Source organism: Rhizobium sp. Root1203 (genome assembly GCF_001424945.1).
Taxonomy (GTDB): domain Bacteria; phylum Pseudomonadota; class Alphaproteobacteria; order Rhizobiales; family Rhizobiaceae; genus Rhizobium.
Map to the genome: position 1 here is coordinate 57,672 of NZ_LMCW01000014.1, position 48,988 is coordinate 106,659.

At 59.7% G+C, this 48,988-nt stretch carries 47 protein-coding genes (1 of these 47 running past the window's edge); 33 read left to right on the forward strand and 14 right to left on the reverse strand.

All coding sequences use genetic code 11. The annotated features are described in order from the left end of the window. The 6 genes from ASC97_RS17045 to ASC97_RS17070 all read left to right on the forward strand — a co-directional run. A protein-coding gene (locus ASC97_RS17045) for a sugar ABC transporter ATP-binding protein (protein ID WP_057469543.1) crosses the window boundary here: on the forward strand, positions 1 to 195 show its 3' end. Its footprint begins 1,350 nt before the window's first position; only the last 195 of its 1,545 coding nucleotides appear in the window; its start codon lies off the left edge, out of view; it ends in the stop codon at positions 193 to 195. A gap of 23 nt (positions 196 to 218) precedes the next feature. Next, on the forward strand, positions 219 to 1,271 hold the full coding sequence (locus ASC97_RS17050) for an ABC transporter permease (protein ID WP_057469544.1): 1,053 nt from the start codon (positions 219 to 221) through the stop codon (positions 1,269 to 1,271). Between the two features lie 113 nt (positions 1,272 to 1,384). Next, the gene (locus tag ASC97_RS17055; protein ID WP_057469545.1) at positions 1,385 to 2,332 is read left to right on the forward strand and encodes a D-ribose ABC transporter substrate-binding protein; all 948 of its coding nucleotides are present in this window, start codon (positions 1,385 to 1,387) and stop codon (positions 2,330 to 2,332) included. A 133-nt stretch (positions 2,333 to 2,465) separates the two neighbouring features. Then, positions 2,466 to 3,308, forward strand: coding sequence for a DeoR/GlpR family DNA-binding transcription regulator (locus ASC97_RS17060; RefSeq protein WP_057469546.1), 843 nt, complete (start codon positions 2,466 to 2,468; stop codon positions 3,306 to 3,308). A gap of 37 nt (positions 3,309 to 3,345) precedes the next feature. Continuing rightward, positions 3,346 to 4,851, forward strand: coding sequence for an FGGY-family carbohydrate kinase (locus ASC97_RS17065; RefSeq protein ID WP_057469547.1), 1,506 nt, complete (start codon positions 3,346 to 3,348; stop codon positions 4,849 to 4,851). 60 nt (positions 4,852 to 4,911) lie between these two features. After that, positions 4,912 to 6,657 (forward strand): glycerol-3-phosphate dehydrogenase/oxidase, encoded by a 1,746-nt coding sequence (locus tag ASC97_RS17070; RefSeq protein ID WP_057469548.1) that lies wholly within the window; start codon positions 4,912 to 4,914, stop codon positions 6,655 to 6,657. Between the two features lie 8 nt (positions 6,658 to 6,665). On the opposite strand, the gene fba is transcribed toward ASC97_RS17070, so the two are convergent. Beyond that, entirely contained in the window at positions 6,666 to 7,730 is a 1,065-nt protein-coding gene (fba, locus tag ASC97_RS17075; protein WP_057469549.1) for a class II fructose-bisphosphate aldolase, read from the reverse strand. Positions 7,731 to 8,095: 365 nt separating this feature from the next. Here fba and ASC97_RS17080 point away from each other — a divergent pair, with 365 nt between their 5' ends. The 12 genes from ASC97_RS17080 to ASC97_RS17135 all read left to right on the forward strand — a co-directional run bounded on the left by ASC97_RS17080 (position 8,096) and on the right by ASC97_RS17135 (position 22,136). After that, a complete protein-coding gene (locus ASC97_RS17080) occupies positions 8,096 to 9,808 on the forward strand; it encodes a dihydroxyacetone kinase family protein (protein ID WP_057469550.1) in 1,713 nt (570 codons plus the stop codon). 213 nt (positions 9,809 to 10,021) lie between these two features. Further along, on the forward strand, positions 10,022 to 10,717 hold the full coding sequence (locus tag ASC97_RS17085; protein ID WP_200959488.1) for a helix-turn-helix domain-containing protein: 696 nt from the start codon (positions 10,022 to 10,024) through the stop codon (positions 10,715 to 10,717). Then, entirely contained in the window at positions 10,714 to 12,300 is a 1,587-nt protein-coding gene (locus ASC97_RS17090; RefSeq protein WP_057469552.1) for an ABC transporter substrate-binding protein, read from the forward strand. The genes ASC97_RS17085 and ASC97_RS17090 overlap by 4 nt, the downstream gene beginning before the upstream one ends. 66 nt (positions 12,301 to 12,366) lie before the next feature. Then, positions 12,367 to 13,392 (forward strand): ABC transporter permease, encoded by a 1,026-nt coding sequence (locus tag ASC97_RS17095; RefSeq protein ID WP_057469553.1) that lies wholly within the window; start codon positions 12,367 to 12,369, stop codon positions 13,390 to 13,392. Then, positions 13,389 to 14,222: an ABC transporter permease gene (locus ASC97_RS17100; RefSeq protein WP_057469554.1), complete on the forward strand. Its 834-nt coding sequence runs from the start codon at positions 13,389 to 13,391 to the stop codon at positions 14,220 to 14,222. The genes ASC97_RS17095 and ASC97_RS17100 overlap by 4 nt, the downstream gene beginning before the upstream one ends. Next, positions 14,219 to 15,109, forward strand: a complete 891-nt coding sequence (locus ASC97_RS17105) for an ABC transporter ATP-binding protein (protein WP_057469555.1) — start codon at positions 14,219 to 14,221, stop codon at positions 15,107 to 15,109. The genes ASC97_RS17100 and ASC97_RS17105 overlap by 4 nt, the downstream gene beginning before the upstream one ends. Next, complete coding sequence (locus tag ASC97_RS17110) at positions 15,106 to 15,918, forward strand: ABC transporter ATP-binding protein (protein WP_057469556.1); 813 nt, start codon at positions 15,106 to 15,108, stop codon at positions 15,916 to 15,918. The genes ASC97_RS17105 and ASC97_RS17110 overlap by 4 nt, the downstream gene beginning before the upstream one ends. After that, positions 15,905 to 16,408: a GAF domain-containing protein gene (locus ASC97_RS17115; protein WP_200959489.1), complete on the forward strand. Its 504-nt coding sequence runs from the start codon at positions 15,905 to 15,907 to the stop codon at positions 16,406 to 16,408. Before ASC97_RS17110 ends, ASC97_RS17115 begins: the two co-directional genes overlap by 14 nt. Next, positions 16,405 to 18,477 carry a hydantoinase/oxoprolinase family protein gene (locus tag ASC97_RS17120; protein WP_057469557.1) on the forward strand — a complete coding sequence of 691 codons (2,073 nt, stop codon included), beginning with the start codon at positions 16,405 to 16,407 and terminating at the stop codon, positions 18,475 to 18,477. The genes ASC97_RS17115 and ASC97_RS17120 overlap by 4 nt, the downstream gene beginning before the upstream one ends. Positions 18,478 to 18,489: 12 nt before the next feature. After that, complete coding sequence (locus tag ASC97_RS17125) at positions 18,490 to 20,154, forward strand: hydantoinase B/oxoprolinase family protein (protein WP_057469558.1); 1,665 nt, start codon at positions 18,490 to 18,492, stop codon at positions 20,152 to 20,154. A 9-nt stretch (positions 20,155 to 20,163) separates the two neighbouring features. After that, positions 20,164 to 20,976, forward strand: coding sequence for an aspartate/glutamate racemase family protein (locus ASC97_RS17130; RefSeq protein ID WP_057469559.1), 813 nt, complete (start codon positions 20,164 to 20,166; stop codon positions 20,974 to 20,976). Between the two features lie 56 nt (positions 20,977 to 21,032). Further along, positions 21,033 to 22,136: a M24 family metallopeptidase gene (locus ASC97_RS17135; protein ID WP_082530035.1), complete on the forward strand. Its 1,104-nt coding sequence runs from the start codon at positions 21,033 to 21,035 to the stop codon at positions 22,134 to 22,136. A 57-nt stretch (positions 22,137 to 22,193) separates the two neighbouring features. Here the strand turns inward: ASC97_RS17135 and ASC97_RS17140 are convergent, their stop codons facing one another. From ASC97_RS17140 to ASC97_RS17175, 8 genes are all read right to left on the reverse strand, one after another. After that, positions 22,194 to 23,345, reverse strand: coding sequence for a M20 aminoacylase family protein (locus ASC97_RS17140; RefSeq protein WP_057469560.1), 1,152 nt, complete (start codon positions 23,343 to 23,345; stop codon positions 22,194 to 22,196). Positions 23,346 to 23,353: 8 nt separating this feature from the next. After that, entirely contained in the window at positions 23,354 to 24,118 is a 765-nt protein-coding gene (locus ASC97_RS17145; RefSeq protein WP_057469561.1) for an ABC transporter ATP-binding protein, read from the reverse strand. 25 nt (positions 24,119 to 24,143) lie between these two features. Beyond that, positions 24,144 to 24,845 carry an ABC transporter permease gene (locus tag ASC97_RS17150; protein ID WP_057469562.1) on the reverse strand — a complete coding sequence of 234 codons (702 nt, stop codon included), beginning with the start codon at positions 24,843 to 24,845 and terminating at the stop codon, positions 24,144 to 24,146. Continuing rightward, positions 24,845 to 25,558 (reverse strand): ABC transporter permease, encoded by a 714-nt coding sequence (locus ASC97_RS17155; RefSeq protein WP_057469563.1) that lies wholly within the window; start codon positions 25,556 to 25,558, stop codon positions 24,845 to 24,847. Before ASC97_RS17155 ends, ASC97_RS17150 begins: the two co-directional genes overlap by 1 nt. Positions 25,559 to 25,721: 163 nt before the next feature. Next, positions 25,722 to 26,522 (reverse strand): transporter substrate-binding domain-containing protein, encoded by an 801-nt coding sequence (locus tag ASC97_RS17160; RefSeq protein ID WP_057469564.1) that lies wholly within the window; start codon positions 26,520 to 26,522, stop codon positions 25,722 to 25,724. 33 nt (positions 26,523 to 26,555) lie between these two features. After that, the gene (locus ASC97_RS17165) at positions 26,556 to 27,359 is read right to left on the reverse strand and encodes a dimethylarginine dimethylaminohydrolase family protein (RefSeq protein WP_057469565.1); all 804 of its coding nucleotides are present in this window, start codon (positions 27,357 to 27,359) and stop codon (positions 26,556 to 26,558) included. A gap of 41 nt (positions 27,360 to 27,400) precedes the next feature. Beyond that, entirely contained in the window at positions 27,401 to 28,363 is a 963-nt protein-coding gene (gene ctlX, locus ASC97_RS17170) for a citrulline utilization hydrolase CtlX (RefSeq protein ID WP_057469566.1), read from the reverse strand. 3 nt (positions 28,364 to 28,366) lie between these two features. Then, positions 28,367 to 29,410 carry an ornithine cyclodeaminase gene (locus ASC97_RS17175; protein ID WP_057469567.1) on the reverse strand — a complete coding sequence of 348 codons (1,044 nt, stop codon included), beginning with the start codon at positions 29,408 to 29,410 and terminating at the stop codon, positions 28,367 to 28,369. A gap of 127 nt (positions 29,411 to 29,537) precedes the next feature. Here ASC97_RS17175 and ASC97_RS17180 point away from each other — a divergent pair, with 127 nt between their 5' ends. Further along, complete coding sequence (locus ASC97_RS17180) at positions 29,538 to 29,963, forward strand: Lrp/AsnC family transcriptional regulator (protein WP_057469568.1); 426 nt, start codon at positions 29,538 to 29,540, stop codon at positions 29,961 to 29,963. Positions 29,964 to 30,340: 377 nt separating this feature from the next. Beyond that, positions 30,341 to 30,466, forward strand: coding sequence for a hypothetical protein (locus tag ASC97_RS35940; protein ID WP_274534158.1), 126 nt, complete (start codon positions 30,341 to 30,343; stop codon positions 30,464 to 30,466). Positions 30,467 to 30,472: 6 nt separating this feature from the next. Here ASC97_RS35940 and ASC97_RS17185 read toward each other — a convergent pair whose 3' ends face one another. Continuing rightward, a complete protein-coding gene (locus ASC97_RS17185) occupies positions 30,473 to 31,396 on the reverse strand; it encodes a hypothetical protein (RefSeq protein ID WP_057469569.1) in 924 nt (307 codons plus the stop codon). Between the two features lie 263 nt (positions 31,397 to 31,659). Here ASC97_RS17185 and ASC97_RS17190 point away from each other — a divergent pair, with 263 nt between their 5' ends. Together ASC97_RS17190 and ASC97_RS34035 are read left to right on the forward strand one after the other, a co-directional pair. After that, positions 31,660 to 32,430: a phosphodiester glycosidase family protein gene (locus ASC97_RS17190; RefSeq protein WP_443216751.1), complete on the forward strand. Its 771-nt coding sequence runs from the start codon at positions 31,660 to 31,662 to the stop codon at positions 32,428 to 32,430. A gap of 82 nt (positions 32,431 to 32,512) precedes the next feature. Then, the gene (locus ASC97_RS34035; RefSeq protein WP_156390390.1) at positions 32,513 to 32,656 is read left to right on the forward strand and encodes a hypothetical protein; all 144 of its coding nucleotides are present in this window, start codon (positions 32,513 to 32,515) and stop codon (positions 32,654 to 32,656) included. 235 nt (positions 32,657 to 32,891) lie between these two features. Here ASC97_RS34035 and ASC97_RS17195 read toward each other — a convergent pair whose 3' ends face one another. Next, the gene (locus tag ASC97_RS17195) at positions 32,892 to 34,736 is read right to left on the reverse strand and encodes an ABC transporter ATP-binding protein (RefSeq protein ID WP_057469570.1); all 1,845 of its coding nucleotides are present in this window, start codon (positions 34,734 to 34,736) and stop codon (positions 32,892 to 32,894) included. 270 nt (positions 34,737 to 35,006) lie between these two features. Beyond that, positions 35,007 to 35,708 carry a GntR family transcriptional regulator gene (locus tag ASC97_RS17200; RefSeq protein ID WP_057469571.1) on the reverse strand — a complete coding sequence of 234 codons (702 nt, stop codon included), beginning with the start codon at positions 35,706 to 35,708 and terminating at the stop codon, positions 35,007 to 35,009. A gap of 123 nt (positions 35,709 to 35,831) precedes the next feature. On the opposite strand from ASC97_RS17200, the gene ASC97_RS17205 reads away from it, so the two are divergent. From ASC97_RS17205 to ASC97_RS17230, 6 genes are all read left to right on the forward strand, one after another. After that, a complete protein-coding gene (locus ASC97_RS17205; RefSeq protein WP_057469572.1) occupies positions 35,832 to 37,349 on the forward strand; it encodes an aldehyde dehydrogenase family protein in 1,518 nt (505 codons plus the stop codon). Positions 37,350 to 37,513: 164 nt separating this feature from the next. Next, positions 37,514 to 38,464: a sugar ABC transporter substrate-binding protein gene (locus ASC97_RS17210; protein ID WP_057469573.1), complete on the forward strand. Its 951-nt coding sequence runs from the start codon at positions 37,514 to 37,516 to the stop codon at positions 38,462 to 38,464. Positions 38,465 to 38,533: 69 nt separating this feature from the next. Next, positions 38,534 to 39,553 (forward strand): ABC transporter permease, encoded by a 1,020-nt coding sequence (locus tag ASC97_RS17215; RefSeq protein ID WP_200959490.1) that lies wholly within the window; start codon positions 38,534 to 38,536, stop codon positions 39,551 to 39,553. Beyond that, positions 39,553 to 40,290: an ATP-binding cassette domain-containing protein gene (locus ASC97_RS17220; protein WP_057469575.1), complete on the forward strand. Its 738-nt coding sequence runs from the start codon at positions 39,553 to 39,555 to the stop codon at positions 40,288 to 40,290. Before ASC97_RS17215 ends, ASC97_RS17220 begins: the two co-directional genes overlap by 1 nt. A gap of 30 nt (positions 40,291 to 40,320) precedes the next feature. Then, the gene (kduI, locus tag ASC97_RS17225) at positions 40,321 to 41,163 is read left to right on the forward strand and encodes a 5-dehydro-4-deoxy-D-glucuronate isomerase (RefSeq protein WP_057469576.1); all 843 of its coding nucleotides are present in this window, start codon (positions 40,321 to 40,323) and stop codon (positions 41,161 to 41,163) included. Between the two features lie 86 nt (positions 41,164 to 41,249). Then, positions 41,250 to 41,582: a cupin domain-containing protein gene (locus ASC97_RS17230; RefSeq protein WP_057469577.1), complete on the forward strand. Its 333-nt coding sequence runs from the start codon at positions 41,250 to 41,252 to the stop codon at positions 41,580 to 41,582. Between the two features lie 74 nt (positions 41,583 to 41,656). Here the strand turns inward: ASC97_RS17230 and ASC97_RS17235 are convergent, their stop codons facing one another. Together ASC97_RS17235 and ASC97_RS17240 are read right to left on the reverse strand one after the other, a co-directional pair. Then, complete coding sequence (locus tag ASC97_RS17235) at positions 41,657 to 43,111, reverse strand: DUF1254 domain-containing protein (protein WP_057469578.1); 1,455 nt, start codon at positions 43,109 to 43,111, stop codon at positions 41,657 to 41,659. Positions 43,112 to 43,759: 648 nt separating this feature from the next. Continuing rightward, positions 43,760 to 45,565 carry an adenylate cyclase gene (locus ASC97_RS17240; protein ID WP_082530036.1) on the reverse strand — a complete coding sequence of 602 codons (1,806 nt, stop codon included), beginning with the start codon at positions 45,563 to 45,565 and terminating at the stop codon, positions 43,760 to 43,762. Positions 45,566 to 45,982: 417 nt separating this feature from the next. Here ASC97_RS17240 and ASC97_RS17245 point away from each other — a divergent pair, with 417 nt between their 5' ends. The 5 genes from ASC97_RS17245 (at position 45,983) to ASC97_RS17265 (ending at position 48,703) form a co-directional block, all read left to right on the forward strand. Further along, positions 45,983 to 46,252 carry a hypothetical protein gene (locus ASC97_RS17245; RefSeq protein WP_057469580.1) on the forward strand — a complete coding sequence of 90 codons (270 nt, stop codon included), beginning with the start codon at positions 45,983 to 45,985 and terminating at the stop codon, positions 46,250 to 46,252. Positions 46,253 to 46,372: 120 nt separating this feature from the next. Further along, positions 46,373 to 46,798 carry a cysteine rich repeat-containing protein gene (locus ASC97_RS17250; RefSeq protein ID WP_057469581.1) on the forward strand — a complete coding sequence of 142 codons (426 nt, stop codon included), beginning with the start codon at positions 46,373 to 46,375 and terminating at the stop codon, positions 46,796 to 46,798. A gap of 26 nt (positions 46,799 to 46,824) precedes the next feature. Further along, positions 46,825 to 47,394 carry an OmpA family protein gene (locus tag ASC97_RS17255; protein WP_057469582.1) on the forward strand — a complete coding sequence of 190 codons (570 nt, stop codon included), beginning with the start codon at positions 46,825 to 46,827 and terminating at the stop codon, positions 47,392 to 47,394. Between the two features lie 29 nt (positions 47,395 to 47,423). Further along, positions 47,424 to 48,119, forward strand: a complete 696-nt coding sequence (locus tag ASC97_RS17260; protein WP_057469583.1) for a hypothetical protein — start codon at positions 47,424 to 47,426, stop codon at positions 48,117 to 48,119. Between the two features lie 95 nt (positions 48,120 to 48,214). Beyond that, a complete protein-coding gene (locus ASC97_RS17265; RefSeq protein WP_057469594.1) occupies positions 48,215 to 48,703 on the forward strand; it encodes an ion channel in 489 nt (162 codons plus the stop codon). Positions 48,704 to 48,988: the final 285 nt, after the last annotated feature.

The following is a 48,988-nucleotide window of genomic DNA, read 5'->3' on the forward strand; positions in this document are numbered from 1 at the left end:
GTCTTCAAGCTCCTGGCCGAGCGCGCGAAGCAGGGATTGGCGGTCATCTACTCGACGTCCGAAGTCAATGAATGCCTGAGCATCGCGCACCGCATCATCGTCATGCACCGCGGCAAGATATCGGCCGAGTTCGCCTCGGATGTCACCAAGGAAAAGATCATGGCCGCCTCCGGCGAAGCCGTGGTCGCGCACTAGCCCGGAACTATGGAGCACTGATTATGTCAGTCACGAACCTCACCGAAAAGAAGTCAGTTTCCGACGGGCAGAAGCGCAACACCAACATCGTGCGCCTGATCCTGGAAGGCCGGGCATTCTTTGCGCTGATCGTCATCATCGCGGTCTTCTCGTTCCTGTCGCCCTACTATTTCACGCTAAACAACTTTCTGATCATGGCCTCGCACGTCGCCATCTTCGGCATTCTGGCGATCGGCATGCTTCTCGTCATCCTGAATGGCGGCATCGACCTATCGGTCGGCTCGACCCTTGGGCTTGCGGGCTGCATTGCAGGGTTCCTGATGCAGGGCGTCACTCTCAATAATTTAGGCATCATCCTCTATCCGCCGGTCTGGGCCGTCGTCGTCATCACATGTGCGCTCGGTGCACTGGTCGGTGCAGTCAACGGCGTGCTGATCGCCTATCTCAAGGTGCCGGCCTTCGTCGCCTCGCTGGGCGTGCTCTACGTGGCCCGCGGCATCGCGCTCCTGATGACCAACGGCCTGACCTATAACAATCTCGGCGGCCGTCCCGAACTCGGCAATACCGGCTTCGACTGGCTCGGCTTCAACCGCCTTGCCGGCATCCCGATCGGGGTCATCGTGCTTGCGGTTCTGGCGATCGTTTGCGGCATCGTGCTCAGCCGCACCGCATTCGGACGTTGGCTCTATGCCTCGGGCGGCAATGAACGGGCAGCAGATCTGTCCGGCGTCCCTGTCAAGCGCGTCAAGATCATCGTCTATGTGCTTTCCGGCGTGTGTGCCGCGATCGCCGGTCTGGTGCTCTCGTCGCAGCTGACCTCGGCTGGCCCGACGGCGGGCACCACCTACGAACTGACGGCGATTGCAGCCGTCGTCATCGGCGGGGCAGCTCTGACTGGCGGCCGGGGCACGGTTCGCGGCACCATGCTCGGCGCCTTCGTCATCGGCTTTCTGTCGGACGGCCTCGTCATTATCGGCGTCTCTGCCTATTGGCAGACGGTCTTTACCGGTGCGGTGATCGTTCTCGCCGTCCTCATGAACAGCATCCAATACGGTCGTCGGGTCAAATCGTCCTGACGGCTCTGACTGAAACTTATCCGCGACGGCAGCCTGGATTTCGAAATAGCCGATTGGGGAAAGCACCGCCGGGTTCTCCGGTAACAACGAAGCTCACTAATGGGAGAGAGACTATGTTTAAGAGAGGCATGCGCATTCTTTTCGCCGCCGTAGCTGTTGCACCGCTCCTCGCGAGTTCGGCCTGGGCAGCTGGCATGATGACGATCATCGTCAACGATCCGTCGAACCCGTACTGGTTGACGGAAGGCAATGTTGCCAAGGCGACAGCCGAAAAGCTTGGCTACACGGCATCCGTCGGTGCGCACAAGGGTGACACCAACACCGAAAGCAACCTGATCGACACGGCGATAACCAACAAGTCGGTCGCGATCATCCTCGACCCGGCGAATGCCGACGGCTCTGTCGGTGCGGTGAAGAAGGCCGTTGCCGCAGGCATTCCGGTCATCCTCGTCAACGCTGAAATCAACCAGGAAGGCCTGGCGAAGGCGCAGCTCGTTTCGAACAACGCCCAGGGTGCGGCACTCGGTGCCCAGCAGTGGGTCGAAGCGGTCGGCGACAAGGGCAACTACGCCGAGCTCTTCGGCGCACCGTCCGACAACAATGCCGCTACGCGCTCCAACGGCTACGAGACGGTGCTCTCGCAGTATCCTGACCTCAAGAAGGCCGCCAAGGAAGTCGCCAACTGGGACCGTACCCAGGGCCACAACAAGATGCAGTCCATGCTGCAGGCGAACCCCGATATCATCGGCGTCATTTCCGGCAACGATGAAATGGCGCTCGGCGCCATCGCTGCCCTCAAGGAAGCCGGCAAGCTCGCCAACATCAAGGTCGGCGGTTTCGACGGTTCTCCGGATGCCGTTGCGGCCATCAAGGCCGGCGAACTCCAGTACACCGTCCTTCAGCCGGTTGCGGTTTTCTCCGAAGAAGCCGTGAAGCAGGCCGACAACGTTATCAAGAATGGCAGCACGGGTGCAAAGAGCGAAAAGCAGCTCTTCGATTGCCTGCTGATCACCAAGGACAACGTCGACAAGTACACGGGTCCGTTCGTTCTGTCGCAGTAATCAACGAGGGGCGCTCGAAAGGGCGCCCCTTGCAATGCTTGCGGGCAACCGTCCGTTCCGTTTCACTTTTTTGCCTTGGCACGGCAATTTCTGTACGAAGCTCTGATCCAGAAATCAGCGACAAGGGTGACCCGTGACACAGAAGACGAGCCAGGGCGAAGATCTGTTGGACCAGCTAACCAGCGACAGCCGGCAGACGCGGCAGATCGCGCGTCGGCGGATGATTGCCGAGGCCGTGATGAGTGAAGGCTCGATGCGGATCGAAGACCTGACCGACCGTTTCGGGATCAGCCTGATGACGGCCCATCGCGACGTCGATGAACTGGTCAGCCGCGGGCTCTTCAGAAAGACACGTGGCATCGTTACCGCCGCTGCGACCAATCTCATCGAATCCAGCGACGTCTACCGTTCGAACCGCCAGGCCGCAGAGAAGAGAATGATTGCCGAGGCGGCCATGCAGTTCGTCGAGCCGGGACAGGCGATCTTCTTCGATGACTCGACCACAGTACTCCAAATGGCGGCGCATTTGCCGTCGAAGGTGCCGATCACCGCGATTACCAACTCCCTGACGCTGATGAACGCGCTGACGGGAATGCACGACGTGACGTTGCTTGCTCTCGGTGGCCACTATTACAATTGGTGCAACGCCTTCATGGGGCGGATGACCATCAGCGAAATCAAGGGGCTCAGGGCTGACGTCGCCTTCATTTCCATGTCGGCGATCAGCGATGGCACGGTGCTTCACCAGTCGCCCGAGACGGTCGATACCAAGCGCGCCATGTTCGACAGTTCCGTCAAGCGTATCCTGCTCGCCGATCACACGAAGTTCGAGCGGCGCGCCCTCCACAGTTTCGCAGCACTGGACGAGTTCGACGTCGTCATCGTCGACGACAAGACCCAGCCCGTGCACATCGACCGCATGCGGTCCCGGGATATCAACGTCGTCATCGCCAAGGGCGCCGGAGGGCGCTCGTGACGGGACAGGCCGGTTGCTGTTAGCGAGGTAGAAGTGAATGCCGAGTCTGCTCGGGATCGATAGTGGCCTGACGGTCACGAAGGCCGTCATCTTCGATATTGACGGGACGCCGCTCGCGGTGGCCCGCCGCCGCGTCACGCAGTTCGTTCCAAAGGCCCGCCATATCGAGCGGGACATGAACGAATTGTGGAGCGCGACGGCAGACGCGATCCGTGAAGCGATTGCGCTCAGCAACCGCCCGGCAAGCGATATCCAAGGCATTGCGGCAACGGCCCATGGCGACGGCATCTATCTGCTCGACCAGGAACAGAAACCTCTAGGCCGCGCCATCCTGTCACTGGATAGCCGGGCGGGCGGTTTCGTCGATCGGTGGATGGAAAGCAATGTTGCCGACCATGCCATTCAACTCACGGGCCAAATCCCGCACGTTTCCGCACCGTCGGCGCTTCTTGCGTGGATCCGCGACATGGAGCCCGAACGGTTCGCGCGCATCAAGCATGTCTTGAGCTGCAAGGATTGGCTTCGGTTCTGCCTGACGGGCATCATCGGTACGGATCGCACAGAGGCGAGCACGTCTTTCACCGATGTCAGGACGCAGGAATATAGCAAGGACGCGCTCCGGCTCTTCGGCTTGCAGGACCTGGTTCATGCGCTGCCGCCGGCTTCGCGCTCCGACCAGATTGTCGGGTGGGTCACGCATGAAGCAGCGCATCTGACCGGGCTTGCCAAGGGAACGCCCGTTGTCGCGGGATTGCATGACGTCACCGCGTCGGCGCTCGGAGCAGGGGGCTACGCAAAGGACGTCGTTGCCATCATCGCCGGCACCTATTCGATCAACGAGACGCTATCGTCCGAACCGCGGGTCGATCGGCGGTGGTTTTGCCGCAACGGGATCTCGCCCGGCATCTGGAACAGCATGTCGATCTCGCCCGCGTCGACCGCCAACTACGACTGGTTTCTGGACAAGCTCTGCGCCGGCGAACTGAAAGAAGGCAGTTCCATTCATGCGCTGCTGGCACCGGAGATCGAAGCGGCCTTCGACCGGCCGTCGACCGCGCTCTTCCATCCCTATCTGTTCGGTTCTCCCTATGGTGCCGCGGCCAGCGCCGGGTTCTTCGGCCTCGGTGGCTGGCACGACCGTGGCGACATGCTGCGGGCCGTGCTCGAGGGCATCGCTTTCAATCACCGCGTTCATGTCGATGCCCTCCGCGACGGCTTTGCGTTCGAGGAGGCAAGGCTTGCGGGCGGCGTCTCGCGCAATCCCCTGGTCGTGCAGATGTTCGCCGATGTGCTCGGCATGCCGGTGACGGTAACCGAAACGGACGAGGCCGCGGCCTGGGGCGCAGCTCTCTGTGCCGGATCCGGTGTCGGCATCTATGCCGATCCGCAAAGCGATCCGCGCGACGTCACCCGCATCGCGAAGACATGCCTGCCGGATGCCGCGCGCAGCGCCGACTACGAAAATCGCTACCGGGTTTTCCGCGAGATCGCCGAAGCGATGACGCCCCTCTGGCCGAAGATTGCGGCCCTTGCGTCGGAGTAATCAACAAGCTGAGGCAGACGCCCCGGCGTAAATTGCCGGGCATTTTAGGACGAAAAGATCATGACACCCGACATGCAGCAGCGCTTCTCGAACCTTGGAGAAGGTGACATCGACGTTTTGATCGTTGGGGCGGGCATAAACGGCGCCGGCCTGTTTCGTGACCTCTCAGCGCAAGGGGTGAATTGCGTGGTCGTCGACAAAGCGGATTTCGGTTCCGGAACGAGCGCTGCACCGTCACGCCTCATTCACGGCGGCTTGAAATACCTCGAGACGGGCGAATTCGGCCTGGTCGCCCAATCGACGCTCGAGCGCAACCTGCTGCTGAAGAATGCTCCGCATTGCGTCGAACCATTGCCGACCTTCATTCCGGTCTTTTCCTGGACACGAGGTATCTGGGCGGCGCTGCGCACGATGCTCGGCTCCAAGACCGCGCCGCGCAGCCGCGGAGCTGTGCTGATCAAGATCGGGCTTGGCCTCTACGATTTTTTCGGATCACGCGACCAGGTCATGCCGCGCCACCGGTTGATCCTCAAGAGGCAGGCACGCAAGGAGATGCCGCACATCACACCGGCGATCGTCGCGGGCGGCATTTATTATGATGCCAAGATCAGCAGGCCAGAGCGGCTCGTCTACGAGCTGGTCAAGGATGGGCTCGAGGCAAATGCGAAGAGCCTTGCTGCCAATTTTGCATCCCTGACAGCCGTCTCCAGCGGGCGCCTGACATTTCGGCGATCGGACAGCAGCGAATTCGCAATCACACCCAGGCTGGTGGTGAATGCCGCAGGCCCCTGGATCGATCAAGTCAATCGTGCGCTCGGCGCTCCCTCCCGGATGATCGGCGGCACCAAGGGTTCCCATATTCTGCTCGATCACCCCGAGCTGGTTCGCAGCCTGAACGGCCACATGATCTATTTCGAGGCCGACGATGGGCGTATCTGCCTCGTATACAGTTACCTCGGCCTGGCGCTCGTCGGTTCCACCGACACCCCGGCTGACGATCCGGAAAATGTCCGCTGCGAGGAACCGGAGACCGACTATTTCCTCGAAAGCCTCCGCTCGCTGCTTCCGACGCTTCGCTTCGATCGCGAGCAGATCGTCTACAGCTATAGCGGCATTCGTCCATTGCCTGCTTCCGATGCGACGGCGCCGGGGCTGATCAGTCGCGATCACTCCGCACCCGTGAAGGAGCCGGAACCGGGTAGGCCGTTTCCGATCGTCTCGCTCGTCGGCGGCAAATGGACCACCTTCCGCGGCTTTGCGGAGGAAGTCGCCGATACCGTGCTTGCGCGCCTGCAGCACGCCCGCAGGCAATCGACCCGCTACCTGCCGATCGGCGGTGGAAAGGCTTTTCCGGCGGATGGGCAACACCGAAGCGTCTGGATCAATGAAACTGCGGCGCGGACCGGAATAGCCGTAGACCGCGTCGACGAATTGCTTGGCCGCTATGGCACGACGGCTACGGCATTGCTGGCTTTCGCTTCGGCATATACCGACGAGCAGCGTTTGACGGGCGCGCCGGCATATAGCCTCAAGGAGATCGACTGGATCGCTCGAAACGAGCTTGTAGTCCATCTCGCGGATATCGTCCTTCGCCGGACGACGCTTGCCATCGAGGGCAAGCTGACGCTCGAGGGCTTGAGGGAAATCGCCGGGGTTGCCGGGGCCGCGCTCGGCTGGAGCCCCGAGCGCAACGCCGGCGAGATAGAGGACGTCGTCACCCAGCTTGAAAAGTTCCACGGGCAGATGCTGACAAGCAAGACGCCTGCAGCCGGACCGGAAAAGGCACCGCGCCCGGCATCAGTATAGGCTGCGGCTCAGGAGAAAACCGGATCGAGCGATCCTGATTTGTAGCGCTTGGCCATTTCCGACACCGTGAGCGGGGTTATCCGGCCTGCCATGCCGGCCGTGCCGAACTGTTCGAAGCGTTCCTTGCAAAGCTTGGTCAGCGCGGCCATCGCCGGCTTCAGATATTTGCGCGGGTCGAATTCGCTCGGGTCTTCCTGCAGCACGCGGCGGATCTGGCCGGTCATCGCCATTCTGCCGTCGGTATCGATATTCACCTTGCGCACGCCATTCTTGATGCCGCGCTGGATTTCCTCGACCGGCACGCCCCATGTCGGCTTCATCTGCCCGCCATACTTGTTGATGATCTCCTGCAGTTCGATCGGGACCGAGGAGGAGCCGTGCATGACGAGATGCGTGTTGGGCAGTTTGCGGTGGATCTCTTCGATGACGTTCATCGCCAGCACCGAACCATCCGGCCGTCGGGTGAACTTGAAGGCTCCGTGCGAGGTGCCCATGGCAATCGCCAGTGCGTCGACCTTCGTTTCGCGCACGAACTTCACGGCCTCGTCCGGGTCTGTCAGCAGTTGGTCGTGCGAGAGCTTGCCCTCGGCGCCGTGCCCGTCTTCGGCTTCGCCCATGCCGGTTTCCAGCGAGCCGAGCACGCCGAGTTCGCCTTCGACCGAGATGCCGCCGAGATGCGCCATGTCGGTTACCATCCTGGTGACGCCGACGTTGTAGGCCCAGTCGGCGGGCGTCTTGGCGTCGGCCTTCAGCGAGCCATCCATCATCACGGAGGTGAAACCGGCCTGGATCGCCGTCATGCAGCTCGACGGATCGTTCCCGTGATCGAGATGCACACAGACAGGAATATGCGGGTAGATTTCGACGACGGCGTCCATCATGTGTTTCAGCATGATGTCGTTGGCATAGGCGCGCGCGCCGCGCGACGCCTGCATGATGACGGGCGCATGACACGCGTCCGCGGCCTCCATGATGGCAAGCGCCTGTTCCATGTTGTTGATGTTGAAGGCAGGAACGCCGTAGCCTTCCTCCGCAGCGTGGTCCAGCAACTGCCTCAGCGTGATGCGTGCCATCTAAGATCTCCCCATGTCGATGGTCGAACGAAATGCCTGTTTGACGACGAAATTAGAGCTCGGGCCTTGTTGGCGGGTCGAGCCCGCTCCTTCCAAGGGAAGCATAAGTTATGCAGAATAGCATGGCACAGGGGGAAAAATGAAACAAGCGATAATCACAATATCACAAATATCATGATATTTTAATAGTTATAATATATATGGCGATGTGATGACAGCGGGTTGCGCTCGAATCGGGATTGCTCAAATATCGGCTTCAGAACGCTTCAACAGCGCTCGTCTGCCAGCGCTGTGGCGGTGACGCACTGGGCTCTGCTCACCGCGACAATCTACGGCGCACATTTGCTGCGTAACAGAGGACCGTTATGACCAAGATCTTTGATGCTTCCGAAGAATTTGCATCCACCGCACTTGCCGGTTTCTGCCAGATCTATCCAAGCCATGTGCGTCTCGTCAGCAACGGCGTCGTTCGTGCGACGACGGTGCCCAAGGGCAAGGTTTCGGTCGTCGTCGGCGGGGGGTCCGGGCATTATCCGGCCTTCGCCGGTTACGTGGGGCCTGGTCTGGCGGATGCCGCCGTCGCCGGCGATGTGTTCGCATCGCCCTCGACCGCAGCGATAGCCCGTGTTTGCCGCCATGCAGACAACGGCGGTGGCATTGTTGTCGGGTTCGGCAACTATGCCGGCGACGTCCTGAACTTCGGCGTTGCCGCCGAGCGCCTGCGCGCCGAGGGGATCGATGTGCGTATCGTTGCGGTGACCGACGATGTGGCCAGCGCTCCAGCCGAAACGCACGCCTTGCGGCGCGGCATCGCGGGGGATCTCATCGTTTTCAAGATTGCCGGTGCGGCGGCCGAAGCGGGGCTTCCACTCGATGAAGTGGAAAGGATTGCACGGTTGGCCAACGACCGCACGGTGTCCTTCGGCGTGGCGTTTGCGGGCTGCACGCTGCCCGGCGCCAAAGAGCCGCTTTTCACCGTACCCAAGGGGCGTATGGCGCTTGGCCTCGGCATCCACGGCGAACCGGGCATCAACGAACAGGACGTTGCAACCGCTACCGATCTTGCGGCTCTTCTGACCGGCAAGCTGCTGGCGGAAAGACCAGAGGGATGTGACCGGGTTGCTGCTGTGCTCAATGGGCTTGGATCGACCAAATACGAAGAGCTTTTCGTGCTGTGGACGGCAGTGCAGGAGAAATTGAAGGCGGCAGGTCTCGACTTGGTCGATCCCCAGGCAGGAGAATTCGTTACCAGCCTCGATATGCAGGGCTGCTCGCTGACGCTGACCTGGCTCGACGACGAACTGGAACGTTATTGGAGCGCGCCATGCGACGCACCTGCTTTCCGCATGGGACGTACGATCCCCGCGGACCTGAGGACGGACACCGTCGTCGACGAGGAAGTCACCCCAACGATTCCCGTGGCTTCCGAAGCGTCACGCAAAGTGGCACGCTGCATCAGCGAGCTATTCGTCGACATCGCGGCGATGTTGAAGAAGGAAGAAGCCGAACTGGGCAGGATCGATGCCGTGGCCGGTGACGGCGATCACGGACAGGGGATGCGGCGCGGTTCGGATGCTGCAGCGAGAGCCATTTCTGCGGCGGTCGAAGCCGGCGCCGGCGCACAAACCGCGCTGGCTCTTGCCGGCGACGCGTGGGCCGACCGGGCAGGAGGCACGTCCGGCGCGATCTGGGGTCTTTTGCTGAGATCCTGGAGCAATGCTTTGACCGATGTCGATGCGCCGGATGACAAGGCGATCGCCGATGGTGCTCGGCTCGCCCTTGATGGCGTAACCCATCTCGGTCGCGCACGGCTCGGCGACAAGACGCTTGTGGACGCGCTGGTGCCGTTCGTGGAAGCCCTGTCTGGCGAGGCAACGGCAGGCAGGCCGCTTGCCCGGGCGTGGAAAACTGCTGCCGGCGCGGCACAGGATGCAGCCAAGGCGACCTCTGTACTCACGCCACGCCTTGGCCGCGCCAGGCCGCTCGCCGAAAGGAGTATCGGCCATCCGGACGCTGGAGCGGTATCGCTTGCCATGGTCGCAGCCGTGGTGTCCGATTTCATCGGGCGGTCACGCTAAGCGACGGCTGGCTGGTCGCGTCCGCTGCGGCGGATCGGCTGGCCGGTCGAAGCCGGTATCTTCAGCGCGCGGGTTGCCTGCTGGCGAAGTGTTCTGGTGCCTCCTGAGGACGCTCCCCGCAACATCCCTTTTTTTAGTATTGCTAAAAACCGTTTGACAGCGAGCGATTTTATGGTTTCATTGAAGTAATACTAAAAAATGGGTGGAACGCTGGTGACTGACAAGGCCGCGCAGGCGGGAGAGAACGAAGGCGAGGTTACGCTTGGAGAGCGGCTGCGCGACCGTCGCCGCCAGCTCAAGCTGACGTTGCAGCAGGTGGCCGATCAGGCGGGCTTTTCCGTGGGCTTCATTTCGCAGATCGAACGGGGGATCACCGTGCCCTCCCTGACGTCGCTGGTCGCCGTTTGCAGAGTCCTCAAGGTCGACGTCGGATCGTTTTTCAAATCGCCGCGCAGCGATGCGCCGGTGACGCGCCGGGAAACGCGACCGGTATATGCACTCGGCGGCGTTCCGGGCAGCGCAGTCACCTACGAACGCCTGTCCGCGGCTTTTCCCGGCAACGTCCTTCGAAGCACGTTGATCCACGAGCCGCCGGGCTTCCGAAGCGAACCCATGGCGCACGAAGGGGAGGAGATCTTTTTCGTTGTCGAGGGTTCCCTGACCCTCGAGGTCGATGGTGAACGGATGATCCTGGAAGCGGGCGATTCCGCGCACTTCCCGTCGACCCGTACGCACGCCACCTGGAACCATACGACGGAACCGACGACCATCTTTCACACCTGCACCATGGACGTCTTTGGTGACGGTATGCCTTCGGGCGATCCGGAAACGAGCCTTGTCGTCAAGCGCGCGGTGAGTCTGCGCAGCGCTCCTAAAAAGCTCAAGATAAATAAAGGGAACAAAAAATGAGATCCAGTTTCAAGATGCTCGCCGTCGCTCTCCTGGCCGCGACATCGTTCTGCACCTTTGCCAAGGCCGAGACCGTCCTCAGGCTCGATGAATCGCCGGTCGGCGAACTCGATCCGGCGAAGGCCTCCGACTATGCCGACTCCGTCCTGATGTTCAACGTCTACGATACGCTTGTTATCCCGAAGCCGGGACAGCCGGGCTACGATCCGCTGCTGGCAACCGGGTGGGAAACCACCGGCACGACCTATACCTTTAAGCTGCGCACGGACGTAAAATTCCAAAGCGGCAATCCGATGACGGCAGAGGACGTCGTCTTCTCCCTCGACAGAATGAAGGCACTCGGTGCGGGTCTCTCCTATCTCTTCGAAAACGTCGAAAAGGCTGAAGCCGTCGGCCCCACCACGGTCAAGTTCACGTTGAAGGAGGCTTACGCGCCATTCGTTTCGTCGCTGACGCGCCTGCCGATCGTGGACAAGAAGCTGGTGATGGCGAACCTCGGCGCTGGCGACGGCGAGATGAAGGATTGGGGGCAGGGGTATCTGTCGACCCATGGCGCCGGCAGCGGTGCCTACAGCGTCGTCTCGCACAATCCGCAGGAAGAGACGGTCATGGCGAAAAGCGCCACCTACTTCCTGGGAGTGCCGGCGAAGGCGCCGGATACCGTCCGCTTCCGCTACGGCCTGGAAGCCGCAACTGTCCGCACCCTGATTGCGCAGGGCGAACACGACATTTCCTCGCAGTGGCTGCCCCCTGAAGTGCTGAAGTCGCTGGCAGCAGGCGGCGCCCAACTGCTGGCGGAGAAGGGCACGACGGAGTTCTACATCAAGATGAACACCACCAAGCCGCCTTTCGACGATGTCGAGTGCCGCCTGGCCGTCTCCTACGCCTTCGACTACGAAACCGGCGTCAAGATGGTCGCCATCAACGACAAGGTCTCGCAGGGCAGCCCGGCGACGGGCGCCATTCCGGTCGGAATGCTCGGCTCGCTCCCGGCCGACCAGCCGATCAAGCGTGACATGGATAAGGCCAAGGAACATCTGGCAAAGTGCAAGTACAAGCCCGAAGACATCAACATCAATGTGTCATGGATCGGCGAAGTGCCGCTCGAGGAACGCTTTGCACTGCTGATGCAGGCAAACTTTACCGAACTCGGTCTGAAGACACAGGTGAAGAAGCTTCCGTGGGCGCTCTTCTCCGAACAGGTCTCGAAGCCGGAAAACACGCCTGAGATCAGCCAGGTCTTCGTCAATACGATGAGCGGCGACCCCGATACGCTGCTCTACAGCATGTATCATTCGAGCGCGGCAGGCACGTGGATGTCGCCCGAATATCTCAAGGACAGCGAAGTCGACGCGCTGCTTCAAAAGGGGCGCGAGGCGTCCAGCGACGAAGAGCGGGCGAAGATCTACACCGACCTGAACAAGCGGCTGATCGCGTTAGCGCCTTCGATCTTCGGTCAGGACCAGACGGCCGTCTTCGCCGCCAGCAACCGCGTTTCCGTGCCTGCGCTCTCCGATCCGTCCAAGGCTTACAACCTCGCCGGTTTCGGCTTCACGTTCCGGCTCATGGAAATGAAAGAATAGTCCGGTTCCAATAAGGGAGCGCCCATAGCGGCGCTCCCTTCTTCTGCACGAACGGAAAGTTTTGGTATGCCACCTCTCGTCCGCCTCCTCGCGAAGCGGCTCGGTACCTCTTTTGTCGTTTTGATCGGGGTATCGCTGCTGATTTTCGCCATTGCCCGGGTCATTCCGGGTGATCCGGCCCGCATCGCGCTTGGGCCGAATGCTACGGCGGATGCCGTTGCCGCCTTGCGTGACCGGCTGCATCTGAATGAACCCTTCATTGCGCAGTATGGCTATTTTCTACGCGATCTTTTTCGCGGCGATCTGGGTATCTCTCTTTATACCAACCGGCCGGTCATGGCCGATATCGCGCAGTTCCTTCCTGCAACGCTCGAACTCGTCATCATATCAGGCATCATGATGGTCGGCATCGGTCTTCCGCTCGGGATCCTGTCGGCGCGCTATCGGGGAAGGGCGATCGATCACGCGATCCGCATTGTAACCCTGCTGGGTGTTTCGGCGCCGGGCTTCGTCTGGGCCGTCATCCTGATGCTTGTCTTCGCCTATTTTCTCCCGCTGTTCCCGATCGCGGGCCGTCTTTCCGATACGATGACGGTCCCGACGACGACAGGATTCCTTCTGGTCGATACCCTTACCGCCGGCAACCTCAAGGCCTTCGGAAACGCGCTCTGGCACGTCATTCTTCCGGCCTTTGCGCTCGCGCTGTCGGGTATCGGTCAGGCTGCCCGGCTGGTGCGCTCGAACATGGTGGAGACCTACGAGAAGCCCTACATCGAAATGGCGCAGGCCTACGGCTTTCCCGAAAAGCGCATCGCCAGGCGTTACGCCTTCCGCCCCTCCCTTATTCCCTCGCTAACCATCATCGGTCTCGATTTCGCGGCCATGCTCGGAAATGCGTTTCTGGTGGAAGCGGTCTTCGCCTGGCCCGGCCTTTCGCGCTACGGCGTCGCCGTCATCCTGCGCAAGGACCTGAACGCGATCGTCGGCACGGTGCTCATCATCTCGGCCATGTTCCTGATCGTCAATCTCGTCGTCGATCTTCTGGTCTCGCTCATCAACCCCCGCATCCGCCTGTCGCAGAGGGCCTCATGAAGAAAACCCTCATCATCCTGATGCGCAGCCCGCTCTCCCTCATCGGCCTTGTTCTCGTTGCGCTCGTTGTCTTCTCGGCGGTCTTTGCCGATTTCATCGTGCCGTTCCCGGCCCACAAGGGTGCTGTCGTCGACTTCGTGAACTTCAACAAGCCGCCCGAATGGCCTTATATCTTCGGCACCGATCTGGTCGGCCGCGATCTCTTCACGCGCATCATCTACGCCTACCGCATCTCGCTGATCCTCGGTGCGGTGGTCCTGGCGATCGCCGTGCCGATCGGCGTGACTATCGGCCTGGCGGCAGGCTACATCGGCGGCTGGACGGAATATCTGTTGATGCGCCTCACCGATGTTTTCCTGTCCATTCCGCCGCTCGTGCTTGCGATGTCGATGATGGGCCTGCTGGAGCCGACGCTCACCAACGGCATGATCGCGGTCACAGCCATGTGGTGGCCCTGGTACACGCGTCTTGTCTACAATCTTGCGCGATCGGAAAAGGAAGAAGGCTACGTGCTTGCCGCCGAGGTGATCGGCGCCTCGAAGATGCATGTGATGTTCCGCGAAATCCTGCCGAACTGCCTGCCTTCCATCGTCACGAAGATGACGCTCGACTTCGGTTTCGTGATCCTGATCGCGTCGTCGCTGTCGTTCCTCGGCCTCGGCGTACAGCCGCCGACCCCTGATCTGGGTTCGATGGTCGCGGAAGGCGCAAAATATCTGCCGGACAGCTGGTGGCTGACGGTATTCCCGGGCCTCGCCATCCTCATTGCCGTCTTCGGCTTCAACCTGATTGGCGATGCGCTCAGGGAAATCCTGGGAGTGGACCAATGACCGCGCCGACCCTCAAAATCGAAAACCTCAAGCTCGGTTTCAATACCTATGCCGGGATGATCGAGGTGCTGCACGGCATTTCGCTGCATATCCGCAAGGGAGAACGCGTGGCGCTTGTCGGCGAATCCGGGTCGGGCAAGTCGGTGACGGCGCGCATCGTTCTCGGAATGCTGCAGTCACTGAAGACTGCCAGGATTTCCGGCACCGTGGAATTCGAAGGCGCCGATCTGGAGCGCATGAAACTGCGTGATCGTCACCATCTGCGCGGAACGCAGATGTCGATGATCTTTCAGGACCCGACCTCCTCGCTCAATCCCGTCTATACGGTCGGCGCCCAGTTCAAGGAGGTTCTGGAGCGCGCTATGCCGGGCATCAGCTCGTCGGAGGCTCGGAAGAGGGCCTCGGACGCCCTGACGGATGTGGCGATCGGGGAGCCGGAGCGTGTGCTCGATTCCTATGCGTTCCAGCTTTCCGGCGGCATGAACCAGCGCGTGATGATCGCCATGGCGCTGGCCAACAACCCCTCGCTTCTGCTGGCGGACGAGCCCGGAACCGCGCTCGATGTCACGGTCCAGGCCCAGACGCTGAAGCTGATGAGCGATCTGGTGGAAAAGCATCACACCTCGGTGCTGTTTATCTCGCACAATCTCGGCGTCGTGCGCGAATTCGCCGACCGCGTCTACGTGATCTACAAGGGCAACATCGTGGAGCAGGGCGCCACGGCCACACTGTTCGACGGCCCCCGCCATCCCTATACGCAGGCTTTGCTTGCGGCGGTGCCCCGCATCACCGGCGGCGGCATCCCCGACATCGACGACAGCGCAAGTCGTTTCCTGGCGCCCCTGGTCGCCCACGAAGGCTTCAGCGAGAAGGAATTGCTGGTATGAGCGCGCTCCTTTCCGTTTCCGCAGTTTCCAAGGAGTTCAATGTCGGCAGCCGCAAGGTACAGGCGTTGAGCGATGTGTCCTTCGAGGTAGCCAAGGGTGAATGCCTGGCAATCGTCGGCGAGTCTGGCTCCGGCAAAAGCACGATCGCCAATATCATCCTCGGTATCTACGGTGCGACGCGCGGCACGCTTCTGTTCAACGGACATGAACTGCCGGCAAAGCGCACTCTAGAGAATCGGCGCGCGATCCAGCTGGTGCAGCAGAATCCGCTGTCCTCACTCAATCTGCGCCGGTCGATCGGAGCATCGCTCCGGCTGGCACTCGATGTCCACGATATCGGTCCCCGTTCGGGTCGTGCCGCGCGAACGGGAGAGCTGCTGGAGGAGGTCGGCTTGCCTGCGGAGTACCGCACACGGTCGCCCGCCGCCCTTTCCGGCGGCCAGCGGCAGCGCGTGGCGATCGCACGGGCGCTGGCCTGCCAGTCCGAGCTTGTCGTCCTGGACGAACCTACGTCGGCTCTCGATGTGCTGGTGCAGGCCCGCGTCCTGAGGCTCCTCAAGGATTTGAAGGACAAGCGGGGCCTGACCTACGTCTTCATCACCCACGACCTCTCCGTCGTGCGCAACATCGCCGACCGCGTCGCAGTCTTCGAGAGGGGCAAGCTTCTCGAAATCTGCCAGACCGATGAGATCTTCACCAATCCCCAACACCCCTACACGCGCCGGCTTATCGGCGCAGTACCGGTCGTCAGCCGCGAGGAAGCGGCACTTCGCGACCGTCTTTTGGAGCGAGAGAATGGAAATGCCTGACTACAACGGATTTGTTGCCGCACTTGCGGAAAACGATCAGCCGAAGGCCGCCTTCGCAGCGTTGGAGGCGCTGACTAAGGACGTCGTGGGCGTGAAGCTTTTCACCATCATGACCAGCGACACGACCGAAAAACTCTCGGAGCGCGTCTATTCCAATATGCCGGAGGCCTACCCCGTGTCCGGCACCAAGCCCTACAACGACACCCATTGGTCGGAGATTGCGCTGAAGCAGCGACGGACCTTCGTCGCCAACACAATCGCCGAAATCGCCGAGGTGTTCGACGATCATCAACTGATCAAGTCGCTGGGCTGCGAGTCGGTCATCAACATACCGATCGTCATCGACGGCGAAGTCGTCGGCACGATCAACTGCCTGCACGAGGCAGGCTTCTACACCGAAGACCGGGTGAAAGCGGCGGAAGCACTGAAACTGCCGGCTGCCGTCTGCATGCTTCTTCATGTCAACCTGAAAGACGGGAACCGCAAATGAACGCCAAGACTATTCGCGTCGCAACCGACGTCGGAGGTACCTTCACCGATCTCGTCTGCTTTGAGACGGATAAGGTGACCGGCGAATCCCGCATTGTCACGGCCAAGTCGGACACGACGCCGCCAAACTTCGAGCAGGGCGTTCTCAACGTTCTCGACAAGGCGGGCGTGGACACCAAAAGCATCGATTTTCTCGCGCACGGCACGACCGTGGTCATCAACGCCCTGACCGAGCGCAAGGGCGTCAAGGTCGGACTGATCACTACCGAGGGTTTTCGCGACTCGCTCGAGATCGCGCGCGGCAACAGGCCGGACTTCTTCAACCTTCACTACGAGAAGCCCGCGCCTCTCGTTCCGCGCTATCTGCGTCGCGAGCTTCCCGGGCGGTTCAGCTACCACGGCGAAGAGACAAAACCGCTCGACCTATCCGGCCTGCCTGAAATCCTCGACCTGTTCCGTGGCGACGGCGTCCAGGCGATTGCGGTTTGCTTCCTGCACTCCTATGCCAACCCGAGCCATGAGCAGGCGACGATTGCCGAGATCAAGCGGCTCTGGCCGGAGATCGCGACCGTCGCCTCGCATCAGATCACCCGCGAGTGGCGCGAATACGAGCGCACCAACACGGCAGTCATGTCAGCCTATGTGCAGCCGACCGCCGAGCGCTATCTGTCGCGGCTGAACGATGGCCTCCAGGCAAAGGGCTTCGACGGCAATCTCTTCATCATGCAGTCGAACTGCGGCGTCGACTCTCTTGAATCAGTGTCGAAAATACCGATCACGATGGTCGAATCCGGACCTGCCTCCGGCTTCTGGGGCGCCGCCGAACTCGGAAAGCTGATCGGCGAACGAAATGTTCTGGCGCTCGACATCGGCGGCACGACGGCGAAGTGCTCGCTCATCGAGGACGGCAAGGTCAAGATCATGACGGACTACTGGATCGAGCGGGACCGGACTTCGGCCGGCTACCCGATCATGGTACCGGTGGTCGACCTCGTTGAAATCGGCAATGGGGGTGGCTCGATCGCCTGGGTCGACGATTTCGGAAAGATGCATGTCGGTCCGAAATCGGCCGGTGCGATGCCAGGCCCCGCAGCCTACGGACGCGGCGGTACAAACGCGACGGCGACGGACGCCAACCTTTGGCTCGGCCGCATCAACCGCGACTACTTCTGCGGCGGTGCAGTGGAGGCCGACATGGCGGCAGCCGAAAAGGCGCTGTCGGAGGTCGGCTCGAAGCTCGGCGTTTCTGCCGATGACGTTGCGCGGGGTATCGTCCGCATTGCCAACAACAACATGGTCAATGCGCTGAAGCTGGTGTCCCTCAACCGCGGCTTCGATCCGCGCGACTTCACGCTCGTCGCTTTCGGTGGCGGCGGTGCAATGCATGCCGTAGCGCTGGGCGTCGAACTCGGCGTCAAGAAAGTCGTCATTCCGGCAGGCGCATCGGTGTTCTCGGCCTGGGGCATGATGATGTCTGACCTTCGCCGCGATTATTTCGTCACCAAGCTTGCCGATCTCAAGGCCGGTGCAGCCAAAGCGATCGAAGGTCTGTTTGCCGAGACGGAGACACTGGCGCTGTCGCAGTTCCGCGAGGAAGGCGTCGACAGCTCGAAGGTCAAGTTCCTGCGATATGGCAAGTTCCGCTACCAGAACCAGGAGCATACCACCGAAGTTCTTATCGACGGCGCAATCACCGACACCCGTCTCTCCGACATCGAGGCCGCGTTCCACGAAACCTACGAGCGCGAATACACCTATCGGCTCTATGCGCCAGTCGAACTGGTCGGCATCCATCTCGTCGCCTCCGCCGAGGTCGGCAAGCTGAAAATGCAGGAAAAGCCGCTCGGTGACGCGGCTGCATCCGTTGCCCGAAAGGGCGAACGCAGCGTCGACTACGCACTAGAAGGCGTCCATCCGGCCGCGATCTACGACGGTGAGAAGCTCCAGCCCGGCATGCGTTTCAGCGGCCCTGCCGTCATCGAGGATCCCGGTACGACGATCGTCGTTCATCCCGGCAATCGCGTCGAGGTCGATGGCTTCGGCAACATTCATATTCATCTCAAGGCTTGAGGAGGGCGGGACATGACTGACGTTTCCCACGACCCAATTACGCTCGAAATCATCCAGAATTCGCTGCAGGCAACGGCTGACGAGATGTTCGCGGCGATGCGCAAGACGGCGATGAGCTCGATCATCTACGAAGTGCTCGACATGGGCACGGGCATTACCGACGCTACGGGGCAGCTCGCCTCCTCAGGCGCTGGTATCCCCGGCTTCATCGGCGTGCTCGACAAGTCGGTGAAGGTATTGCTCGACAAGTTCAGCAAGGCGGGTCAGATCGAACCCGGCGATGTCTTCATCACCAACGATCCGTACTACGGCGGCGTCACCCATCTGAACGACCTCGTCGTGGCGATGCCGGTTTTCGTCGATGGCCGGATCATCGCCTGGACGGCCAACATCGCCCACAACTCGGACGTCGGCGGCAAGTCGCCAGGTTCGCTGTCAGCAGATGCTACCGAGATTTTTCAGGAAGGGTTGCGTCTGCCGGCGATCAAGATGATCTCGAAAGGTGAGACGATACCCGGAATTTTCGACATCATCACCGTCAATTCGCGGATGCCCGACTTCATCGAGGGCGATCTCTGGGCTGCGATTGCCTCGGTCCGCATCGGCGCCAAGCGCCTTGCGGAGCTTGCCGAAAAATACACGGTCGCAACCTTCGAGGCCGCCATGGCAAGTTTCATGGATTTCGGCGAGAAGGTGACGCTCGCCGAACTTGCCAAACTGCCGCATGGCACATTCGAGCTTACGGAAGAACAGGACGACGGCCGCTTCTTCAATGTCAAGGTGACGATCTCCGACAAGGAGTTCATCATCGATCTGCGCGACAATCCCGATCAGGACGCCGGCCCGTCGAATGCCTGCTATGACGATACACTCGTCAGCATGCAGGTCATCTTCAAGGCACTGACCGATCCGACATCGCCGGCCAACGAAGGCTCGTTCCGGCCGTTGACGTTGCTGACGAAGGAAGGAACCTGCTTCCACGCAAAGGAACCGGCTGCCGTCGGCTTCTACTACGAGATCGGCATTCGCGGCTACGACCTCGTCTGGCGCTGCCTCGCCCCGCATATGCCGGGTAAGCTGCCGGCAGGCCATTTCTCCTCGATTGCCGGCACCTTTATCGGCGGCATCCATCCCGATACCGGCCGCCAGTACACGATCATCGAGCCGCAGATCGGTGGCTGGGGTGCATCGGCAAGGCGCGATGGCAACAGCGCGATTTTCTCCGGCGTGCACGGCGAGACCTACAATTGCCCGGCCGAGATTTCCGAGGCCCGCAATGGCCTCATCGTCGATCGCATGGAACTCAACACCGATGCGGGCGGCGAAGGCAAATGGACAGGCGGACGCGGTATTCGTCTCGACTATCGCATTCGGCGCGACGACAGCTTCCTGACGCTTGGCTACACCCGCTCGCGCATCCTGCCGTGGTCACTAGACGGCGCCAACGAAGGCTCCGCGAATTATGCACTCGTCATGCGCAAGGACGGATCGAGCGAGCGCTACGCCTTCGCTTCGGGCATTCGTGTGGATGCCGACGACGTGATCCGCGTCATCACCGGCGCGGGTGGCGGGGTCGGCGATCCAAAAGAACGCGACCCGAAACTTGTCGCTGAGGACATTCGCAATGGCTTCATCACCTCCGAGCGGGCTCGCGAGATCTACGGCTTTTCGCTCTAGGAGAGAACGATGAGCAACAAGCCTTTGAAAGTCATGTATTTGAACCCGGTCGGCGAGAACGATGCGGTCGACCAGATCTTTGCCGATATGGCGCGGGACCACAAACTGCCCGGAACCGAAGTGCACATAACTGCCCTTCCCAAGGAGCACTATGCCTTCAGGCATATCGAATTTCGCACCTATGAAGCGATGGTGACGCGCGGCATCATGCGTGCCGTTCGCGCAGCCGCAGAGGAAGGGTTCGACGCACTGGCCATCGGCTGCTTCTACGACACGGCACTCCATGACGCCAGAGAGATTTCAGGCGAGATGATCGTTACCGGTCCCTGCATCGCCTCCTGCGAGATCGCTGCCAGCCTCTCCAACCGCTTCGGCATCATCGTCGGACGCCGGAAATGGGTGCACCAGATGCAGTCCACCGTGCACTCCTACGGCCACGGCGATCGCCTCGCTGGCTTCTATGACGTTGGCCTTGGTGTGGACGATTTTCAGAAGGATCACGCGGAGACCAATCGCCGGTTGCTCGTCGCGGGCCGCAAGGCCGTCGAGGAAGGTGGCGCAGAATCCGTGATCCTCGGTTGCACGATGGAAATCGGTTTCTACAAGGAAATCGAGCGCGAACTCGGAGTTCCGGTCATCGACCCGTCGATTGCAGCCCTCAAGCGCGCGGAATATGGCGCGACGCTCAAGCGCCAATGCGGCTGGGTACCGAGCCGCAAGGGATCCTGCGAATCCCCTTCCGAGGCAGAGCTCGCGGCCTTCAACGCGTTCACCGGCAATGAACCGGTCTTCGGCAACCGCATAGTTGTACCCGCGAACTAGCGAGACGGACGGCGTTCAAAGGCGACTGAAGTATTCGGAGACTTGGGAGAATAGGCATGATCTCGCAGACTAAAAACCGCCTTGCCGCGATCCGCGTGCGAATGGCCCGCACCGGCACGGGTCTCGTTGCCATTGCGCCCGGTTCGCATATGGATTGGGTGTTGGGCTTTCACCCTCATCCGGACGAGCGTCCTTGCCTGCTGCTGATCGCGCCGGAGCAGGAGGCATTCCTGATGCCTGCGCTGAACGCCGAGGGCAGCCGGGCGTTCACGGACATCCGGTTCTTCAACTGGGCCGATGAGGTAGGGCCTGCCACCGCGCTGCGGGAGGCGCTTGCGGCAATCGACGCCAGCACTCCCGGTCTCGTCGCGCTGGATGAGACGATGCGCACCGATTTCGCACTGCTGTTGCTCGATGCGCTGCCTGCCGGCACGAAACGCGATTTCACGCCGAAGACGCTGGGTGGCCTCAGGATGCGCAAGGACGATGCCGAGTATTCCAAGCTCAAGATGAACGCAGGTATTGCCGATCGTGCTATCCAGATTGCGCTTTCCAGGATCAAGCCGGGCATAACGGAGAACCAGGTTGCGGCCGAAATTCGCGAGCATTTCGCGTCTGAAGGCGCTGAACCGGCATTCTGGATCGTTGGGTCTGGCCCGAACGGCGCATTTCCGCATCATTCCGCAAGCGAGCGCGTGATTCAGGAAGGCGATGCCGTCGTTATCGATATCGGCGGGCGTAAGGAGGGATTTCCGAGCGACATCACCCGTATGGTCGCCATCGGAATGCCACCGGAAGGCTACGAGGAGGTCCACGCCATCGTCGAAAAGGCGGTGCAGGCGGCATTGAAGACGGCAAGACCGGGCGTCGTGGCTAAGGATGTCGATTTCGCTGCACGCAAAGTGATCGCCGACGCCGGCTATGGAGAGTATTTCGTCCACCGCACGGGGCACGGAATGGGCATCGACGGCCATGAGCCGCCCTACATCACAGCGACGTCGGATACTGTCCTTGAAGAGGGCATGGTGTTCTCGATCGAACCGGGCATCTACCTTCCGGGTCGCTTTGGCATCCGTCTGGAGGACATCGTTATTCTCCGCGAGGACGGCCCGGAAATTCTCTCGGCTCTTCCCAGGGACCTGAATGTTGTGCGGGGTTAAACATGCTGACCTTAGGTCGTGACCTGGATCGAGGGCGGGCTGGGTCCGCCCTTTCCGCTAGGCCAGGCGGTCCTTGGCCAGGTGGTAGAAGTACATCGCGCCACGCTCGAGGATGTCATCATTGAAATCGTAGGTCGTGGTGTGCAGGCCGGAGCTGTCGCCGTTGCCGATCAGGACGTATGCCCCCGGAACCTTCTCCAGCAGGAATGAGAAATCCTCGCTTCCCATCAAAGGCAGGTCGAGCTCGACAAATGCGTCCTCGCCGAAATGTTGCGTGATCGTGGACTTTGCTGCACGGACTGCTTCGGCGTCATTGATGGTGGCGGGATATCCGACTTGCCAGTCCAGGGCTACTTCGGCGTTGTAGCTTTTTGCCTGGTATGTAGCGACCTGAGCGACGCGCTCGCGGATCTCTTCGCGAACCTTGGGGTTCATCGCACGCATGCTGATCTCGAGCGCGGCGGTATCCGGAATGATGTTGGATGCCGAACCCGATAGAAACGAACCGACGGTCACGACCGAAGGCTGGTGAGGCGAGACGCTGCGCGAGACGATCGACTGCAGTGCCATGACGATGCTGGATCCGACGACGACAGGATCGACCGTGTCTTCAGGCTGCGCGCCGTGTCCCCCCTTGCCCTTAACTGTGATGGTCACCACGTCGATCGACGCCGCTACGGGGCCGGCACGCGCTGCGAAGGTGCCGCTCGGAATGCCTGGCCAGTTGTGAAGGGCAAAGATCTGATCGCAGGGGAAGCGTTCGAGCAGGCCGTCCTCGAGCATCAGCTTCGCGCCGCCGAAATTTTCTTCGGCGGGCTGGAAGATCAGGTGCACCGTTCCGGAAAAACTCTTGTCCCGGGACAATGCCCACGCCGCGCCGAGAAGCATGCTGGTATGCCCGTCGTGGCCGCAGGCATGCATCGCACCGGCGTGCCGGCTGGCGTAGGGCAGGCCGGTCTCCTCCTGCATTGGAAGAGCGTCGAAATCAGCCCGGAAGCCGATTGCACGATTGCTGTTGCCAGCGCGGAGCGTCGCGACGATGCCTGTGCTAGCGAGGCCACGCGTGATTTCGTATCCCCACCTTTCGAGCTGTGCCGCAATGAAATCCGAAGTCTTGACTTCCGAAAGGCCGATCTCGGGCATCTCGTGGAGACGATGTCGAATATCGACGAGGTCAGGGAGAAATTCCTTGAAGTTGAAATCGCTCATTGTCGCGCTCATGCCATCTGGAGGAACTGACGAAGCCGCGGCGATTGCGGGTTCTTCATCATGGTTTCGGGGGCGCCGCGTTCTTCGACCAGCCCCTTGTGAAGGAAGATGACCTCGCTCGAAATATCACGCGCGAGCGCCATTTCATGCGTGACCATGACCATCGTACGGCCTTCATCGGCGAGCTTCTTGATGACCTGCAACACCTCGTTGACAAGCTCAGGATCAAGCGCCGACGTGGGCTCGTCAAACAGCATCACCTCCGGCTTCATGGCGAGCGCACGGGCGATTGCCGCACGCTGTTGCTGGCCACCGGAAAGCTGCGCCGGATATTGGTCGCGCTTTGGCGTGATGCCGACCTTCTCCATCAGCACCTCGGCCTCGGCGATTGCATCCTTTCGCGGGATACCGAGCACGTGGATCGGTCCTTCGATGATGTTTTCGACGATGGTTCGGTGTGACCAGAGATTGAAGCTCTGAAACACCATGCCGAGCCTCGTGCGGATATGCTCCAGCTGGCGCGGCTCTGCGGCGTGAAGCATGCCGCCTCTGGTCGGTGCCGTACGGATCACTTCGCCTGCGACCGAGATTTCGCCCTTGTCGGGTGTCTCGAGGTAGTTGATGCACCGAAGCAGGGTGCTCTTTCCCGAGCCGCTGCTGCCGATCAGCGAAATCACGTCGCCTTTGCGCGCCTCGAACGATATGCCCTTCAGGACTTCGACGCCGCCGAAGCTCTTGTGAATGTCTCTTACCGAGAGTGCTGTTTCGACCATTTCAATTCCTCCCAGGCTTGCGCGCTCAGGTGCGCACGACGCGATAGCGCGTCATGCGGAGTTCGACGGTGTTCATGATCCGGGTCAGGATGAAGACCACGGTGAAGTAGATGATGCCGGCGGCGATCAGCGGCTCGAAGATCAACAGCGACTGGCGCTGCAGCATGCGGGCGGTACCCATCACCTCCAGAATCGTGATCGTCGAGGCAAGCGACGTCGTCTTCAAAAGAATGATCAGGTCGCTCGTCAGAACGGGCATGCAGTGGCGGAATGCCTGCGGCAGCGTCACGCGGCGAACAATCGTCCAGCGGGTCATGCCGATCGAGAGTGCAGCTTCGATTTGCCCGCGCGGTATCGACTGGATAGCACCTCGGATGACCTCTGCGTTGTAGGACGCTTGGTTGAGGCTGAGGGCGGCAATCGCATACCACAAGCCATCGCGCAGGTAGGGCCAGAGAAAGCTGTGACGAACCCATGTGCCCGGCAAAACCTGCCCAAGGCCATAGTAGATGAGGTAGATCTGCACCAGCAAAGGCGTTCCGCGAAAGGCAAAGGTAAAAGCGAAGGCGGGCCATGCCAGCAACCGGTTCGTCGACAGGCGGGCAAGAGCCGCAAGTGTGCCGATGACCAGGCCGAAAATGCCGGCGGTAGCCGTCAGCAGCAGCGTCAGCGGCGTCGCCTTGATGAGGGCAGGGAGAAAAGAGATGACATTGGTGATCGTTTCCATCAGCGATGCCCCCGGTTGAGGTGCTTTTCGATGCGGCTGATGGCAAGAACGGATACCAGCGTGATCAGCAGGAAGAGCACGGCCGTCAGGCCGTAGAAAAAGATGTACTGCTTCGTCCCTGCGGCTGCGCGGTAGCCGGTGTAGAGCAGTTCGCTGAACGAGCCGAGGACTGAGATGATGGCGCTTTCCTTTGTGATTGACAGCCACAGATTGCCCATCCCGGGCACAGCGTGGCGCATCATCTGCGGAAGAATGACTCGGGTCATGATCTTGCGCGGACGCATGCCGATGGAAACGGCCGCCTCGATCTGGCCGGACGGAACCGCAAGGTATGCGGACCGCAGCACCTCGGTCATGAATGCTCCGGAGACGAAAGCGAGTGCCACGATCGCTGCCCAGAACGGGCTGAACTGGAAGCCGTCGTCGACGAGGCCGAGATACTTCAATAAGCGCTCCGCACCGCTGGCGACGGAAAAATAGAGAAGCAGGATGACCAGCAGTTCCGGCAACGAGCGGACAACAGTGGTGTAGAGATCGGCGACCAAGCGCAGCCAACGATGCCGCGAGAGCTTGCCGGCTGCTCCCAGAAAACCGAAAACGACAGCGACCGCGTAGGAGACCATTGACACCTCCAGGGTCATCAACAGGCCCCAGGCGAATTCGTCACCCCAGCCCTCGGCACCCCAGGCAAGCAAATGCCAATATGAGTCCATGCGTTCGTTACCTGCTTGATGCGCTGTTGCCCATGGCCGTCAGCCGGGCGACGCTTGGTTGCGGCGGAGTTTCAGCGAGCCGGCAACTCCGCGACGGATGCAAGGGAGCGCAGTTGCGCCTTTGCTCCCGAGCGCAGCCTGAGCCGCGCCCGGGATCACGCGATTACTTCTTGCTGAAGATCCATTGGTCGACCAGCTTCTTCAGCGTGCCGTCCTTGTCCAGCTCTGCAAGCGCCGTGTTGATCTTGGTGAGCGTTGCTGCATCGCCCTTTCGCGCCGCGTAGGCGACACCTTCGCCAAGCGTGGCGTTCGTCGGCACTTCGATCTTCACTTCATAGTCCGCGCCCGCCGGGGACTTCAGGAAGGTCTGGATGTAGAGATCGGGGATGAGCACGTAGTCGACGCGACCGGCGATCAGATCGGCAACCGAGTTGTCGGCGGTATCGTAGCTCTTGGCTTCGGCACCCGGGAGGTACTTGGCAACATAGGCAGCCTGGACGCTGGACGTCTGGACACCGACGATCTTTCCGGCGACAGCCTCCGGATCGACGATCTTTCCCGAACCGTCGGGCGCGTCGACCAACGCGATCTTCGCGTCGTCCGACTTGGCGCCGACAAATGACGTGCCCTCGGTGTAATACGGCGTGCTGAAGTCCACGACCTTGCGTCGGTCGTCGGTGATCGAGAACGCGCCGATGATGAAGTCGACCTTGTTCTCCTTCAGTGACGGGATCAGGCCGTCCCAGGCCATCTGCTTGATATCGCACTTCGCTTGCAGCTTGGCGCAGACGGCGCGCGACAGGTCGGCCTCAAGGCCTTCCCATTCGCCAGCCGTGTTGATCTGCGTAAACGGCATATAGGGCTCAGGCGTCATGCCGAGACGGATTGTGTCTTCGGCGTGGGCCAGGCCGGCGGACAGGACGAGCGCGACAACTGCGGCGATCTTCGATTTCAGGCTGTACATTAAGTTCTCCCAGTGTGTTTTTGAGGCAGCTGCTTATTTACCGTTCCGGTACCAGCGCAGCGACATGCAGGACAGGCCTGCGTCGATCTTGCCGATCTCAGTGGTCTTCATGGGCACGACCTTGTATCCGAGCTTGTCGAGCATCTCGATCGTGCGCGGGAAATCCGAACCGACCATGACGACGTCATTGACGCGCAATGCATTTGCAGCAGGCTCTTCGCCTTCCGGGATGATGATCTGCTTGAAGTCCTTGAAAACGCCAGAGCGCGCGAGGCGGGCCGTCGACAGGATGCTCTCTTCGTCGAGCAGCGAGCAATCGGTCTTGAAATGAAGCACGCCTTCGGGCGTCGCGACGATTTCTGCCTTGCGGCCTAGCTTGTCGATGCAGGCGGCAAGGGCTTCGGCACCTGTCTTGTCGGTGCGCGCGGAAAGACCGATCATGACACTCTTCGGCGTCGTCAGCACGTCGCCACCGTCGGCAAAGCCTGGATTCGGCAGATCGAGAACGGTCTCGAACATGGCGCGCAGCGTCGGGGTGATTTCCTTGGTCTCGTCAACGCGGCTTGCTGCACCCGGGCGCAGCAGGATCGCGCCTTCGGTGAACACGACCGCCGGATCTTCGACGAAGACGGAATCCGGGAATGCTTCGAGTGCCGGCAGGATGGTCACCTCGACACCGGCCGCGCGCATGGCAGCGATATAGGCATCGTGCTCGGCCTTGACACCTTCATAGGTCGGGTTGCCGCGATCGTCGGCACGCAGACCATTGACGACCGAGCGCGACGGCTCGCGAACGATGACGGAATTGAAGTGATAAACTGATCTGGCTTGCGACATTTCCAAGTACCTTACCTTTCGATGGGGCTTATCTATCCGGCTCACTTGGCCGCGTAAAGCAATTGTGTGGTTGCCTGCTCGCGGCGCGACAGGTGAATGCCGGCCAGCATGCATCGGACGGAACCGCCGGCGAGTTCGACGGTCGAGACGTCGAACGGCAGAAGCGTTGCCGAACGTTCGATCGCGTCGATCTGCTCGGGCGTAAGGGAGGCGTGGGCGCGGGCGGACAAAACCACGATGCGGCCATGCGTGCCATCCAGCTCGATCGCATTGCCGGCAAAATTCTCAATCTGCTCGATCGACAGTTCGATCACCGTGCGGCCGGTTTCTTCAAGCCGACTGACGATTTCGTGCCGGCGCGCTCGATCGGGGATCATTTGCAAGCCAAGCAGCGCGAAGTCGGTGCCGATGCACATCAGCACATTGGTATGGTAGATGGACTTGCCGTTGCGATCGACGGCGTCGAACACCATTGGCTCGAAATTGAAGTGCGTGCAGAAGCGCTCCAGTGCGACCTCGTTGGTGCGGTTCGAGCGCACGGCATAGGCGACGCGGCCGATGTGATCGAGCACCATGGCGCCGGTACCCTCGAGATATACGTTGTCCTTTTCCAGGCCCGAATAGTCGATGACATCCTGGACGCGATACTCGTTCTTTAGCATTTCGATCACATCGGCGCGACGCTCGCTCTGGCGGCTTGCCGAATACATCGGATAGACGGCGACGTGCCCGCCGGAATGGGTAGAGAACCAGTTGTTGGGGAAGACCGAGTCCGGTCTCGTGACCGTTTCGTCTTCGAAGACATGGACGGTGACGCCCGCGGCTGCCAGGCCCTCTGCCATGCTGGTGACTTCGTCGAACGCAGCTTCGGCAATGGCTGCCGCCGCGCGCCTTTCGTCGTTGGACTGGAACGAATTGTCGTTCGCCGTCATCGGGTTGGGCGTGAAGTGATGCGGACGGATCATCACGACGGATTTCGGGGCCTGCACGGAAAGTCTGCTCATGGCTTAGGCGTAGCTCCCCAGCGCGCCAGGTGCGGACCGGCGAAATAGACCATAAAGGTTGCGCGGATCCACAGGCTGCGTAGTAAGGTCGAGTTCAGTAAAGAAATCAGTTCCTTGTACGGCATCCCTGAGGTAGCGCAGGGCAGAAAAGTCTTCCGTGGCGAAGCCGACGGAATCGAAGATTGTGATCTGGGTGTCGGAGTGCCTGCCGATCGCTTCTCCCGTCATCACCTGCCAGAGCTCGGTCACTGGAAAATCGGCGGCCATCTGCTGGATTTCACCTTCGATGCGGGTTTGCTCAGGAAATTCGACAAAGACGTCGGCCCGCCGCAATATGTCGCCCTGCAACTCGGTCTTGCCGGGGCAATCGCCGCCAACCGCGTTGATGTGTACGCCGGCCCCGACCATGTTGTCGGAAAGGATCGTCGCGTTTTTCTTGTCGGCGGTGACGGTGGTGATGATGTCAGCAAGCGCCACAGCTTCCTCTGCGCTCTTGGCGACGGCAATGTCGATATCGGTGTCAGCAAGGTTGTCGCGGAATTTGGCGGCCGCATCTGGATCGATGTCGTAGACATAGAGGCTCTTGATCCCGAGAAGCGCGCTGAAGGCGAGGGCCTGGAATTCGGACTGGGCGCCGAGACCAATGATTGCCATCGTGCGGGAATCCTTGCGGGCAAGATATTTCGCCGCCAGCGCCGACGTCGCGGCCGTCCGAAGGCCGGTCATCAATGTCATCTCGGACACGAGGCAGGGATAGCCGGTGCTGACATCGGAGAGAACGCCGAAAGCCGTAACCGTCTGGAGGCCGACATTTGGGTTCTTCGGATGGCCGTTCACGTATTTGAAGCCGTAGTGTTGGCCGTCGGAGGTGGGCATCAGCTCGATGACGCCGGTCTTGGAGTGGCTGGCGACACGAGGCGTCTTTTCAAACTGCTCCCAGCGGCGGAAATCTTCTTCGATATAATCCGCGAGACCAAGCAGAAATGTCTCGATGCCGACGGATCGGACCAGTTCGATAACATTGCTGACGCCGACATACTGTACCACGCTGCAGCTCCATCAGGGAATTCGATGAAACAAGACTAGGTATGCACTAACGAACTTGAAATTCGAAAAATGCGACATTATTAGCAAAAAACCTAGCATAATGCTTAGTCGCATTGTACAATTTTATATGCACATATTCGACGACCTCGATCACCGGCTGATTTCCGTCCTTCGCGAGGACGGACGAGCGCCCCTCTCCAAGCTTGCCGCCATACTGGGCGTCTCGCGAGGGACGGTTCAGGCGCGTCTCGATAGATTGCTGCAATCCGGGGCGGCGCTGGGATTTACGATCCGCGTACGTCAGGACTATGACGACGGGGCAATACGGGCGATTATGATGATCGAAGTACAGGGTCGATCGACGACCAAGGTCATAAAATTTCTCCGGGGCCTTCCGGAGCTCTACGCCCTGCACACGACCAACGGATCCTGGGATCTTGTTGCCGAAATCCGCGCCGGCAACTTGCGCGATTTCGATCGGGTTCTTCGCGAAGTCCGCACGGTCGAAGGTGTCCTCAACAGCGAGACGAGCATATTGCTGAGCAGTGTCTGACACAGCTGCTCTTGGGGTATACCCATCATCCTTTGAGCGAACCCCTCCAGCTACATCAGATGTGGTGGCGACCTTCCGTGGCTTTGCGCAAGCTGCCCAAGGGTCGAGCGTATTTCGCCAACGCGACGCGACGCGTCCGCACCGCCCGGAGCGGCGTGAGACGGCCACATAAATTTTCGATCCGACATATAATATTGCATTTATGCATAGAATTGAGATTGCAAATGCAGGTATACGCAAGAATAGCAAGGTTCGATCTAAGCGCCGTTGTCGTTGTCGTTGCAGTCAGTATATTGTCCGTCAATGTTGCCTTGGCTGAAGAGGTCCAGGCCTAGGCCGGGGAGTGGCCACTCACCATTGCCATGGAGCGGGGGCCCATGGCAGATTATGGCGCGACGCGTTGGTTTACGAATGACGTGAAACACCGTAATGGCGACGTGCGCTTCATTCTCGACAAAGGAAGCATTGCCGACAGGGCCAGTCTCCCTTCCGGCGACACCTAAGTCGCATTACCGCGCTGCAATCAATCTATGTCGTCTTCGCCAGATAGCGTGCGGAATCCGTGAAACGAGATGCAGAGCCACACGAATCCTGTGTTCGCTGATGGGGGGTAAGACATATTCCGGTTTCACGACATTCCGGCCATCAGAAGGCGTCTTCTTCCCTGAGGCGTAGACGTAAAAATTCCCGCCTGCTCCCCTGTGCCATGGAATCGGGCGGATCGTTAAGTCCGTATTGGATTTATGAGGAAATACATTCGTGAAGTAATCATAGTTGTCGTACCCGAATATATTTCTCTGAAATATTATTAGGAAATCGGCATTTCGAAAATAAGCCACGACCTCATTTCTGTAGTCTTCAGGGACCTCCGATAAACTCCAGGTTCCGATGAACAGCGTGTTTTTGCCTTGCGGTATATCACCCAGCCTGTCGCATATCTTTGCTTTTCCCTGGAGATAGTAATTCGATATGCGACCCGTTTCCGGTAGGTCGAGTATAAAATAATCTCCTTCAAAGCCTAGATCCAGTATAAGTCTGGCAGTCTCTCCGATACCTGCGCCAAATTCGACAATCTGGTCATATTCCTTGATCGATTTTCCCGAAAGTCCCTCGAACGTCAGGATGTGGTGCGCGGATTTCAGCGTCCAGGATGTCGAAACCGTACCATCAAAAAACGACAGCCTGGCCTTCTTATAGGAAGCGTCCGTATGACCCAAGAAGGGCTCTTTCAGTATTTGTTTCCATCGGTCAATTTCTTCGGGATGCCGCCGCCGCAGCATATACTCAACTTCGACCGGATAGGTCATGGGAAATTCATTGTCTTTATATATGGGTATCGATCTAACGGTTCTCCAATTTTTGAATAGCGACAGATTATCCTCTTCCCTCATCTCTTTTCTAGTTTTTGACCAATAATCACTCTCGTTTGCCATGGCGATTTCCTAAACAGATGTTCTGGTAAAGCCTGTCGGACTGGCGCGATAATACTTAAAACAATTAATTATCGACAATCAAGAGCCTCGCAAGCCGTGGCGATGACTTGGCGTCAGCATGGAGGTGAGGTGGCGCGTGAGATGATGCGGTAATCCGCCCGTTTTTAACGGGGCTGTGGCTTACCGGGTTTTGCTAGTTTATGCGGTCTCAAGTGGTTCGCAACGTTTCGCCACAGACGTACGAGGGATTCGAGTTGAGGTTTATTCCAGAGGGCGGCGTACTCGCCGCGGCAGTCGTGCTGGGAGCTACATTAAGTAGCGTGCAACCCGCCGCTTCCCAAGCGTGCGCGCAGGAAACCGTCCAAGGTGCAGACTACGTGGTCTGCACCTTGGAGCCTGATAACGTCGACTTGAGATTGTTCTGGAAGAGCGCTGACGATAAACCCTATCGCTATTTTTCAAGCGTTGCCGAGGCTGTTCGCGCGGAAGGCCGGACGCTTGTCTTTGCGGTCAATGCCGGCATGTACCAAACCGATTTTTCGCCGATCGGGCTCTATGTCGAGGCCGGCCGATTGTTGCGACCTGCCAGTGTGGGAAAGGCCCCGGCCTCCACCGGCTCCGTGCCGAACTTCTATAAGACCCCCAACGGTGTGTTCTTTATCGGTGAAACCGGGGCGGGCATACTGCCGACGAATGCGTTTTTGAAGCGGAGACCGCTGGTGCGCCTGGCCACGCAGTCTGGTCCGATGCTGGTGATTGGCAATAGACTGAATCCGATCTTTGTCGCCGGATCTACGGACCGCACTCGCCGCAGCGGCGTGGGCGTCTGTAGCGATCGCACTGTTCGTTTTGCGATCAGCGAAGGCATGGTAAATTTCCATGACTTCGCGCAACTCTTCCGCGACCATCTGAAATGCGAAGATGCCCTCTTTCTCGATGGCGGCCGGGGCGTGGGTCTCTACAATCCCACCATGGGCCGCAATGACCTATCCTGGCATGGCGGTTTCGGCCCCATCTTCGGTGTGGTCGAGTAACGCTGGTCCAGGCTTCACCGCCTGCATCCCATAAGGGAACCTGACGGCGGTTCGGCGCATTTCTTGGGACGGAGGATGTACGATGACCTACAAGCCAAAACTCGTCGGACTAAACCATATCGCGCTCGAAGTCGCCGGCGGCGACCAACTCGGCCCACGCGTTGTCAAAGCGCTCTTGCTTCATTCCAATGATATCGTCTCCGCTCAACTCGCATCGCCGTTATAAGGTTTTGCAAAACCTTATAACTCTCCCTCCGATGTCAGTGGTATGAGTTTCTGGCAAGACCTTATAACTGAAGCCCGATCTGATACTGGCCGGCGAAGAAGACGACGAAGCTGTCTGCCCCCGGTGCAGCGAAAATGCGCGAAGCCGGTCGATCGGAGACGCTTGGCCACCCCGAATGGCATCAGAAGAATCCCTCCCCTGAGGAGGGAGGGATCACATTGAGACTCGAACAATTCTAAATGCTGGCACGCATTTCGTGCAATCCAGCATACACGCCACCGGCCGCTACTAGCGCCTGATGTGTGCCTTCCTCGACAATGCCGTCTCGCGTAAGTACGAGAATTCTATCCGCATGCCGGACCGTGGAAAGGCGATGGGCGATGACAATGGTCGTGCGGCCCTTGACTAATCCCAGCAACGCTTCCTGCACTGTCCGCTCGCTCTCATTGTCGAGTGCGCTGGTGGCTTCGTCAAAGATCAACACCGGCGGGTTCTTGAGGAAAGCGCGGGCGATGGTCAGCCTCTGTTTCTGACCGCCGGAGAGCTTTACGCCGCGCTGCCCGATATCGGTGTTATAACCTTGCGGCAGTGCCACGATGAAATCATGTGCGTTGGCCGCCTTCGCCGCAGCGATGACGTCCTCGTCCGTCGCCTTGGCGCGGCCGTAGCGCAGATTGTCGATCACGGTTCCGCTGAACAGATACACATCCTGCTGGACCACGCCGACATTGAGCCGCAAAGTGGCCAGGCAGACATCGCGGACATCCTGCCCGTCAATGGTCACGCTGCCCGAATGCACGTCGTAGAAGCGCGGGACAAGGCTGCAGACCGTGCTTTTGCCCACCCCTGATGGCCCGACCAACGCCACAAACTCTCCCGGCTCGATGGCGAATGACACCTTGTGGAGCACAAGTGGGCCGTCATCCTCGTAACCGAAGCTGACAGAGTTGAAGCCGATGGCGCCGACAACCTTGCCAAGTGGCCTGGCGGCAGGTCGGTCCGCAATGTCGGGCTCTTCTTCAAGCAGTTCCATGGCTCGGACGAAGCCAGTATAGCCCTCTTGCCAGAGCCGAATGAAGTTGTCGAGCCGCCGTACCGGATCGACCAGCACGCCGACGCAAAGCAGCAGTGTCAGCATATCGGCAGCAGAAAGGTCGGCGGTGACAATGCGGATGGCTCCAAACACGATCACCACGATGGTGACGAGCTGGGAGAACCCATCCATGCCGACCCAAAGCAATGCTTCGCTGCGGTAGCCTGCTTTGCGGCTGTCAAGAAACCGCTGGTTTTCCACCTGGAAGCGGCGCAGTTCGTCGCCTTCATTGGCGAAGGACTGCACCACGCGGATACCGCCCAGGGCGTCCTCCACCCGCTCATTGATGTCGCCGATCCTCTCCTTGCTTGTGCGAAGGGCGACATTCATATGGCCGTTGAAATGCATCGCGTAAGCAACTGCGAAGGGGATCAGAAGCCCAATCAGCAATGCAATGACGGGATCAATCAGCGCGATTACTGCCATTGCTCCCGCGAATTTCAGGATGCTGATGGCAATGTCCTCGGGGCCGTGGTGGAAGAGCTCGCCGAGCCAGAGCGAGTCATTGCTGATGCGGCTCATCAGCTGCCCGGTGCGCTGCCGGTCATAGAAGCTGAAAGACAGCTTCTGGCAGTGCTCGAATAATTCCTTGCGAACCTGCGCCTCGATCTTGGCTCCCATTACATGGCCCTGATAGTCCACGAAGTAGGTTGCGAAGGCCTGCACGAGGAAAACGCCGAGCATGACACCGCCTAAGGCCAGAATCTGATGGAGCGCATCTGGCGCTTCGGCAAGGTCCGGCAGGCGGCCGACGATGTGGTTTGCGATAAGTGGCATGGCTGCCGCCGTGGCGGCGATGAGGACCGCGCTCAACAAGTCCGCAAGGAGAAGCGGCAGATGAGGCCTATAGTAGGAGATAAAGCGCTGCGCACGAAGACGTGCGTTTCGACGCTCCGCCGAGCCACCGGGGGAAGAGAAGAGGCGGGGGAAAAAGGGTCTACGGCGTCTTTGCGCGCGCTTTCCCCTGTTGAGATGATTGGAATGCATCAACGGTCATGTCCTGTTGTACACGAATGGTTCTGAGGCTGGACATGATCGTTTTCATTTCAATCTCCCTTCGGGCCAGGAATGATGGAAATATGCAGGTTTCGCTGTGGTCTGGCAATGCCTGACAGGTTTGCGGAATTTTGTGCCACGTGTCGGGACGACGGACCGGACGTCCTGTCGCTCTCGTCCGAAGCTACCACCCGCGGGTTTACCTCGCAGACTGGATGACATTTCACCAGGCACTCGAACTCGGTGGAAAAGCACCACACGTTACTCGAACAAATCCGGATTGCTGGCTTCGATTTGCGGCAGGTCGGTGAGGATGCCGTTGAGGTGGCACCGCATGGCAGCATCGGCGGCCGAGACGTCCTTGGCGTCAATTGCGGCGATGATCGCTTCGTGTTCGGCGATCAGGCGTGTCATCGAGTCGGGGTGACGGAGCTGGAGGTTGCAGACGCGATCCATGTGGGCCTTGATATCCGAAATGGCGTTCCACGCCAGGCCGCAGCCAGCACCTTCCGCGATCGCGATATGAAACTGCTCGTCCTCCCGGCGGAAGGCATTGTGATCATGTGCCTCCATCGCCGCCTTCTGACGCGCGATGATGGTATCGATCCGGCGCCGGGTCCAGCCGTCGAAACTCTCGCTGGCGCGCCGTGCGACAGCAACCTCGATCGCCTCGCGCACGAAGCGGGCTTCCATCATCTGCCGTGCCGAGATACGCACAACAACCGTGCCCCGGTTCGGGCGGATTTCCACCAGTTTCGATTTGCCAAGCGCGATCAGCGCCTCGCGCACCGGCTGTCGTGAAACCCCCATGCGGGTTGCGATTTCCTGCTCGGAAAGTCGGGTGCCGGGGGCAAGTTCAAGCCGGACAATCGCTTCGCGCAGGTCTTTCTCGACCTGCGCAGCTGCCGTTTCGCCGGTCTCAATCTTCAGGGAATCCAGGTTCATGTCTTTCGTCACCGTCATGCGTTGACATCCAATTTAAACCACCATACAGTACCATACAATTCAAACGCAACATAAATCCGGTGCCTTGAAAGCCGGACGAAGAGGGAGGGGCCGGCGGAGTTCGCCGGCCTGGGAGAGATATTGCTGTCCAATTTCATCGCACCTGATTCCAGTGACCCGCGGTTGAGCATTAAATCCCGCTACCAGATGCTTGTCGATGGCAAGTCCGTTGATGCCGCTTCCGGTAAGACCCTTGACCGGGTAAGCCCCGGTCATGCCGGCGTGGTGGTCGGCACATGGCCGGACGCTTCGGCTGACGACGTGCGCGCTGCGATCGCGGCTGCCCGCCGTGCGTTCGACACCGGTCCATGGCCGCGGATGTCGGGCGCCGAGCGCTCGCGGCTGATGTTCAAGGTCGCCGATCTTATCCTGGCTCGCCAGGAGGAGCTTGCGCTGGTGGAATGCCTCGAGGTCGGCAAGCCGATCGCCCAGGCGCGTGGCGAGATCGGTTTTTGCGCCGATCTCTGGTCTTACGCTGCCGGGCAGGCGCGGGCTCTCGAGGGCCAGACACACAACAATATCGGTGATGATCGTCTTGGCCTCGTGCTGCGCGAACCAGTGGGCGTCGTCGGAATCATCACGCCCTGGAACTTCCCCTTCATCATCGCATCAGAGCGCGTGCCGTGGGCGATCGGGGCCGGCTGCACGGTCGTTCTGAAACCCTCCGAATTCACCTCGGGCACCTCGATCCGCATGGCGGAGCTGGCCCGGGAAGCGGGCATTCCAGATGGCGTCTTCAACGTCGTCACAGGTTATGGCGATCCAGCCGGCCAGGTGCTGGCGGAAGATCCCGGCACCGACATGGTGGCTTTCACCGGCTCCGTTCGCGTCGGCACTAAGCTTGGAGAGATCGCAGCGCGCAGTGTCAAGCGTGTCGGACTGGAACTCGGCGGCAAGGGCCCGCAGATCGTCTTTGCGGATGCGGATCTTGAGGCCGCAGCCGATGGCATAGCCTATGGCGTCTATCACAATGCCGGACAGTGCTGCATTTCCGGCAGCCGCCTTCTCGTCCAGGAAGGTATCCGTGATGCCCTGATGGAGCGTCTGCTCGATACTTCGCGCAAGGTGACCTTCGGCGATCCGCTGAACGAGGACACCAGGATCGGTGCGATGATTTCGGAAGCGCACACGCAAAAAGTGCATTCGTATGTCGAGGCCGGTGTCGCATCGGGCGCAAAGTTGCTTCTCGGGGGCGAGAGGGTCGGCAAGGAGGCCGGGCTCTACTACGCACCGACCGTGTTTGCTGGCGTCACGCCCGATATGTCGATTGCCCGCGAGGAGATTTTCGGGCCGGTCCTGTCGACATTGACCTTCAAGACGGCCGATGAGGCCGTGGCGCTGGCGAACGCCAGCGAATTCGGTCTTTCGGCCTCGGTCTGGTCGACCAATCTCGAAAACGCGCTGCAGAGCATTCGCCGCATTCGTGCTGGCCGCTGCTGGATCAACAGCGTTATCGACGGAACACCGGAGCTGCCGATTGGCGGCTACAAGAAGAGTGGACTGGGCCGCGAGCTCGGCCGCTACGGCTTTGACGAATATTCGCAGTTCAAGGGTGTTCATGTGACGCTCGGGCGTCCTGCGCCCTGGTTCGCGCAATGAGCCGCGACAAGCGGCGCTAATACGGAAATGGAGTTTTTTTGCCTTTGGGAGAGGGCGAAGAACTTGGGAGGAAAACCTCGGCCGGCGCGATCTTTGGTCGGAGCCCGCCAGCCGAGATTTGGGTCTTGCGACCCGCATTGCACATCCAAAGGGAGGATACGCAAATGAAAGTGACCAGGTTTAAGATCGCAGCGCTTGCTGCGGGCATTGCCACCATGATGGCATCTACGGCGCTTGCCGCAGACGTCAAGGCAACGATGATCATCTACCTCGATCCGAGCGTTCAGTTCTTTAACCCCGTGGTGAAGGGAGCGCAAGACGCCGCCGCGCAGTTCGGTGTGGATCTCGACGTACAGTACGCCAACAACGATCCGGTTCGGCAGAACGACCTGATCGAAAGCGCAACGGCAAGTGGTGTCGATGGCATCGCCGTTGCTATCTCCTCGTCGGACGCCTTCGATGAGAGCATCTGCTCCGCGGTGAAGGCCGGCATCGTCGTCATCGGCTTCAACAACGACGATCTGGAAGGCGCCAAGGGCAACTGCCGCCAGGCCTATGTCGGCATGGACGAGTTTGCCTCCGGCTATGAGCTTGGCAATCGGATGATCAAGGAATTCGGGCTGAAGTCCGGCGATGTGGTATTCAATCCGCGCGAGATCCCCGAGGCGAGTTTTGCTGTTGCACGTGGCGGCGGCATCGAGAAGGCGATGACGGAAAACGGCATAAAGGTCGAGACCGTACGTGCGGGTCTTGATCCGGCAGAGGCGCAGAACATCATGGCGCAGTTCCTGATCGCCAATCCGAACGTAAAGGCGCTATTTGGTACAGGCTCCGTGACCTCTACCGTTGGTGCAGGCGCCATCAAGGATGCGGGCGTCAAGATCCCCTTCGGCGGTTTCGATCTTGCGGTCGAAATCGTCAATGCGGTCGAATCCGGTGCGATGTTCGCGACCATGGACCAGCAGCCCTACCTGCAGGGCTATCACCCGATCGCCCAGATCGCGCTGGCCAAGAAGTATGGGTTGACCCCGACCGACATCGACACCGGGCAGGGCGCCTTCCTCGACAAGTCGCGCATCAGCTCGGTCAAGCCGCTGATCGGCAGCTTCCGCTAACCGCGTTTCGTGGGAACCTGCCGTCGCGTTCGGCAGGTTCTCCGTCCATAAACGATCGAGTACCAGACCGTGACACCTATCCTAGCTGACAGTGCCGCGCCCAGGTCGCGGACCCAGAGACAATCCGTCCTTAAGCAGATCATGAGCATGCCTGCGGGCGCGATCCTGCTCGTCTTCGTGACATTGCAGATCGTCTGCATTGCCGGCGCGCTGCTCTATCCGGATGATTTTCGCTATCTTTCGCCACAGAATCTAACCATCCTGATGAAGGCGATCCCGGTGCTCGGCTGCCTGGCGCTCGGCGCCGGCATACTGATGATCGCCGGCGAATTCGATCTGTCCATCGGTTCAGTCTACACCTTCACTGCCATCCTCATCGCGACCCTGGTCGGCGCCGGCGTTAGCGCATTTATCGCAGCTCCCCTCGGTATTCTGGCTGGCGTGATGATCGGCCTCCTCAATGGCCATCTCACGCTGCGATTTGGTCTTCCGTCCTTCATCGTGACGCTCGGCGGTCTGCTGTTCTGGCGGGGTGCGGTGCTTCTCTACAACGGAGCTGTCCAGGTGCGCTTCGATCCTGAACCGATTTTTACCAGTCTCTTGTCGGGTACATTGTTCGGGATAAACGCCGCCTTCATCTGGATCATCCTGTTCGTCGTCGGCTTCCATTTCCTGTTGCACCGTCATCGCTTCGGCAACCATGTCTTTGCGACCGGCGGCAACAGGGCGGCTGCAGAGGCGATCGGCATCAACACCAACCGCGTCAAGCTCATCGCCTTCGCGATTGCGGGCGGGATGGCGGCCGTGGCGGGCATTCTGGCCACGGCCCGTGTCGGCAGCGCGCAGCCGGGACAGGGCGCAGGCCTCGAACTCCAGGCGATTGCCGCCTGCGTAATCGGCGGGCTCTCCCTGCGAGGCGGCCGCGGTTCGATCGTTGGGGTCTTCCTCGGTGTGATGCTCATCCACACCATGACCGACGTGCTGCTCCTCCTGCGCGCACCTGGCTTCTATCTCGACATGTTCATCGCCACCCTGATCGTGCTGGCCGCCATCTTCAACCATCTTATCGAGCGGCGAGGCCTTGCCTGATGTCGACCCCCAATCTTCTCGAACTGCACAATATCTCCAAGAGTTTCGGCGCGCTTACCGCGCTCAGGAATCTCAGTTTCCATATCGGAGAAGGCGAAGTTGTCGGTCTGCTGGGTGACAACGGCGCCGGAAAATCGACGACCGTCAATCTGATTTCCGGCATTCACAAACCGACGGAAGGTTATCTCAGCGTCGACGGCGAGAAGACGGCCTTTTCCTGCCGATCGGATTCTGCCGATGCCGGCATCGAGACCATCTATCAACACACTGCGCTGGTCGATTCCCTCTCGATCACCCGCAACATTTTCATGGGTCGCGAGCTGACGGATCGCTTCGGCTTTCTCCGTCAGGCCAAGATGCGTGACATCGCAATGGACGTCCTGCAGAACGCGGTGCACATCTCGGGCATCGATTCACCGGACACGCTCGTCGGCAATCTTTCAGGCGGCCAGAAGCAGGCCGTTGCCATTGCCCGCGCCGTCTACTTCAAGAAGCGCATACTGCTTCTCGATGAACCCACATCCGCACTCTCCGTGCGCGAGACGGAGGCGCTCTTGAACCAGGTGCTGAAACTCAAGGCGGAGAACGTTTCCAGCGTGTTGGTGACGCACAACATCTATCATGCCTACCAGGTGTGCGACCGCTTCGTCATCATGAGCCACGGCACCAAGGTCTTCGATGTCGACAAGGCAGACACCACGATCAATCAGCTGACCGAATATGTCGTGCTGACCTGACCCCATTGCTCATGACGAGAGGCAGATGCCGTGACTATTTCTGTATCGATACGCCAGGTCGTAGGACCTGCGGACGCCGCAAGGCGTAACACGCAAGGCCTGCGCGATGGCTTCGTGATCGAGGAACTCTTCCGCCCCGGGGAGATCAACCTCACCTACAGCCATCTCGACAGGATGATCGTCGGTGGCGTCGTGCCGGCAAACGAGAAGCTCGTGATCGACCATGTCGCAGAAACGGGTACCGAGCGACTTCTCGAACGACGCGAGGCGGCGATCATCAATATCGGTGGACCCGGTCGGGTAACAATTGGCACAAATGACTACGCGCTCGGCTTTCAGGAGGCCCTCTATATCGGAATGGGCGAAGGCGCCATCGGCTTCGTCAGCGATGACCCAGCCAATCCGGCGCTGTTTTATCTCCTGAGCGCGCCCGCGCATCGCTCATGCGCGACCGTACACATCACGCGGGACATGGCCAAAAAGGTAAGTCTCGGTTCGGCAGAAGAATCCAACGCTCGCACCATCAACCAGTATGTGCATCCGGATGTCTGTGACAGCTGCCAGCTGCTTGTGGGTCTTACCATGTTTGAGCCGGGGTCTGTGTGGAACACGATGCCGGCCCACGTGCATGATCGCCGCATGGAGGTCTATCTCTATTTCGGCATGGAGGAGACCACACGCGTCTTTCACCTCATGGGCGAGCCAAGCGAGACGCGGCATGTCGTCCTGAAGAACCACGACGCGGTGCTGTCGCCGGGGTGGTCGATCCATGCCGGCGCCGGTACGGGACGTTATGCCTTCATCTGGGCCATGGCCGGTGACAACATGAGCTTCACCGACATGGACAAGGTGCCGATGGATACTCTCAGATAAGACCATTCGCTCATCCGCATCCGACTATGTGCATAGCACCATCCTGCCGGTGGACGGCGGCTGGCTTGCCCGATGAAAGGACCGAAATGCAATATTATTCTCTGCCTGAAACTACCGTGTGGACCGAGATCGCACCGGGCAATCGTCGCGCAGTTTTGAGCGAGCGTCCGGAACTGATGCTCGTCGCCTTTCGGTTCGACAAGGGGGCCATTGGTGCTCTGCATTCCCATCCTCACACCCAGGTCAGCTATGTCGCCGAAGGTACCTTCGATGTCACGGTCGACGATGTCACCACCCGGCTCGGGCCGGGCAGTAGCTTTATCGTTGCTCCGAACAGCATTCACGGCGTGGTGGCGCTGACAGCAGGCCTGCTGATAGATACGTTCACGCCACGCCGAGACGATTTTTTATCGGCGTAGTCTAGACCACTCGGCAGTCGATTGTGGCACTGGTCGTGTCGGCTCAGAGCCGCGCCGGCGATCGGCGCAAAAGCCTATTTTGCCATCACGACCGCGGGCGGCTTCCAGGTTCCTTCGCCCGCCGGCAAGATCGACGGCGCCTCGGTCTTTGGCCAGTACAGGCGCATCACGAGATAGATCTTGTCGTCAGGTGCCGGCAGCCAATTTGCTTCCTTGTCCGCACCGGGGCTGTCCTTCTGGATGTACAGCGTCAGCGAGCCGTCCGTGCCCTTCTTCATCGCCGGCAACATCGGTGAGTTGATGAGGTAGCGTTTGATCGGGTTCTTGACCAGGAGCTGGCTCTTGCCGTCGTACATCGTAACGGACCAGAACGCGTTCACCGGTGGCATCTGGCCGGGTGGGAAGGTGATGGTGTACTTGTGCTTGCTGCCGTCGAGCGGCTCACCGGTCGCGTCCGCCCGCGTATAGGGGTACATCGCTTCCACGGCATCGTTGCCCAGGAGACCGCCCTTTGCAGCGCCTGCGCGCATAACCCAATCGCCGTTGTAGAAGGCCTCGTCGCCAAAGAACGAGCCGACGTTCCAGCCGTTGATGCTCTTGTTGCCGCTGGCCAGCCATTTGTCGACCTTGTCGTTACCCTGCTTCATGGCCACCAGGATTTCGGCTTTGTGTTCCAGCGACAGATCCTCGAACTCGAAGGTCTTGCCGGGACCGATGCCAATCTTCGCAAGCTTAGCGCGTATGGCTTTGTCCCTCGACGTCTCCGGAACGAATTGCAGGGCTGCGTCGAGATATTGGAAGAAATTGTCCTTGATCCCGGCCGTGGTGGCAGGAAGGAACTCGATCTGGGGTGCGGCTGGTGGGGCGGGCTGCTTGAGGAAGGCGGAAAGGGGCTGCGCCTTGTAGCCGGCCTGAGCTTTCTCGACGTTCGGCATGTCGTCGGGGTTGAAGAGCTGGGTGCGGATAAGTGCGAGCGTGAACGGCGTCGTCGATTGGAAGACCTTCTCGATCCCGGCGGGCGTTTCGCCCTTCCAATCGGGGCCGACCACCAGATAGTCGCCCGGCTCGCTCCCCGTGGTGCGCGTGCCGATATAGCCATAATTGTAGGTGTTGCCGTCGATGAGTTGGACGGCGTAGTAGCGGTCCTTTTCGATCGCCGGCACCGAGATTACCATCGGCTCGGCGCGCAGATCCAGCCAGAGGATCGAGTAGGGGGTGTCGCTGTTCGGCGTGATGACTGCCGTATCCTCAGGGGTGGCGACATGGTGCGCATTATAGATCTCGTTGAACGGTGCCTTGAACTGCCCCGAATCCTTGTCGACCGCGAACTCTTGCATGACTGCATAGTTCATTACGAGCGGCAGACCGTAGACGAAGCCTTCCTCCGCAATGTCCTTGGCCTCCAACAGGCTTGGCCATTCGGCATTGCTCTGGTCAATGACTAGGGGGGAGACCAAGTCGGCCCTCGCCGTCGTGGCGGCGAAAACCGCCATCGCAGCCGAGCAAAGCAGATCGCGTTTTGTAAGCATCTGAATAAATTCCTTTCGGTTAACAGCGGTCCGGCGACACGCATAAGGGTCAGGAAACGTGTTTAGTAATCGCGATGGTTGATCCAGGCTCGCTGGATGTCCTACCTTTGACCATGGGGACGCCGTCGATGCCGCGGATTGCGCCAGCGGGCCACGGTGGACATCGATCAAGCTCCGCCGATCGGGCCCTCCCGTTGTGAATTCCGAGCGTTGCTGTCGTGTTGCCCTATGTCCCCAATTCAACTAATGCCCGGAACCGGGGGCTGCTGCGCAGCGATCCACAGCCCGGAAAGTCTTTGCGTTGAGAATGTCTTGGCAATTGCGGCTACTGACAAGTACGTTACGGTAACATACCTCGTAAACGAGCCACTTCCGGGACATCGGGCTGCATTTGGGGAACGCCAAAAAACGCGTGAACTTGATGTTCCTTCCAATCGAATGTCCTTCATGGTCATCCCGAAACGCACTGCGCGATGAGCTAACGCCGTAAGATCGAGGCCTAGGCAGACGACATGCTCAAAGTCAGTGCAGGCTAAGGATTCCTGCGGCAAGTCCCGGCATAGGACGGTCAACGGGTTCGCGATCATTGCCGATCCGCAATCTGCGCTCTTCGCCATCACGTTGGCCTGGAGCGCGTTCGGCAATTCCTCAACGTGGCCGAACTGCGACAGACCCGTCGGTCGGCGCCAGCATGGTCGATCGAACTTCGTCTTCGGCTGGCAATCCCGCCTTTCTTATATCCGCAATCATTCGTGCCCGATCGCCAGGTGGGATATTGCGGGATTTCAGTTCAGCGACGATATTGCGGACGAAATCCGGGCGCATCTCGTTGAAACGGGCGGCTTCCCGACGCGCGTCCTCCATCATGCCTGCATCGACGTAGATGACAGCGGCAACGGCGTGGAAGAGAGGAAACTTCTGAAGATCGGCCTGCCGGATCTCAATGACTGCGGTCTTATCGTCGTGAAGCATGTATGCAACAAGCCCACGGATTCCATGATAATAACCGCCGCCGCCTGGATTGAGGGCAATGGCTTGATCCAGCAACGTCGCACCGCGCTGCCACGCACCGCTCATTGCAACACGGGTGCCAAACTCGCCAAGCAATTCGGTATCATTCGGGGTGGTCAATAGCGCCTGTTCACCGACACGGAGAGCTTCCGGTACGTTCTGCGTGAAGAACAGCGCGATCATCAGTGCCTGCTGGGCTCGGGCGTTGCCGGGATCGAGTTGCACGGCACGGCGGGCCGCGCGAAGGCTGCGATCGATCGGCGACGATCCGTCGTTCCTCGGATTGAACTTGAAACGGTCCTCGTCCAGGTGGATGATGGAGAGCATCGCCCAGGCCGTCGCGAAGGCTGGAAAGCGGTCAACCGCTCTCTCGAGACATTCTCGCACCTCGGCATGTCGAACAGCACTCAGCTCAGCACGGTAGGCATAAAAGGGAAGAGTACAACCATAGCTTCCGAGATCATTCGGCGGTGGTTTGGCGCCAATAGCCTGCGTGATGACGCCATACGGCTGCGCGACGGCCGTTGCGACCTTGTTTGCGACGTCGGATTGGATGGCGAACATATCGCGCGTGTGGATTTCGTCGTCATAGGTCTGGGACCAAAGGATCTCGTTGGTGTCGGTGTCGAGCAGTCGCGCCGTAACGCGAACAGCGTTGCCGGCAACGCGAACGGCACCTTTGAGAAGAAACCGGGCACCGAGTTCATCGCGGACCCGCGCCACCTCCGTCTCGGGTGACAGGGATTTCGACGTCTCACGGCCGAAGACCTTGATCTCCTTGAAGCGGGGGAGGGCGGTCAATAACTCCTCGGTCAAACCTGTTGCGTAGAGTGCGGCCTGATGGTCGTTCCCGAAGCTGACGAATGGCGCGATCACCAAGGTGGGGCCGTCAAGCACGTGTGAATCCTTCGGTGGCACGCCCACATGCGCAAACCACACAAGCCCCATCGTGACGACGCCAATCGCCAATACTGCCCCAATGACCACCCGCACAATGTTTTGCGACGGCGGAAATAGCCGCCATCGAGATTCATCGACTGAGGGCTTTTCATTACTGATTTCGGAATTCGCAGATGCCTTCCATGTGAACGATGGAGCGTAACCGCCTTTTGCAACTTCTATCGTGACAGGATCGTCCTGTCCTGCGACGAGATAGTAACGCTCCAGGGCGCGACGCAGTCGTCCAGCCTCGATCCGGACCACGGGATCATCCTGCGTGAATCCCTCTGGGCGCTTGAAAACCTCGATGGCAATGCTGTAGCCCTTGATCCTATCACCCCGGCCGGCAAGCGCTTCTTCAACCACGTAAACAAGAAACGAGACACTGCGGCCCACTTGAGGAAATTCTTCGCTGCTGAGAATGCGCGCAAGTTGAGTGCGAATATCGTCCATGGTTGGGGGCGCGCGCGTGGGTGACGGCGTCATATCGCGCCGCTCCTGCATCTTATTCTCCACTGCTTTCTCCTCACCCGCTCTTGAGGGACGCTACCAGAACTTTCATGCAGTTGCTAAATTAAACCTAACGCAGAAACTATTCGTCGTCCACGAGCAAGGTTCGCACCGGACATGTTTCTTCCTCCAGTGCTTGTTCCTATTCCACGAGGCGATTGGAACAAGAGCCGACGGACGTCAAACGCCGTATGTTACTGTTGTATACTTGCGCCTCCAAGATCTGGGGTCACTATGGCAGCTGCGTTTACGCGAGGACCAATAACCACCCAAATTACGCGGGCGGAAGAATGGCCGCTGTTCGTCGAGTGGACAACAGCTTTTCTTGAATCCCGGATGTTATGAAGGTTTGCTGCGGCGACACCCGCCTAGGTCGCTGCTACCAGAGGGCATGCCAGTGGATGAAGACAGATGGAAAAAGGTGTCGAATTTACGAAGACCTATTTCAAGAACCGCGTTAGGGCGATTGAAGAGCTTGCCGCGCGGAGCGAGGGATTTCGCGACCTATGCGACGATTTCGCCACTGCCCATGACGGGAAACTGGATTGGAAATGTTCATCAGCACCGGAGTGTGCTGAGCGCGTCGCCGAGTATGCAGAGCTCATAGACAGTCTTCAGATCGAGATTGAGCTGGCCCTGGACAGAGCGGCTATCGTGCCGTTCACGCGGCCGCGACGATGACAAAGCGACGAGCGTTGTCGATGTTTGCTACGGTAACATACTTCCCTTTCTGATCCCGACGCGCGACGGATGTCTCCGGAAACACCTTCTCCGATCAATCGCTCCAGGATGGGATACACTATGTCGAAGAGAATTGGCGTCTTTGGAGGAGCGGCGCTGGTCGCCTTCCTCACCTTAACGGCAGCGAGTTGGGCGGACACGATCAGCTATGCCGACGCGGTGACCGTCCTTGCCAAAGATTGCGGAGGCGACATCAAGAAGTTCTGCAATGGCGAGAACCTTGGACAGGGCCGGATCCAGGCCTGCCTCGAGCAGAACGTATCAAAGGTCTCCCCAATCTGCACTTCGACGCTTGGCAGCGTTCTGACATCGATTGCACAACGCCAGGAAGCGCAAGCGTCGGTGTTCAAGGTCTGCCGGCATGACGTCTCTCAATACTGCAACAGCGTGAAGGGCGATGGGAATATCCTTTCCTGCCTCGTCGAGACCAAACGCGTCGACAGCAAGGCATGCAACCAGGCAATCACCGACGCTGGATGGCGTTGAACTTGATCCGAACCGGGGAAAAGAAAATGTTCGTTCGTCGCCTTAGCGTCTCACTCGCACTCGGCCTGCTGCTGGCTCCCTGCATCGCTTCAGCTCAACAGCTCGACAACAGTCAGATCATGAGCACACTTGGACAGGTCAGGTCGGCAGCCCCTGCGGTGGACGTCGCTCTGCTCGTGGAGGAAGCCAACGCTAACGTCGGGAAGGGCGTTACGGCACTCCCCAACTGGAGCAAGCTCGCAGAGCTTTCGCAGCTCATCGTCGAGATCGATTTCGAGAACAACTCCGTTGCCATCGAGCCTAAATCCTACCGCACCGTCGGCCTGATCGCAGATGCGCTGCATCACCCCGATCTGTTCCGCTACAAGTTCCTTATTGTCGGGCATTCCAGCGCGACGGGATCAGCCAAACACAACCTCGAGCTCAGCCAGAAACGCGCCGACGCGATCAACGAGGCGTTGTCGACGACGTTCGCGGTTTCGCCCGATCGTCTCTTCTCGGTTGGTGCGGGCGAAGAATGGCCGATCGACGCCGGCCACCCGGAGGCTGCCGATAACAGGCGCGTTCAACTGATCAATCTCGGACTTTTGAAGTAGAGGCCTTGTGGCCCAGCGGAGGATAAATCGTGCTTAGAATTTCTCACGCCTGCGTCATCGCGGTCGCCGCGAGCCTCGCTTTCACCTCACCGGTCGGCGCGCAAGACGCCATCTCCGCCCCCGCGCAGAAGACCATCGGCACAATAAAGTCAAAAGTGGTGCCGTCGCTTGCCGTGCTCAACTCCGCAGGAGCAAGGCTCGAGAACGGCAAGCTGACGATGAGCGGCATCTCAGCCAATTCCATTGTGTTCGCGGACCGCCCGGTGCGATCGGCAGGGCATGTCCTGACCTCAGAGTTCGTCAAGCAATGGGGCGAGGGAGCAGATAGTTTCGCCAAAGATCCTCCCAATGCGACGATTTCGGTCTTGAGCGCCAAGGGAGATTCCGTCGCCGACGCCGTGGTTGTCCTGAAGACGCCGAAGCTTGAAGGCGGAAACCTGACCTTCGACGTTGCCGTGCTCGAAGGCGAGCTTGCGCAAGCCGATGGACCGGCATCGCTGTTCATCGACTGGTTTGCAGCCCGTGGACCGTATGGCGGCGTGGCCGTCGGGGGCGCTGGGGTCCGTGCCCCCGTCTGGAGGGGGGGCTGGTATGCACATCCTGGTGCATACTACGGAGCAGGCGTGGTTGCGGGTGCTGCTGTCGGCGCCGCCGCGGTCGCCGCCAATCGACCCTACTACCCGCCTCCAGCATGCGGATACTACCCCTATCCACCTTGCTACTAGCGCGAGGGAACTGCAACACCTGCGCCGGAGCAGACCAGTGGGAGGCTTGAGAGAAGTCTTCCACACCTGCGGCCAGACTACCGAGGATGTCACTTGTGGACCTGCTATCGGCTCCAAACCCAGTTCTGGAGATATGTGTCGGCACTGTAATTCTGATCGCGGTGATGTTCGTGCACGGCGTAGGCATCCGGGCCATCAGTTGGAAATTCAGCAAATCCTGGATGCATGTCACGAGCGTCGGAGGGCATTGGCGCCTGAACCTGGTGCTCGCGGTGACGATCGCCGCCTTGGCAATCCTGCATTTTGCAGAAACGCTGATCTGGTCGGTTCCTCTTTATGCGCGTTCAATCATCCCCTCGATGCGCGACAGCTACTATTTCGTTTTGGAGAGCTACACGACGCTCGGGGAAGGCAATGTTACCCTGCCCGATCGATGGCGTCTGCTCGGACCAATCATTGGCATGTCGGGATTATTCACCTTCGGATGGACCGGAAGTGTTCTGGTCAACATCATGACCGATGTTGGAAGGTTCGATATGTTGCGAGCGAAACGCGCGCATTCCGACGATGGTCCTCGATCATGAGCATTGGCTAGAACCAGCTGATTTCTCCGAATTTTCCGGGAGTCACTTCGGAGAATCTCGGACCAGGCGGCAAATATCCGCTCCGTTATAAATGGCGTGGGAATTCAACACGATCCATGCCAACGATTTATACCATGTAAGGCGCAGCTCCGATGCCTTTTCAACGCGACTCATGGCCAGTTGAGGGTGAGCGTCCGGCGAAGGCATTTTCGTTTGGTGGAGAGGCCGATATTATAGGCCGCGTTTCATCTCGTCTGCCATAACGCGTTCGACCACATCCGGATC

Excerpts from the sequence above, each read along its gene's own strand:
- ASC97_RS17080 (WP_057469550.1), top strand. The coding sequence starts at position 8,096 with ATGACCAAGATCTTTGATGCTTCCGAAGAATTTGCATCCACCGCACTT.
- ASC97_RS17050 (WP_057469544.1), top strand. The coding sequence starts at position 219 with ATGTCAGTCACGAACCTCACCGAAAAGAAGTCAGTTTCCGACGGGCAG.
- ASC97_RS17110 (WP_057469556.1), top strand. The coding sequence starts at position 15,106 with ATGAGCGCGCTCCTTTCCGTTTCCGCAGTTTCCAAGGAGTTCAATGTC.
- ASC97_RS17065 (WP_057469547.1), top strand. The coding sequence starts at position 3,346 with ATGCCGAGTCTGCTCGGGATCGATAGTGGCCTGACGGTCACGAAGGCC.
- ASC97_RS17220 (WP_057469575.1), top strand. The coding sequence starts at position 39,553 with ATGTCGACCCCCAATCTTCTCGAACTGCACAATATCTCCAAGAGTTTC.
- ASC97_RS17100 (WP_057469554.1), top strand. The coding sequence starts at position 13,389 with ATGAAGAAAACCCTCATCATCCTGATGCGCAGCCCGCTCTCCCTCATC.
- ASC97_RS17230 (WP_057469577.1), top strand. The coding sequence starts at position 41,250 with ATGCAATATTATTCTCTGCCTGAAACTACCGTGTGGACCGAGATCGCA.
- ASC97_RS17135 (WP_082530035.1), top strand. The coding sequence starts at position 21,033 with ATGATCTCGCAGACTAAAAACCGCCTTGCCGCGATCCGCGTGCGAATG.
- ASC97_RS17140 (WP_057469560.1), bottom strand. The coding sequence starts at position 23,345 with ATGAGCGATTTCAACTTCAAGGAATTTCTCCCTGACCTCGTCGATATT.
- ASC97_RS17195 (WP_057469570.1), bottom strand. The coding sequence starts at position 34,736 with ATGCATTCCAATCATCTCAACAGGGGAAAGCGCGCGCAAAGACGCCGT.
- ASC97_RS17145 (WP_057469561.1), bottom strand. The coding sequence starts at position 24,118 with ATGGTCGAAACAGCACTCTCGGTAAGAGACATTCACAAGAGCTTCGGC.
- ASC97_RS34035 (WP_156390390.1), top strand. The coding sequence starts at position 32,513 with ATGACCTACAAGCCAAAACTCGTCGGACTAAACCATATCGCGCTCGAA.
- ASC97_RS17090 (WP_057469552.1), top strand. The coding sequence starts at position 10,714 with ATGAGATCCAGTTTCAAGATGCTCGCCGTCGCTCTCCTGGCCGCGACA.
- ASC97_RS17250 (WP_057469581.1), top strand. The coding sequence starts at position 46,373 with ATGTCGAAGAGAATTGGCGTCTTTGGAGGAGCGGCGCTGGTCGCCTTC.
- ASC97_RS17165 (WP_057469565.1), bottom strand. The coding sequence starts at position 27,359 with ATGTCGCAAGCCAGATCAGTTTATCACTTCAATTCCGTCATCGTTCGC.
- ASC97_RS17210 (WP_057469573.1), top strand. The coding sequence starts at position 37,514 with ATGAAAGTGACCAGGTTTAAGATCGCAGCGCTTGCTGCGGGCATTGCC.
- ASC97_RS35940 (WP_274534158.1), top strand. The coding sequence starts at position 30,341 with ATGGCAGATTATGGCGCGACGCGTTGGTTTACGAATGACGTGAAACAC.
- ASC97_RS17115 (WP_200959489.1), top strand. The coding sequence starts at position 15,905 with ATGGAAATGCCTGACTACAACGGATTTGTTGCCGCACTTGCGGAAAAC.
- ASC97_RS17160 (WP_057469564.1), bottom strand. The coding sequence starts at position 26,522 with ATGTACAGCCTGAAATCGAAGATCGCCGCAGTTGTCGCGCTCGTCCTG.
- ASC97_RS17095 (WP_057469553.1), top strand. The coding sequence starts at position 12,367 with ATGCCACCTCTCGTCCGCCTCCTCGCGAAGCGGCTCGGTACCTCTTTT.
- ASC97_RS17240 (WP_082530036.1), bottom strand. The coding sequence starts at position 45,565 with ATGCAGGAGCGGCGCGATATGACGCCGTCACCCACGCGCGCGCCCCCA.
- ASC97_RS17070 (WP_057469548.1), top strand. The coding sequence starts at position 4,912 with ATGACACCCGACATGCAGCAGCGCTTCTCGAACCTTGGAGAAGGTGAC.
- ASC97_RS17255 (WP_057469582.1), top strand. The coding sequence starts at position 46,825 with ATGTTCGTTCGTCGCCTTAGCGTCTCACTCGCACTCGGCCTGCTGCTG.
- ctlX (WP_057469566.1), bottom strand. The coding sequence starts at position 28,363 with ATGAGCAGACTTTCCGTGCAGGCCCCGAAATCCGTCGTGATGATCCGT.
- ASC97_RS17130 (WP_057469559.1), top strand. The coding sequence starts at position 20,164 with ATGAGCAACAAGCCTTTGAAAGTCATGTATTTGAACCCGGTCGGCGAG.
- ASC97_RS17200 (WP_057469571.1), bottom strand. The coding sequence starts at position 35,708 with ATGACGGTGACGAAAGACATGAACCTGGATTCCCTGAAGATTGAGACC.
- fba (WP_057469549.1), bottom strand. The coding sequence starts at position 7,730 with ATGGCACGCATCACGCTGAGGCAGTTGCTGGACCACGCTGCGGAGGAA.
- ASC97_RS17180 (WP_057469568.1), top strand. The coding sequence starts at position 29,538 with ATGCACATATTCGACGACCTCGATCACCGGCTGATTTCCGTCCTTCGC.
- ASC97_RS17120 (WP_057469557.1), top strand. The coding sequence starts at position 16,405 with ATGAACGCCAAGACTATTCGCGTCGCAACCGACGTCGGAGGTACCTTC.
- ASC97_RS17150 (WP_057469562.1), bottom strand. The coding sequence starts at position 24,845 with ATGGAAACGATCACCAATGTCATCTCTTTTCTCCCTGCCCTCATCAAG.
- ASC97_RS17185 (WP_057469569.1), bottom strand. The coding sequence starts at position 31,396 with ATGGCAAACGAGAGTGATTATTGGTCAAAAACTAGAAAAGAGATGAGG.
- ASC97_RS17235 (WP_057469578.1), bottom strand. The coding sequence starts at position 43,111 with ATGCTTACAAAACGCGATCTGCTTTGCTCGGCTGCGATGGCGGTTTTC.
- ASC97_RS17125 (WP_057469558.1), top strand. The coding sequence starts at position 18,490 with ATGACTGACGTTTCCCACGACCCAATTACGCTCGAAATCATCCAGAAT.
- ASC97_RS17155 (WP_057469563.1), bottom strand. The coding sequence starts at position 25,558 with ATGGACTCATATTGGCATTTGCTTGCCTGGGGTGCCGAGGGCTGGGGT.
- ASC97_RS17245 (WP_057469580.1), top strand. The coding sequence starts at position 45,983 with ATGGAAAAAGGTGTCGAATTTACGAAGACCTATTTCAAGAACCGCGTT.
- ASC97_RS17105 (WP_057469555.1), top strand. The coding sequence starts at position 14,219 with ATGACCGCGCCGACCCTCAAAATCGAAAACCTCAAGCTCGGTTTCAAT.
- ASC97_RS17055 (WP_057469545.1), top strand. The coding sequence starts at position 1,385 with ATGTTTAAGAGAGGCATGCGCATTCTTTTCGCCGCCGTAGCTGTTGCA.